This is a genomic window from Actinopolyspora lacussalsi, from assembly GCA_030803735.1.
GTDB classification, from domain to species: domain Bacteria; phylum Actinomycetota; class Actinomycetes; order Mycobacteriales; family Pseudonocardiaceae; genus Actinopolyspora; species Actinopolyspora lacussalsi.
In genome coordinates this window covers 4,606,716-4,657,500 of sequence record JAURUC010000001.1, presented here as the reverse complement: position 1 = coordinate 4,657,500, position 50,785 = coordinate 4,606,716, and the positions used below count along the sequence as shown (strand labels likewise).

The 50,785-nt window shown below is 66.9% G+C and carries 47 protein-coding genes (2 of these 47 only partly in view); 16 read left to right on the top strand and 31 right to left on the bottom strand.

Annotated features, from left to right (window positions below; all coding sequences use genetic code 11):
* The 7 genes from secA to J2S53_RS20740 form a co-directional block, all read right to left on the bottom strand.
* Nucleotides 1-2,296, bottom strand: the 5' portion of a protein-coding gene (gene secA, locus J2S53_RS20770; protein ID WP_456242398.1) for a preprotein translocase subunit SecA. Its footprint begins 572 nt before the window's first position; the window shows 2,296 of its 2,868 coding nt (coding positions 1-2,296); its start codon is at nucleotides 2,294-2,296; its stop codon lies beyond the left edge, outside the window.
* Between the two features lie 335 nt (nucleotides 2,297-2,631).
* Nucleotides 2,632-3,387, bottom strand: a complete 756-nt coding sequence (gene hpf / locus J2S53_RS20765; protein WP_456242397.1) for a ribosome hibernation-promoting factor, HPF/YfiA family — start codon at nucleotides 3,385-3,387, stop codon at nucleotides 2,632-2,634.
* A gap of 487 nt (nucleotides 3,388-3,874) precedes the next feature.
* Complete coding sequence (locus tag J2S53_RS20760) at nucleotides 3,875-4,570, bottom strand: ComF family protein (protein WP_456242396.1); 696 nt, start codon at nucleotides 4,568-4,570, stop codon at nucleotides 3,875-3,877.
* 159 nt (nucleotides 4,571-4,729) lie between these two features.
* Entirely contained in the window at nucleotides 4,730-6,466 is a 1,737-nt protein-coding gene (locus J2S53_RS20755; protein WP_456242395.1) for an LpqB family beta-propeller domain-containing protein, read from the bottom strand.
* The gene (gene mtrB / locus J2S53_RS20750; RefSeq protein WP_456242848.1) at nucleotides 6,463-8,109 is read right to left on the bottom strand and encodes an MtrAB system histidine kinase MtrB; all 1,647 of its coding nucleotides are present in this window, start codon (nucleotides 8,107-8,109) and stop codon (nucleotides 6,463-6,465) included. Before mtrB ends, J2S53_RS20755 begins: the two co-directional genes overlap by 4 nt.
* Nucleotides 8,110-8,260: 151 nt before the next feature.
* On the bottom strand, nucleotides 8,261-8,938 hold the full coding sequence (gene mtrA / locus J2S53_RS20745; RefSeq protein WP_043576314.1) for an MtrAB system response regulator MtrA: 678 nt from the start codon (nucleotides 8,936-8,938) through the stop codon (nucleotides 8,261-8,263).
* 127 nt (nucleotides 8,939-9,065) lie between these two features.
* Nucleotides 9,066-9,707 carry a dTMP kinase gene (locus J2S53_RS20740; protein ID WP_456242394.1) on the bottom strand — a complete coding sequence of 214 codons (642 nt, stop codon included), beginning with the start codon at nucleotides 9,705-9,707 and terminating at the stop codon, nucleotides 9,066-9,068.
* Nucleotides 9,708-9,970: 263 nt separating this feature from the next.
* Between J2S53_RS20740 and J2S53_RS20735 the strand changes: the two genes are divergently transcribed.
* The gene (locus tag J2S53_RS20735; protein WP_456242393.1) at nucleotides 9,971-12,637 is read left to right on the top strand and encodes a hypothetical protein; all 2,667 of its coding nucleotides are present in this window, start codon (nucleotides 9,971-9,973) and stop codon (nucleotides 12,635-12,637) included.
* 325 nt (nucleotides 12,638-12,962) lie between these two features.
* Here the strand turns inward: J2S53_RS20735 and J2S53_RS20730 are convergent, their stop codons facing one another.
* From J2S53_RS20730 to J2S53_RS20705, 6 genes are all read right to left on the bottom strand, one after another.
* A complete protein-coding gene (locus J2S53_RS20730) occupies nucleotides 12,963-14,468 on the bottom strand; it encodes an amino acid permease (protein WP_456242392.1) in 1,506 nt (501 codons plus the stop codon).
* 378 nt (nucleotides 14,469-14,846) lie between these two features.
* On the bottom strand, nucleotides 14,847-16,130 hold the full coding sequence (manA, locus tag J2S53_RS20725) for a mannose-6-phosphate isomerase, class I (RefSeq protein WP_456242391.1): 1,284 nt from the start codon (nucleotides 16,128-16,130) through the stop codon (nucleotides 14,847-14,849).
* Nucleotides 16,131-16,287: 157 nt separating this feature from the next.
* Nucleotides 16,288-17,367, bottom strand: a complete 1,080-nt coding sequence (locus J2S53_RS20720) for an SIS domain-containing protein (RefSeq protein ID WP_456242390.1) — start codon at nucleotides 17,365-17,367, stop codon at nucleotides 16,288-16,290.
* 5 nt (nucleotides 17,368-17,372) lie between these two features.
* A complete protein-coding gene (locus J2S53_RS20715; RefSeq protein WP_456242389.1) occupies nucleotides 17,373-17,600 on the bottom strand; it encodes a Trm112 family protein in 228 nt (75 codons plus the stop codon).
* 109 nt (nucleotides 17,601-17,709) lie between these two features.
* Entirely contained in the window at nucleotides 17,710-19,059 is a 1,350-nt protein-coding gene (locus J2S53_RS20710; protein ID WP_456242388.1) for a phosphomannomutase/phosphoglucomutase, read from the bottom strand.
* 140 nt (nucleotides 19,060-19,199) lie between these two features.
* A complete protein-coding gene (locus J2S53_RS20705) occupies nucleotides 19,200-19,556 on the bottom strand; it encodes a DUF3499 domain-containing protein (RefSeq protein ID WP_245755522.1) in 357 nt (118 codons plus the stop codon).
* A gap of 265 nt (nucleotides 19,557-19,821) precedes the next feature.
* On the opposite strand from J2S53_RS20705, the gene J2S53_RS20700 reads away from it, so the two are divergent.
* Nucleotides 19,822-20,295, top strand: a complete 474-nt coding sequence (locus J2S53_RS20700; RefSeq protein ID WP_245755523.1) for a metallopeptidase family protein — start codon at nucleotides 19,822-19,824, stop codon at nucleotides 20,293-20,295.
* Nucleotides 20,296-20,581: 286 nt separating this feature from the next.
* Here J2S53_RS20700 and J2S53_RS20695 read toward each other — a convergent pair whose 3' ends face one another.
* Together J2S53_RS20695 and J2S53_RS20690 are read right to left on the bottom strand one after the other, a co-directional pair.
* Nucleotides 20,582-24,109 carry a glycosyltransferase family 2 protein gene (locus J2S53_RS20695; protein ID WP_456242387.1) on the bottom strand — a complete coding sequence of 1,176 codons (3,528 nt, stop codon included), beginning with the start codon at nucleotides 24,107-24,109 and terminating at the stop codon, nucleotides 20,582-20,584.
* Nucleotides 24,110-24,440: 331 nt separating this feature from the next.
* Complete coding sequence (locus tag J2S53_RS20690) at nucleotides 24,441-24,752, bottom strand: WhiB family transcriptional regulator (protein WP_092974895.1); 312 nt, start codon at nucleotides 24,750-24,752, stop codon at nucleotides 24,441-24,443.
* A gap of 407 nt (nucleotides 24,753-25,159) precedes the next feature.
* Here J2S53_RS20690 and J2S53_RS20685 point away from each other — a divergent pair, with 407 nt between their 5' ends.
* The 6 genes from J2S53_RS20685 (at nucleotide 25,160) to J2S53_RS20660 (ending at nucleotide 29,956) form a co-directional block, all read left to right on the top strand.
* Nucleotides 25,160-25,951: a site-2 protease family protein gene (locus J2S53_RS20685; RefSeq protein ID WP_456242386.1), complete on the top strand. Its 792-nt coding sequence runs from the start codon at nucleotides 25,160-25,162 to the stop codon at nucleotides 25,949-25,951.
* Between the two features lie 131 nt (nucleotides 25,952-26,082).
* Complete coding sequence (cofD, locus tag J2S53_RS20680) at nucleotides 26,083-27,093, top strand: 2-phospho-L-lactate transferase (RefSeq protein ID WP_456242385.1); 1,011 nt, start codon at nucleotides 26,083-26,085, stop codon at nucleotides 27,091-27,093.
* Nucleotides 27,090-28,433 carry a coenzyme F420-0:L-glutamate ligase gene (locus tag J2S53_RS20675; RefSeq protein WP_456242384.1) on the top strand — a complete coding sequence of 448 codons (1,344 nt, stop codon included), beginning with the start codon at nucleotides 27,090-27,092 and terminating at the stop codon, nucleotides 28,431-28,433. Before cofD ends, J2S53_RS20675 begins: the two co-directional genes overlap by 4 nt.
* Nucleotides 28,430-29,008: an NUDIX hydrolase gene (locus J2S53_RS20670; protein ID WP_456242383.1), complete on the top strand. Its 579-nt coding sequence runs from the start codon at nucleotides 28,430-28,432 to the stop codon at nucleotides 29,006-29,008. The genes J2S53_RS20675 and J2S53_RS20670 overlap by 4 nt, the downstream gene beginning before the upstream one ends.
* A gap of 61 nt (nucleotides 29,009-29,069) precedes the next feature.
* Nucleotides 29,070-29,696: a hypothetical protein gene (locus J2S53_RS20665; protein WP_456242382.1), complete on the top strand. Its 627-nt coding sequence runs from the start codon at nucleotides 29,070-29,072 to the stop codon at nucleotides 29,694-29,696.
* A gap of 62 nt (nucleotides 29,697-29,758) precedes the next feature.
* The gene (locus J2S53_RS20660; protein ID WP_456242381.1) at nucleotides 29,759-29,956 is read left to right on the top strand and encodes a DUF397 domain-containing protein; all 198 of its coding nucleotides are present in this window, start codon (nucleotides 29,759-29,761) and stop codon (nucleotides 29,954-29,956) included.
* Between the two features lie 120 nt (nucleotides 29,957-30,076).
* Here J2S53_RS20660 and J2S53_RS20655 read toward each other — a convergent pair whose 3' ends face one another.
* Together J2S53_RS20655 and J2S53_RS20650 are read right to left on the bottom strand one after the other, a co-directional pair.
* The gene (locus J2S53_RS20655; RefSeq protein WP_456242380.1) at nucleotides 30,077-30,271 is read right to left on the bottom strand and encodes a DUF397 domain-containing protein; all 195 of its coding nucleotides are present in this window, start codon (nucleotides 30,269-30,271) and stop codon (nucleotides 30,077-30,079) included.
* 24 nt (nucleotides 30,272-30,295) lie between these two features.
* Nucleotides 30,296-31,135 carry a helix-turn-helix domain-containing protein gene (locus tag J2S53_RS20650; RefSeq protein WP_456242379.1) on the bottom strand — a complete coding sequence of 280 codons (840 nt, stop codon included), beginning with the start codon at nucleotides 31,133-31,135 and terminating at the stop codon, nucleotides 30,296-30,298.
* A 195-nt stretch (nucleotides 31,136-31,330) separates the two neighbouring features.
* Here J2S53_RS20650 and J2S53_RS20645 point away from each other — a divergent pair, with 195 nt between their 5' ends.
* The 8 genes from J2S53_RS20645 to J2S53_RS20610 all read left to right on the top strand — a co-directional run bounded on the left by J2S53_RS20645 (nucleotide 31,331) and on the right by J2S53_RS20610 (nucleotide 35,371).
* Entirely contained in the window at nucleotides 31,331-31,627 is a 297-nt protein-coding gene (locus J2S53_RS20645; RefSeq protein WP_456242378.1) for a zinc finger protein, read from the top strand.
* On the top strand, nucleotides 31,624-31,788 hold the full coding sequence (locus J2S53_RS20640; RefSeq protein WP_456242377.1) for a hypothetical protein: 165 nt from the start codon (nucleotides 31,624-31,626) through the stop codon (nucleotides 31,786-31,788). The genes J2S53_RS20645 and J2S53_RS20640 overlap by 4 nt, the downstream gene beginning before the upstream one ends.
* Before the next feature lie 154 nt (nucleotides 31,789-31,942).
* The gene (locus tag J2S53_RS20635; protein ID WP_456242376.1) at nucleotides 31,943-32,314 is read left to right on the top strand and encodes an SAV_915 family protein; all 372 of its coding nucleotides are present in this window, start codon (nucleotides 31,943-31,945) and stop codon (nucleotides 32,312-32,314) included.
* Nucleotides 32,311-32,589 (top strand): WXG100 family type VII secretion target, encoded by a 279-nt coding sequence (locus tag J2S53_RS20630; protein WP_092928087.1) that lies wholly within the window; start codon nucleotides 32,311-32,313, stop codon nucleotides 32,587-32,589. The genes J2S53_RS20635 and J2S53_RS20630 overlap by 4 nt, the downstream gene beginning before the upstream one ends.
* Nucleotides 32,590-32,608: 19 nt before the next feature.
* Nucleotides 32,609-33,856, top strand: a complete 1,248-nt coding sequence (locus tag J2S53_RS20625) for a WXG100 family type VII secretion target (RefSeq protein WP_456242375.1) — start codon at nucleotides 32,609-32,611, stop codon at nucleotides 33,854-33,856.
* A 203-nt stretch (nucleotides 33,857-34,059) separates the two neighbouring features.
* Nucleotides 34,060-34,497 carry a hypothetical protein gene (locus tag J2S53_RS20620; protein ID WP_456242374.1) on the top strand — a complete coding sequence of 146 codons (438 nt, stop codon included), beginning with the start codon at nucleotides 34,060-34,062 and terminating at the stop codon, nucleotides 34,495-34,497.
* Nucleotides 34,494-34,730, top strand: a complete 237-nt coding sequence (locus tag J2S53_RS20615) for a hypothetical protein (RefSeq protein WP_456242373.1) — start codon at nucleotides 34,494-34,496, stop codon at nucleotides 34,728-34,730. The genes J2S53_RS20620 and J2S53_RS20615 overlap by 4 nt, the downstream gene beginning before the upstream one ends.
* A gap of 11 nt (nucleotides 34,731-34,741) precedes the next feature.
* Complete coding sequence (locus J2S53_RS20610; protein ID WP_456242372.1) at nucleotides 34,742-35,371, top strand: hypothetical protein; 630 nt, start codon at nucleotides 34,742-34,744, stop codon at nucleotides 35,369-35,371.
* 122 nt (nucleotides 35,372-35,493) lie between these two features.
* Here J2S53_RS20610 and J2S53_RS20605 read toward each other — a convergent pair whose 3' ends face one another.
* The 14 genes from J2S53_RS20605 to manB form a co-directional block, all read right to left on the bottom strand.
* Entirely contained in the window at nucleotides 35,494-36,717 is a 1,224-nt protein-coding gene (locus tag J2S53_RS20605) for an MFS transporter (protein WP_456242371.1), read from the bottom strand.
* Nucleotides 36,718-36,860: 143 nt separating this feature from the next.
* The gene (locus tag J2S53_RS20600; RefSeq protein WP_092974877.1) at nucleotides 36,861-37,643 is read right to left on the bottom strand and encodes an alpha/beta fold hydrolase; all 783 of its coding nucleotides are present in this window, start codon (nucleotides 37,641-37,643) and stop codon (nucleotides 36,861-36,863) included.
* An 80-nt stretch (nucleotides 37,644-37,723) separates the two neighbouring features.
* Nucleotides 37,724-38,860 (bottom strand): acyltransferase family protein, encoded by a 1,137-nt coding sequence (locus J2S53_RS20595; RefSeq protein ID WP_456242370.1) that lies wholly within the window; start codon nucleotides 38,858-38,860, stop codon nucleotides 37,724-37,726.
* A gap of 105 nt (nucleotides 38,861-38,965) precedes the next feature.
* Nucleotides 38,966-40,183 carry an MFS transporter gene (locus J2S53_RS20590; protein WP_456242369.1) on the bottom strand — a complete coding sequence of 406 codons (1,218 nt, stop codon included), beginning with the start codon at nucleotides 40,181-40,183 and terminating at the stop codon, nucleotides 38,966-38,968.
* A gap of 60 nt (nucleotides 40,184-40,243) precedes the next feature.
* Complete coding sequence (locus J2S53_RS20585) at nucleotides 40,244-41,428, bottom strand: acyltransferase family protein (protein WP_456242847.1); 1,185 nt, start codon at nucleotides 41,426-41,428, stop codon at nucleotides 40,244-40,246.
* A 121-nt stretch (nucleotides 41,429-41,549) separates the two neighbouring features.
* A complete protein-coding gene (locus tag J2S53_RS20580; RefSeq protein WP_456242368.1) occupies nucleotides 41,550-42,452 on the bottom strand; it encodes an NADP-dependent oxidoreductase in 903 nt (300 codons plus the stop codon).
* Between the two features lie 25 nt (nucleotides 42,453-42,477).
* Nucleotides 42,478-43,434, bottom strand: coding sequence for a zinc-dependent alcohol dehydrogenase (locus tag J2S53_RS20575; protein ID WP_456242846.1), 957 nt, complete (start codon nucleotides 43,432-43,434; stop codon nucleotides 42,478-42,480).
* A 195-nt stretch (nucleotides 43,435-43,629) separates the two neighbouring features.
* Entirely contained in the window at nucleotides 43,630-44,283 is a 654-nt protein-coding gene (locus tag J2S53_RS20570; RefSeq protein ID WP_217643370.1) for an HAD-IA family hydrolase, read from the bottom strand.
* On the bottom strand, nucleotides 44,283-45,116 hold the full coding sequence (locus tag J2S53_RS20565; protein WP_456242367.1) for a sugar phosphate isomerase/epimerase family protein: 834 nt from the start codon (nucleotides 45,114-45,116) through the stop codon (nucleotides 44,283-44,285). Before J2S53_RS20565 ends, J2S53_RS20570 begins: the two co-directional genes overlap by 1 nt.
* Nucleotides 45,113-45,880, bottom strand: coding sequence for an SDR family NAD(P)-dependent oxidoreductase (locus tag J2S53_RS20560; RefSeq protein WP_456242366.1), 768 nt, complete (start codon nucleotides 45,878-45,880; stop codon nucleotides 45,113-45,115). Before J2S53_RS20560 ends, J2S53_RS20565 begins: the two co-directional genes overlap by 4 nt.
* Nucleotides 45,880-47,016 (bottom strand): alcohol dehydrogenase catalytic domain-containing protein, encoded by a 1,137-nt coding sequence (locus J2S53_RS20555; protein WP_456242365.1) that lies wholly within the window; start codon nucleotides 47,014-47,016, stop codon nucleotides 45,880-45,882. The genes J2S53_RS20560 and J2S53_RS20555 overlap by 1 nt, the downstream gene beginning before the upstream one ends.
* The gene (locus tag J2S53_RS20550; RefSeq protein ID WP_092974850.1) at nucleotides 47,013-48,104 is read right to left on the bottom strand and encodes an ROK family protein; all 1,092 of its coding nucleotides are present in this window, start codon (nucleotides 48,102-48,104) and stop codon (nucleotides 47,013-47,015) included. Before J2S53_RS20550 ends, J2S53_RS20555 begins: the two co-directional genes overlap by 4 nt.
* Nucleotides 48,101-49,330 carry a sedoheptulose 7-phosphate cyclase gene (locus tag J2S53_RS20545; RefSeq protein WP_456242364.1) on the bottom strand — a complete coding sequence of 410 codons (1,230 nt, stop codon included), beginning with the start codon at nucleotides 49,328-49,330 and terminating at the stop codon, nucleotides 48,101-48,103. Before J2S53_RS20545 ends, J2S53_RS20550 begins: the two co-directional genes overlap by 4 nt.
* A gap of 667 nt (nucleotides 49,331-49,997) precedes the next feature.
* Nucleotides 49,998-50,785, bottom strand: partial view of a mannose-1-phosphate guanylyltransferase gene (gene manB, locus J2S53_RS20540; RefSeq protein ID WP_456242363.1) — the 3' portion only. The gene runs 310 nt beyond the window's last position; the window shows 788 of its 1,098 coding nt (coding positions 311-1,098); the start codon falls outside the window, past its right edge; its stop codon occupies nucleotides 49,998-50,000.

The window sequence follows — 50,785 nt, the reverse complement described above, 5'->3', positions numbered from 1 at the left end:
TGAGCACGACACGGCGTTCGAGCTCGCGCATGCCGCCTTCGCCGACCATCTCCTCGATCTCGGCTTCCCGCGCGTCGTAGGCACGCTTGGCATCGGCGATAACCGCGTCGTTCACCTTCTTGCTGCTGAGGTCGCCGTCCTCCTCGGCGATGTCCTCCCAGTGGATGGAGATCGGGTAGAGGGATTTGAGAGCGGTCCAGAGCTGTTGGAGGTCCCAGTCCTCCGCATAGCCTTCGGAGGTCGCGCCCTTCACGTAGGCGCTGATCACGTCCTCGATCATGTGCTCGACCTGCTCGCGCAGATCCTCGCCTTCCAGCACGCGCCTGCGTTCGGTGTAGATCACCGATCGCTGCTGGTTGAGCACCTCGTCGTACTTGAGGACGTTCTTGCGGATCTCCATGTTCTGTTGTTCGACCTGGGTCTGAGCGCTTCGGATGGCTCTGGTGACCATCTTGTGCTCGATCGGAACGTCGTCCGGGACCTTCAGGCGGGTCATGACGGTCTCGACCATGTTGGCGTTGAAGCGGCGCATCAACTCGTCACCGAGCGAGAGGTAGAACCGCGACTCGCCCGGGTCGCCCTGACGTCCGGAACGACCACGCAGCTGGTTGTCGATCCGGCGCGACTCGTGCCGTTCGGTGCCGAGCACGTAGAGCCCGCCCGCCTCGCGCACCTCGTCGGCCTCGGACTCGGCCTGTTCCTTGATCTTGTCGACCACCGCGGGCCACTCGGCCTCGTAGTCCTCCCGGTTGTCGACCGGATCGAGGCCCCGCTTGCGCAGCTCGCTGTCGGCCAGGTGGTCGACGTTGCCGCCGAGCACGATGTCGGTACCACGACCGGCCATGTTGGTGGCCACGGTCACCGCGCCCCTGCGGCCCGCCTCGGCGATGATGCCCGCTTCGGACTCGTGGTGCTTGGCGTTGAGCACGCTGTGCGGAACACCGCGCTTGGTGAGCAGCTTCGCCAGGTACTCCGATCGGTCGACGCTGGTCGTGCCGACCAGCACCGGCTGTCCGTTACCGTGCCGTTCCTCGATGTCCTCGGCGACGGCGGCGAACTTGGCCTCTTCGCTCTTGTAGATCAGGTCGGGCTGGTCCTGCCGGACCATCGGCTCGTTGGTGGGGATCGATACCACACCGAGCTTGTAGGTGCTCTGGAACTCGGCGGCCTCCGTCTGGGCCGTACCGGTCATACCGGCGAGCTTGTCGTAGAGCCGGAAGTAGTTCTGCAGCGTGATCGTGGCCAGGGTCTGGTTCTCGGCCTGGATCTCGACGCCTTCCTTGGCCTCGATCGCCTGGTGCATGCCCTCGTTGTAACGGCGTCCGTGCAGCACGCGCCCCGTGAACTCGTCGACGATGGCCACTTCACCGTTGCGAACGATGTAGTCCTTGTCCCTGCGGTAGAGCTCCTTGGCCTTGAGCGCGTTGTTGAGATATCCGACCAGCGGGGTGTTCGCGGCCTCGTAGAGGTTGTCGATCCCGAGCTGGTCCTCGATGATGTCGACGCCTTCCTCGGTGACACCGATGGTGCGCTTGCGCTCGTCGACCTCGTAGTGCTCGTCGCGGGTCAGCATCGGAGCCAGCCGCGCGAACTCCTGGTACCAGCGGGAGGACTGGTCGGCGGGCCCGGAGATGATCAGCGGGGTCCTGGCCTCGTCGATGAGGATCGAGTCGACCTCGTCGACGATCGCGAAGTTGTGGTCGCGCTGGACGCACTCGGCCAGGCTCCAGGCCATGTTGTCGCGCAGGTAGTCGAAGCCGAACTCGTTGTTGGTGCCGTAGATGACGTCACAGTTGTAGGCGTCCCTGCGCTGCTCGGGGGACATGTCGGCCGTGATGGCGGCGACTTCCATGCCGAGGAAACGATATATTCGGCCCATCCACTCCGAGTCACGTTTGGCCAGGTAGTCGTTGACCGTGATGACGTGGACGCTGTTGCGTGTGATCGCGTTGAGATAGCCGGGCAGCACGCAGGTGAGCGTCTTGCCCTCACCGGTTTTCATCTCGGCTATCTGACCGAAGTGCAGCGCGGCACCGCCCATGAGCTGAACGTCGAAGTGCCGGTTGCCGAGCGTTCGCCTGGCACCCTCACGAGCGACCGCGAAGGCCTCGGGCAGGAGCTTGTCCAGCTGCTCGCCGTCGGCGTAACGGCCCTTGAACTCATCGGTCTTGGCCCGCAGCTCGTCATCGGACAGCGCGACCGTGTCGTCTTCGAGCTCGTTGATGTGCGCCGCGATGGAACGCAGACGCTTGAGCATCTTACCTTCGCCAGCGCGGAGCAGTCGGGACAGGACCATCCGGTCGACCTCACTTGCTGATCGTGACGCGCCCGTCACGGACGCTTTACGGCCATAGTATTAGAAGCCCACCTCCGCACGGTTCGCTCAGGCACCGTCGGACGATGCTCACTGCGCGAACGCCGGAAGTGGCCACGGACCACGAACGTTTCCGGCACGCACGTGTGTTCCCGCCACACCCGATCGTGCGGTGGCAGGGGGAATCTGGCCGCCGTCGGCTGCGTCGAACCACAGACGTGGCCGTCCCCGCGCACCACGGTACGCGGCGGACGGCCACGATGGTTATGGTCCGTACCAAATCGGTACGGCTGGAGTAGCCGCGAGGACCACCCGGGTCAGGCCAGTCTGATCACTCCGTAGTCGAATCCCCTGCGACGGTAAACCACGCTGGGCTTGTCGGCTTCCGCGTCGAAGAACAGGTAGAAGTCGTGTCCCACCAACTCCATCTCGTAGAGGGCTTGGTCCACGGTCATCGGTGTGGCGGGGTGTTCCTTCTCGCGGACGATTCGACCGGGTTCGTAGTCGCTGCTTTCCTCACGCTGTTGCGGGAATCCGGCGCCGCCCGCGGGAGGTTCGGTTGTCCGGGAAGCCCGCTGATTGCTCACGGCGCTGTCGCTCACGGTGCTGTTCCCCTCCGCGCTGTCGTGTCGCAGCTGGTCGGCCGGCGGTTCCAGGAGTGTCGTGCGTGTGCGGCCGCCGGTCGTGCCACCGGCACCGGCGACGGCGACCGGACGATCCGCCATCGCGGCGGTGGCCTCCGCCACCGAACGGGGGTTGCGCCGACCGTAGTGCACCTTCCGGCGGTCGTGCATCTTGCGTAGCCGGTTCTCCAGCTTCGTCGACGCGGCGTCCAGGGCGGCGTAGAAATCGACCGCGCTGGCCTCGGCTCGTACGGCCGGTCCGCGTCCCTTGAGAGTGATTTCGACCCGCTGGCAGTTCTTCGCCTGGCGTGGATTACGCTCGTGCCGGAGCTCCACGTCGGCCCGCATGGCCTTCCTGTCGTAACGGTCGAGGCGGCTCAGCTTCTCGTCGACGTGCTGCTGGTAATGCGTGGGCACCTCGACGTTGCGGCCCTTGACGACGATGTCCATTCACGACCTCCGTTGCTCAGCGTGCTTCCGTGAATGACGATCACGGCGACACCGGAGTGAGCGTGCTCAGCTCGTTTCCGGCGTCAGGGTCATCACTGCCTCACCTCATTCCACTGCCGGAAAACGGCTTGATGGGAACGCACGTTAGCTCGCGTTGCGGAGTTGTGACACCCCCCGAGTCGGGTGAAGTCAATCGGGCACCCTGTGTAACTGGCATGGTCCCGGGTTCGCAATGACACACCTCCGCCCGGCGCAGGGCCGGTCCCGACGACAGCAGTAGCACGGCCGCGTCCCGTGCTCGCCCTTTCGGACCTGTACCCGGACGTCCGCACCGTGCCCGCGCCGGGCGGTACGGCCATCCGCGTATACCCGGCAAACGTATGAGACAAACCATCGGTTCCCGTCGGGGCGGAATCCGGTTCGCCTCGCGGGACGCACCCGGGGTGGGCAACGGGATGCTCCGGACACCGGGGCGCACACGGGCCGGTCAGGACTCCCGGCAAGCGCTCGCCAGCACCAGGACGGCCACCACCGGAAGCTCGGCCTCGGAGAGCGTTCGTAGGCAGTTGAGCACCGTGGCACCGGTGGTGAGGACGTCGTCGAGCAGCAGCACGGGAGTACCCGGCGGCGGCAGACGACCGGGCCGTGACAGCACCCCGCCACGCAGATTCTCGAAGCGCCGTCCGCTGTCCAACCCCACCGAATCGCGCACTCGTGGACTCAACCGAAGGCAGTCCGCCGTGCACAAGCCGGGCAACCTCCGCTCCGCGCGGTGGGTGAGTCGCGCCAGGTGCGCTCTGCCCCTGCGTCGCACGGCCGCGTCCCTCGACGGGGCCGGCACCAGACGGGGCGAGTCGGTTTCGATGATCGAGCCGGATGCGGCGAGAACGGCCCGGACGGCGGCGGCCACGTGATTTCCCAGTGGCCTCTCCAGGTCACGACGACCGCCCTCCTTGTAGGCCAGCAGCGTCGTACGCACCCGACCGCGATAACGAGCCAAGGCGTGAATCGGCGGTTCCCGGAACAGCGCGGGAGGACGGATCACGCGCGGCTCGTGGAACCGCATGTCGCACTCGGCGCAGAGCACGGCACCGGCAAGACCGCAGCCCGCACAGCGCAATGGCAGCAGCAGATCCACCAGCCCCGACGGGACGCCCGCGAGGGAGTATCGATCGAATGACACGCCGCCGAGGTTGACTCGGCGTGGGCCGGTGCCGGGTCGCCCCGCCACCGACGGCTCGGCGTGTCGTCCGCACGCACTGTCCGTACGGACACGCACTGTCCGTACGGATCGGGCGCACGGGCATGCCAACCGCCGACCGGGCCGACCGGAGAACCTCGATCACCCCGGGTAGAAGGGTTTCGAGGACGCCCCGATCGGGATGTCCCGCAGCACTTCCCAGTAATCGGACAGATCCTTGGCCTGCCAGAGGTAGGAATCGTCGGCGACTATGACCCGTTGGTCCGGCCCCACGGTCACCATTTTGGGGTTGCGCAGATTGGAGGATCGATAGGAGTCCCAGTTGAAACCGTCGACCGAAACCCTGACCACGGGCTGACCGTCCCTACCGGTGATGGCCACCAGCGAGTCGCCGGTGAGCCAGTCGACCCCCTTGATCTCGGAATCCCCCGTGCCACCGCTCAGCGTCACGGGCTCTTGCAGCGACACGTCCGAGTCGCCGCCCGCTATACCGGCGACGACTATTCGCCCGTCGACGACGGCGGCGAGCCGGGTACCACCTCGGGAGATCCGCAGGGCTTCGATATTCCCCTCACCGGGGAAGTCGCTCGCGTCGATCCGGCTGACCGACCAGGAGCCGTTCTCGTCGCGGGTAGCCCGCATCACCCGTTCGCCGTTGACGACGGTCCAGAACTCGGATTCACTGCGCCAGGTCGGCCTGCTCATGAAATTGCCTCGAATCCCGAGTCTCCGCAGCTCCTCGCCGTACGCGCCCACGCGCAGCTCGACTCCGCTGTCATCGCGACGCACCACAGCGGCCACTCGGGAACCGTCGTCGGAACGAGCGGCGGTAGTGATCCGGTAGCTCCCGTTGCCCGCGGGGCCGGGTACCTGGGGGGAGTCCTCGCTGAACACCAGCAGTTTCTCGTCGACCACCGCGAGTGGCTTCACGTCCCGGGGAGCCTCGTTCTGCTGCTCGTACTCGCTCACGTCGGAGGGACGCAGCACCTCGGTGTTCGACAGCAACGACGCGCCCTCGTCCCGCAGTTCCACCCGGGCGGTTCGGACACCGCGCAGCGTCAGCACCACTTGGGCGGCGATCAGCCGCTTCTTCTTGCCGCTCAGATCGCCGAGGTCGCGTAGATTGACGAGCAGCGCACCGTCATCGGTCTCGCTCACGTTGCTCGCCGTGGTGGTGTCCTCCGGTATGGCGGTCTTCATCGCCAGGTCGAAGCCCTCGGAGGGGCCCGACAGCAACAGGCTGATGACCCGCGAGGGCAGTGTGCTCTTCGGGTTCTGCCGCACCCACCGGATGTCGGGGATCACCCCCTCGCGCTGGTGATCCAGGAAGTAGACCGATACGGCCCGGTAGTGGGACTTGAAGGCGTCGCTGGCGACCAGCAGCTTGCGAGGCGGATCGACTATCCGCCACTGCCCGTCGGAACGCTGCCGGACCTTGACCCGCAGACTGAGGTCCTTCTCCTCCGGAACGTAGGACTGGTCCTTCCGCAGCTTGCCGAGCTGGTGCAAGTCCAGGCCGACGATCCTGACGGAGTCGGCGGTTTCCGGCTCCGACTTCGGCACGGTGTTGACGCTGTTTACGATGAACCGTTCCGAGGGAACCTGCCACGAGTCGGCCGCCTGCTCGGTCAGGTGCAGCCGGGCCGCCGCGTAGTCGTTGGCGGGCTCCGCGGTGGCCTCCAGGAAACTGCGGACGAGGTCCGTGTCGTTGAGGTTCTCGGATGGTGGCTGGGCCTCGGTGCTGGTCTCGGGAGCTTCCTCGACCTGTCGGATCACGCCGGCATTGGTCTCCTCCGGTATCGAGGCACAGCCGGTGACCGGAACGGACAGCACCAGCAGCAGAGTCACCGCTCGAGCGAGCCGCCATCGCAACGTCATCGTTTCTCCTGCTCGCCGGGACCGGAGCTCCAGGTCGGTCCCTGATCGTTTTGGTCGTACCCCTCGTCCGAGGGGGTGGAACCGTTGTCCGTCGCGTCCCCGGGTACGGCCAGCAGTGCTTCGGGGGCGGCGATACTGCGGGTGCTCGGCAGCGACAACGGGCTCGTGTCCACCCGGTCGCCCGAGTCGCGCGGCAGGGTGAGCCGGAAGCAGGACCCCTTGCCGGGTTCGCCCCAGGCGTCGAGCCAGCCACCGTGCAGCCGAGCGTCCTCGGCCGCGATGGAGAGTCCGAGGCCCGTACCGCCGGTCTGTCGATCCCGCGAGGGATCGGCGCGCCAGAACCTGGTGAACACGAGTTCGGCCTCACCGGGGCGCAGTCCGACACCGTAGTCGCGCACGGTGACCGCCACCGAGCGGTCGTCCGCGGCGAAGTTGATGTCCACCGGCCTGCCCTCCGCGTGGTCGACGGCGTTGGCGACCAGGTTTCGCACGATGCGTTCGATTCGCCGGGCGTCCGCGAGGATGTGAACCTCCTCGACGGGGAAGTCGCCACGCAGCTCGACTCCGCCGGTCCTGGCGATGGGCAGCAACGAATCCATGACACGCCGCACCAGATCCGGCACGTCGAGCGACTCGGTGGCCAGGTCGGCGACTCCGGCGTCGAGCCGGGATATCTCCAGCAGATCACCGAGCAGCGACTCGAACCTGTCGAGCTCGTCGACGAGCAGCTCGGCGGAGCGCTCCAGTCCGTCCGGCAGATCGTCGCGGGAGGCGTGCAGCACATCCGCGGCCATCCGCACGGTGGTCAGCGGGGTACGCAGCTCGTGCGAGACGTCCGAGGTGAAGCGCCGCTGGAGTTGGCCGAACTCCTCGAGCTGCTGAATCTGCTGCTTGAGACTGTCGGCCATCTCGTTGAACGAGTCCGCGAGCCGGGCCATGTCGTCCTCGCCGATGACCCGCATCCGTTCGTCGAGATTGCCCGCGGCCAGCCGCTCGGCGGTGTGGGCGGCCTGCCGGACGGGACGCACCACCTGCCGGGTGACGAGATTGGTGATGGCGCCGAGCAGCACGAGCAGCACCAGACCGCCCACCAGCAGGGTGCTCTGCACCAGTCCCAGTGTTTTGCGCTCCGACTCCAGTGGGAACAGGAAATAGGCCTGCAACGGTCGGGTGGCGGTTCCGGCCGGGCTGCCGATGATGAGCATGGTGACCGACTCGCCGTCGCGCCTGACCGTCTCGATCTTACTCGCCAGGTTGTCCTCCTTGACGAGCTTGCGCAGCGAGTTCGGAACGCTGTCGATCGGCCCCGCGGAAGGTTGTTCACCGTTCTCGGTGATGGCTTGGCCGTCCACCAGGGCGGGCTCGTAGTTCCCGGCGAACGAGTCGGTCTCGGTATTGTCGGCGGTGCTGGTGGTCAGCTGGTTCAGCGCGGCTTCCAGCTGCTCGTCGACATCGCCGGAATTGGGATCGACCGCCGTCAGCTGGTACTCCAGGATCGGCAGGTTCTGCTCGACCTGCCGGACCGCGGCGTCCTCCTTGTTCTGCAGCAGTCTGTTGGTGATCTGCGTCTGCAGCACCATCCCCAGTACGAAGACCACGGCCGAGGACAGCGCCAGGGTGCTGACGACGACACGCAGCTGCATCGAGCGGCGCCAGGTCGATTCGAACCAGTGCCAGCGCCTGCGGACGTCATCCCGGAGCCGGGCCGGGAAGGAGCGCTCGGCGCCGGCACGAGGCTGCTCACCGTTCACCCCGTCCGTCCTGCCGTGTCGAGACAATCATCGTGTTCGGCGATCATGGCGGCCCGGCCTTGTACCCGACGCCCCGAACCGTCAGTACGACCTCCGGGTGCTCCGGATCCTTCTCGATCTTCGACCGGAGTCGCTGTACGTGTACGTTGACCAACCGGGTGTCGGCCGCGTGCCGGTAGCCCCACACCTGCTCGAGTAACACCTCACGGGTGAAAACCTGGCGGGGCTTGCGCGCGAGCGCGACCAGCAGGTCGAACTCCAACGGCGTCAGCGAGATCGGAACTCCGTCGCGCGTGACCTCGTGCCCGGGGACGTCGACCGTAAGGTCACCGATGGAGAGCACTTCGGCGGGTTCCGCCTCCGTGCGGCGCAGCCGCACCCGCAGCCGTGCCACCAGCTCCTTCGGCTTGAACGGTTTGACGATGTAGTCGTCGGCACCGGACTCCAGGCCGAGGACGACGTCAACGGTGTCACTCTTCGCGGTGAGCATGACGACGGGGACCATCGATTCGGCACGAATGGCCTTGCACACGTCGATGCCGTTCATGCCCGGCAACATCAGGTCGAGCAACACCAGATCGGGTTTGAGTTCACGCAGCGCGGGCATCGCCTTGGTGCCGTCGTTGACGACGGCGGTATCGAACCCTTCACCGCGGAGTACGATGGTCAGCATCTCCGCCAGGGCAGGGTCGTCGTCCACCACGAGCACGCGTGACTTCATGCCCCACATGGTTGCACTTTGCACCACGGGGGCAAGCACCACCCGGTACTCATCACCGCAGGTCGTCGGATCATTGCCCAGCGCCAGGGCTATGGTACCGCCAAACGGAGCACTACGGTGGAGTAGGTTACGCGAGCACGTGGTCGGCCAGTCCCGCCGGATCCGTGGTGGCGGCGTCGTCCACCACGTGCCAGGGGGACCACCACGACATCTCGGCGAGTTCCAGGTAAACCGCCGCACAGCGGTCCTGCAGTCCCGAGTCCGACTCGAACATGTCCCTGCCGTCCGCCGTGCCGGATCGTTCCCTGCGTTCGGCCCGCTCCGCGGCGACTTCACCGGGCACGCGGAGCAGGATCTGCAGTTCCGGCTCCGGCAGTCCGAATCGGGTGACCTCGAGCTGGTAGGCCCAGGATACGAACTCACCGTCGGCGTGCTGCCACAACCGGGCCGCCCCGTAGGCGGCGTTGGAGGCCACGTACCGGTCGAGCAACAGCACGTCGTGTTCGGCGAGCCGTGCTCGCAGCCACTCCGCGGCGCGCTGCCGGTCCAGTGCGTAGAGCACGGCCATGCCGTACACGGACTCGGCTAGGTCGCCGTGCGCGCCCCGCAACGCCTCGGCGACGAGATCGGCGTGCACGTCCTGGCCGTAGCGCGGAAAGGCCGCGCGGCCCACCGACAGCCCCCTGGCCGTCAGCTCGCCGCTCAACGAGTCGGTCAGCGTCTGCTTTCCCGCGCCGTCCAGCCCTTCGATCACGATCAGTCGCCCCATGATGCGAACCCTACGCAGTCCATCCACCGGAGTAGCGACCGCGTGGGCCACCCGGCCGCACGCCTCTTCCGGACGACGGGAAAGTATCGATGAAAGGATTTCCGGGAAGTAGGTCGCGACAAGACCGTCGAGAAGAGACAATCTAACCGGGAGAATCAGCTCCCACAGGACCGAGGCGGGAGCCGCTCTTCCGTCGTGAGTGGACTCGCGAACTCCGCGGAAAAGCGGACTCCCCCGCACCGCACCGACCCACAGGAGGAACAGTGCACGTACCCGGGCCGGACACTCGCGTGGTCGAGCTGCGGGTACACGGCGTCCTCGGGACGGAACCGCGGGAGCTGACCGATTCGGTGGCTTCGGTGGACGTGGCAGGCGACGGCACCGGACGAATCGTCAGCCCCGCTGACCGACTGCTGCGCCCGATCCCGGGGCCCGACCTCACCGCGGGGGAACGAACCGTCCCTCGTTCGGTCGAGGGGTACGTCTGGGGCGGTATGACCTCCGGACGCGGCAAGGCGCTGTGGGCACTGCTGTTCCCGTTCGCGCTGGCTAACCTGGCACACTGGATGCTGCCGCCGGTCGACCGGGACAGCCACTGGTCGCGCTCGCTGGGAGCGCTGCTCCGCGCGGGGCTGCGCCTGGCGGGGCTGCTGCTGACGATGCTGTTCACCGCACAGCTGACCGTGCTGAGCCTGGATCTGGTGGCGGCCCAGTGCCTGCGCGCGGGGACAGGGTGTCTGAGCACCGTCCCCGACGAGCTGCGTACGTTCGAACCGCTGCGTTCGGTTCCTGCTCTGCTCTTCGTGGTGGCCGCCGTGTTCGGCATGTACCGCCTGTCCGCGATGTCCTGGCGGGTTCGGAACCCGAGTGGTGCCGGGAACGAGCACAGCGCGCAGGCACCGAGACTGCCGGGGGCCGGAGTGGTGCGCGATCCGAGCACCCCCGCCCTGCGGACGCTGCACGCGGTGGCCGCGCTATGCACGGTGGTGCTGCTGGCTCTCGGCGGACCGACCGCCGCCACTGACCCGCGCTGGATGGCGGCAGCGGCCGTAACCGCGCTGTGCGTGCTGGGAACGTTGCTGCTGGACGATCCGACCGGTTCGGGAGAGTCCGAGAGCGGTTTCCGACGCTCCGTGCACCCGCTGGTGGGACACTACGCGCGAATCCTGCTGCTGGGCACGAGCGGGCTGCTGTTGCTGCTCACAGCGCTCTTCCCGGCCCACATGTCCGGCCCGCTCCCCGGCTCGGGACCGGTGACCGACTCGCTGACTCTCGGCCTGCTGGCACTGTGCGGCTGTATCGGGGTGCTGCTGCTACCAGCCGCGTTGCTGGCTCGTCGCTCGTGGCGTCGCCTCCCGTCGAGACTGCGCCCGTGGGCCGGTGGCTGGTTCGCCGCCCCGGTACTGCTGATCGCGTGCCTGCTCGGCGCGGGTTTCGGTGCGGGTCTGACGCTGAGTGCGCGGCAGGCGCTCGGTACGGATCTGCTGCTACCGGTTTCCTACGACACCGTGACGCTGTTGTGGGGGGCGGCGACGGCCGTGCTCGTACTCGCGGGGCTCGTCGGGGTGCCGTGGGTGTGGTTGCGCTGGTGGCGCGCGATCCGTACGGACGGGGTATCCCCCGAGGTGGAGCTGCTGCACGCCGGGCGCCCCGCGGATCAACGCAGCGCCGAACGCGCGTGGAAATGGGCCGAGCTGCAACGCAGCCACGGGCATCGGCTGGTGCTGCTGCTGGCGGGTGCCCTGACGGTGGGAGCGGTCCTGGCTCTGGTGCTGCGCCTCGGTGGCCCCGAACCTCCCTTCTGGGGACGTTGGTTGCTGCTGCTGGGCGTGGGAGCACTCGCGACCCTGGTGGCGACGCTGCTGCGGATGGTTCACCTGGCGGTTCGTCGTCCGAACGCGGGGCGGCAGTTGAGTCTGCTGTGCGATCTGACCCTGTTCTGGCCGCGGGATTCTCATCCGATCGTGCCGCCGTGCTACGCGCTGAAGGTGATCCCCGAACTGGTCGACCGGGCGTGTGAACACCTGGCGGACCCGAACACCCGCGTGGTGTTGTCCGGTCACAGCCAGGGCAGCCTGCTCGTCTCCGTCGCCGCGGCCAGGTTGCTCGGCAGGCTCGACGAACAGGACCACGAACGGGTCGGCCTGGTCACGGCCGGTTCACAGCTGCAGTGGGCGTACGCTCGCGGATTTCCCGGCTTTCTCGGCCACGAGGCGCAGCGCTCCCTGGCGGGCTCGCTGGCCGGGCAGTGGCGCTCACTGTGCCGAGGGACTGATCCGATCGGCGGTGCGGTCGGGACGTGGAACCGGCAGGTCCACGACGGCAAGCTGCTGGGGGTGGGCTTCCGCCCGGACGGCAGCGAGGGGCCGCTGCACGCCGCCGCACGCGGTCCCACGGGTGCGCTGGTGCTCGGTAACGATCACTGGTTGCCCGATCCGCAGCGCGGACCGTTCGAGCATCGGCGTTGGACGGCCGGGTTGTCGCGGCACTCCGAGTACAGCGGCGACCCCGAGTGGGACAGGGCCGTGTCGATGGCGGCGGCCCTGGAGGTTCCGGCACGCGGCACGAACCTCCCGCTGCGCACGACGATGGTCGATCCGGCGGGAAGCTCCCGGAACGGCAAGACCCATCGCACGGACACCTCCGAGGACCGCGCGACGAACCGTGCCACCGGTGGGTCTTCGACGAAGGTGGGCTCGCACTCGGTCACGGGTGGGGAGACCGTCCGACGGGAGGAAAGGGTCGCCACCGTGGCCACCGAGCCCACGCTGGAGGACGATCCGGGCGAGCAGGAGGGGCACAGCGCCGAAACCACCGGAACCGAACAGCCCTCTCGGCTCCCGCACGCCGAACCTCCGGAGATCATCGACCTGCCCGGGATGACGCCACCCTGGGAACGCGGCCCCGCCCTGCGTCCGTCGAGCCAGTGAGCCGAGAGGCGCGGCGATCTCGCGAGAAATTGACGCCCCGGTACGCTTCCCCCAATACGGCGGTGTGGCACCGCCCGGCGTCGATTTCCCAAGAAATCGCCGGAACACCAGCGCCGACGAGCAGCCGGGCCCCGACCACTCCCGCAGCTCGAGCTCCGACCACCCCAGCGGGCCGCACCGCCGCGGGTTCTCACGGGTCGTCTCGCGAGGACAGCCTCGACGTGGCGTAGTAACTACTCGATGTCGAGGATCCCGCAGCGAGACGGCCCGTGAGGTTCCGCCACGCAACCAACTCAGCAGCTGGCACGGCCGACCGCTCCAAACGTCAGTCGGGGAGGTTCTCGGCCCTCTCCCGCTGCCCGAGCACCGAGTGGGTGCGGCTGTAAAGGGCGTAGATGATCACACCCGCGAGCATCCACACGAGGAACCTGATCCAGGTGAACGCGGTCAGGTTGATCATCAGCCACAGGCAGGCCAGCACCGCCAGGATCGGAACCGCCGGAACCAGCGGCGCGCGGAAGCCGCGTGGCAGGTCGGGACGCTTGCGGCGCAGCACGATCACGCCGACCGAAACCAGGACGAACGCGAACAGAGTACCGATGTTGACCATCTCGGCCAGGCTGGAGAACGAGAAGAAGCCGGAAGCGACGAACACCACCGCTCCCACCAGCACGGTGATGCGCACCGGAGTTCCGCGGTGCGGGTCGGTCTTGGCCAGGCCGCGAGGCAGCAGACCGTCCCTGGCCATGGCGAACAGCACCCTGGTCTGGCCGAGAAGCAGCACCATCACGACGGTGATGAGACCGATCAGTGCTCCCACCGAGATCAGTGTGGCCGCCCAGTTCACACCGTTGATCTCGAAGGCGGTCGCGAGGGTGGCGCTCTGCCCGTCGGGGCCGGTGGCCAGCTCGGTGTAGCGCACCATGCCGGTCAGCACGAGCGAAACTCCCACGTACAGCACGGTGGTGATCACCACCGAACCGAGGATGCCGCGCGGCGCGTTGCGCTGCGGATCGCGGGTCTCCTCCGCCGTGGTCGCCACCACGTCGAAGCCGATGAAGGCGAAGAACACCACCGAGGCCCCCGCCAGCAGCCCGTAGATGCCGAACGTGCTGGATTCACCCCCGAGCAGCAGCGAGAGCAGCGACTGGTGCAGGGCGGGACCGCCCTCGGAGATGCTTTGCCCCTCCGGAACGAACGGGGTGTAGTTGTCCGGTTTGATGTAGGCGATCCCGGCGATGATGATGAACAGCACCACCCCGACCTTGATGGCCGTGATCACCATGCTGACCCGCGCCGAGAGCTTGGTGCCGGTGATCAGCACCGCTACCAGCACCGCGACGAGCAGCATGGCTCCCCAGTCGAACTGGAGCGGGCCCAGCGGGAGCTTGGTGTCCAGCGAGACCCCGATGCCGGACATGACCTGCTGCAGGTAGGAAGACCAGCTCTTGGCGACGGCCGAAGCCGCGATGGAGAACTCCAGGATCAGGTCCCAGCCGATTATCCAGGCTAAGAACTCGCCGAACGTGGCGTAGGAGTACGTGTAGGCGCTGCCTGCCACCGGAACGGTGGAGGCGAATTCGGCGTAGCACAGTGCCGCGAGGGCGCAGGCGATCGCGGCGAGCACGAAGGCGAGTGAGACGGCGGGACCAGTGGTGTCACCCGCTACCTGTGCGGTGAGCGTGAAGATCCCCGCACCGATTACCACCGAAACACCGAAAACGATCAGATCCCAGGTACCGAGATTCTTCCGTAGTCTGGTGTCGGGTTCATCGGTGTCCAGGATCGATTGTTCGACCGTTTTGGTCCGCCAGATTCCGTTTCCTGGCACCACTGCCTCCTCGGATCATGCTTACTGGTGGCACCGCACGATAACGGGCGCGAGACCGTTGCCGATGGTGGTTGAGAGCACAATCTACTAACGAGCCGCCGAATCCGCGCGGATCGGGAGCGCGAGGGGCGGAAAAGTTGCGCGACACCACTAATTGCTCGTGAAAAATACTCTTTTAATGCGAGCACCGCTCCGCGGGACCGAGTTCTCCCGGAGCGCGAGTCGGCCCGAGCGCGAGTCGGCCCGAGCGCGAGTCGGGCGTACCGCGAGACGGCGAGGCATGCGGTGCGGCCGCTCGATGTCGGGCACCGCGGTCGGGAGCGGACGACTGGTCCGTCCGAACACGCCCGCCGGGATGTCCCCGGCGGAAAGCCCAGGTCAGACAGCGCCGGGGGCCGCCCGGAACAGCTGCACCCCTTCGCCCGCCGCACCGAGCGGCTGCGCCAGCACACAGGGGTCCGAAGCGGCGAGCCAGACCGAGTCCCCGCGCGAGAGCTCCAGTTCGCGAGCGTCACCGGAGCCACCGTTGTGGCTGCCGTTCCCGTTGGTACCGGCTCCCGCGGCGTAGGGGGACAACCTGACCCCGCCCTCGGTGCACAGCAGGATCTGCGGTCCCGCGGAGTCGAGCAGGACACCGGACCGGTCACCGTGCTGCCATTCCACTCTGGACAACTCGAACTCGTCGGCCTCGGTGCGGTAGACGGTCAGATTGGTGTCGCGCCGTTCACCGTTTAGTATTCGCAGTTCACCGTTCTCGAAGTCGAGAACCCTCAGCAGTTCGGCCACGTCGACGTGTTTGGGGGTCAGGCCGCACCGAAGGATGTTGTCCGAATTGGCCAGTATCTCCACGCCGGTCCCGCGCAGATAGGCGTGCAGGTTCCCGGGCGCGAGATAGATGGCCTCCCCCGGCCGCAACACGATTCGATTCAGCAGCAGACTCGCCAGCACGCCGGCGTCGTTCGGGTAGTCCTCGCCCAGTTCGAGAACCGTGCGGCACTCCTCGGTGAATTCACCCCCGGAACGCACGTGCTCGGCACACGCCCGCAACAGATCCGGCATCAGCGCACGGAGGGTGTCCTCCGGCAGAGTGATCCACGTGGTGAACAACGCACGCAGCCCGTCCCGATCCGGCTGATCGGCCAACAGGCGGGTGTGCGCCCGCAGACTCGGCACGTCGAGCTGGTGCAGCAACCGAACGGTGGTTTCGGCGGCGCGGAATCCGGCGAGCGCGTGGAACTCGGTCAGCGCGCAGATCAACTCGGGTTTCGCGGTGGGATCCGGATAGTTGCGGTCGGCGGCACCGCGCGGGACCCCGTCCGCCTCCTCCCGTGCGAATCCGTCGGCCGCCTGCTCGGCGGAGGGGTGGGCCTGCAGGCTCAACGGCTCGTCCGCGGCGAGCACCTTCATCAGGTAGGGCAGCCGATTGCCCCATATGTCGGTGCACGCCCGCCCCAGCTGGTGGCTCGGCTCCGCGTCCAACAAGCGCACCAGCGAAATCTCCGATCCGTCCTGACACAGCAACCGCGAGGAATCTCCGGGATGGGCGCCCATCCAGAGTTCGGCTTCGGGATGTGGCGCGGGGACGGGACGGCCGAGTAGCTCCGCGATCGCGGTCCGGGACCCCCATGCATACGGGCGTACCGCGTTGCGCAGTAACTCCACAGTCGTTCTCGCTTCCTCGTCTAACCGCGTTTCCCCGACGGAACCGATACCGCCCGGCGGGAGTACAACGAATGGCGTCCCGCCCGCGCTTCGCAGGAGAACACCGGAAACTCCGTGCGAATCGGCCGGGGATGCGAGTGCCGAAGCACCCAGGTCCTCAGCGCACCGCCGACACCGGTCTGTCGTCCCCGTGCAACGAGTCCGAAGCCAACCCGATGTAGACCGCGGCCATGTCGAACCCGACAGCGAGGGACAGCGAACTCCGGACCCCGTCCCCCTGCTGGGACTCGTTCGGGGCGAGCACGTCGGCGCCGGGCAGCGCCGCTGTGGCGGTTCGCTCGGTGAACCGTGCCCGTTCACCGTCGCGGGTGCTCAGCAGCACGACGCGCCACCCCGCCGTGGTTTCCTCCGTGGGATCGGCGAACAGATCCGCCTCGCTGCCGGCCGTCGCGGCGGCGCGGTACAGCGCCGCACGATGCACCGCCTGCTGATAGTCGGTGACATCGCACGGTATCCCCGCGTAACGCCCGAGTACGAAGGAGCCGTGTTCGGCGACCGCCGTGGACGTTCCGTCCACTCCCCACAGCAGCGGGATACGGTCGGCCAGGCGTAACGCCAACGTCTTGGCGGGATTCTCCGAGATCTCGTGTCGTGGGTGGGAACGCTCCGCCTGTTCGTCCAACGCGTCCGCCAACGCGTCGGTATCGGTGTCGAGCAGTCCCAACGCCGTGAGAACCCTCACCCCCGCTGTGAAGGCGTGCGCGAGGCTCAACGGCTCGGACACCGGGATCCTGGGGGAAATCGTTCTCGCCCGCCCCGCGGCGGCGGCCCCCACGGGGCCCTCGTCCGGAGCGGCGAGAATCACGCTCGCCCCGCGCCTGGTGGCCAGTTCCAGCGACTCGGCCAGCAACGTGTCCCCACCGTCCGCCCCGTAGGCGAAGACCACGTCCAAAGGGCCGACCCAGGTGGGCATGACGTCGGTGATCACGACAGGAACCGGACAGGAGGAACCGAGCAGGGCCGCCAGCGACCGACACGTGGCAGGCCCGACACCGGAGGTGGACAGCAGCACCAGAGCACGCGGTTTGTAACCGGCGAGGTCGTCCACACCCGCCTCCGAGGCGGCCGAGGCGGCCGCGCGAACCTGCGCGCCCCCCAGTGCGGCCATGCGGAGCAGACCCCCGGTGTCCAGTTCGAAGATTCGCCGCTGGTCATCGAGGACGCTGTCGTCCAACACCGTCTTCACCCCTCCCCTCGCTCGTCGGGGGCGGGATCGGGCCCGGGGGCGGAAAGCGCCTCCTCCAGCAGGAGGACGGGAATTCCTTCCCGGACGGGGAAACCGCGCCCGCAGGAGGTGCAGGTCAGATATTCGGCGTCCGGATCATCCGGCAGACCGTCCCGCAGCGGCGCGTGTCGGGGGCACGGGCACACCAGGATCTCCCGCAGTCGGGGATCGATCGCCACAGTCACTCTTCCTCTCTGGAATCACACCGCACCATCGGTCGGACGGTCCACAACCGGCCGGAACGCCGAGACGCACCGGCGAAGCCACCGCTCGCCCCGCCCGGGGCGAGCGGGATCACTTCCGCAGTACAGCCAGCACCTCGTCGCGCAACGCGACCATGCTCGTCGAGTCGACGCCCTCCACGTTCAGCCGGAGGACCGGCTCGGTGTTGGACGGGCGAAGATTGAACCACGACCCGTCCGACAACTCCACGGTAAGCCCGTCGAGCTCGTCGATACGAGCACCGTTGCGGTTGCGAAACGTCTCGATCACCGCGCGCATCCGGGCAGCGGGATCGTCGACCGTCGAGTTGACCTCCCCGGAAGCCGCGTAGCGGGTGTAGCTCGTCATCAGGTCCGCGAGAGAACCGGACTGGCCACCCAGCGCCGCCAACACGTGCAGTGCGGCCAGCATCCCCGAATCGGCGCGCCAGAAGTCGCGGAAGTAGTAGTGCGCCGAGTGCTCTCCACCGAAGATCGCGCCGGTCTCGGCCATGGTCTGCTTGATGAAGGAGTGACCGACCCTGGTGCGGACGGGCTTGCCGCCCTGTTCGGTGACGATCTCGGGCACGGCCTTCGAGGTGATCAGGTTGTGGATGACGGCGGCGCCGGGTTCCTTCGCGAGTTCCCGCGTGGCGACCAGAGCGGTGATCGCGCTGGGGGAGACCGGTTCACCCGCCGCGTCGACCACGAAGCACCGGTCGGCGTCCCCGTCGAAGGCCAGCCCCGCGTCCGCACCGACCTCACGCACCTTGGCCTGGAGATCCACGAGGTTGGCGGGCTCCAACGGGTTCGCCTCGTGGTTGGGGAACGTACCGTCGAGTTCGAAGTACATGGGCACGACTTCGACGGGCAGACCGTCGAAAACGCTGGGGACGGTGTGTCCGGCCATGCCGTTGCCCGCGTCGACGACGATCTTCAGCGGCCGGATCGCGCCGAGGTCGACCAGTCCGCGCAGGTAGTGCGCGTACTCGCCGAGCATGTCGCGTTCGGTGACCGTGCCCTGCGCACCGAGGAACTCGGGCACGCCGTGCCCCACGAGCTCCTTGATCTCGGACAGCCCGCTGTCCTGCCCGACGGGAGCGGCTCCGGCACGGCACAGCTTGATCCCGTTGTACTGGGCCGGGTTGTGGCTGGCCGTGAACATCGCTCCCGGAAGATCCAGCTGCCCCGAGGCGAAGTAGAGCATGTCGGTGCCGGCCAGACCGATGTGAATCACATCGATTCCCTGCCCGGTCACTCCCTCGGAGAACGCTGCCGCCAGCTCGGGAGAGGAATCCCGCATGTCGTGCCCCACCACCACCGCGGGGCCACCGACCAGTCTCGTGAACGCGGCACCGACTTCGCGGGCCACATCCGTGTTCAGATCATCGCCCACCAAACCCCGGATGTCATACGCCTTGACGATCCCCGACAGGTCCCGCACGCTGCACTCTCCCGTAATGACGGCATCCCTTGCCTGCGTGCCGCAGCTTACCCGCGAACGGCTCGGTCGTGGTGTCCGCCGACTGCCATCGGGATTCAGTGGGAAAGACGGGAACGTGGCAACGACGAGTTCGCCGAGTGCTACTCGTTGCCCGGGTCGGGCAGCGCACGCAGGTGGCCTCGTTTGCTTCCGCCGCCGTGGAACCCGGGTGAATCGGCGGGATCGGCACGGCCCGCCTCCCGAACCGCCTCGGCGAGCGCCGTGAGGTCATCGCCGGAAGGCTGGTCGGCGCTGAACTCTCCCTCGTGCCGTACGACGTGCCAGCCCTTGGGAACCGTCAGCCGGAGTGCGTGTTCCTCGCACAGGTCGTAACTGTGGGGTTCGGCATAAGTGGCCAGCGGGCCGACCACCGCGGTCGAATCCGCATAGGCATAGGTCAGCGTCGCTACCGCCGGGTCGGTGCACCCGGTTCGAGAGCAACGCCTCACGCTCCGCACGCCTGGCACCATAGCGCTCTTGTCACGTCGGTACTCGACGGCACGCGGAAAAATCGGGCGGAATAACCCGATGTGGGAACTGCCGTCCGGCGTTCATCCGGACATGGCGATCCGTTGCGCTGCATTGATCATCCTGTTGGTGAAGTTGCGCACGATAGCGAAACTACGCGGACGAATTATCCGAAACGTATCGCACGAACACGTTCGGTAGCTACTGGTGCGGGCACGATTCCGTATCCCGTTTCGGGCGGAGTATCCTCACCGCGTGGTGACCACACGGCAGGCTCGACAGCGAACCGGAAAGCGACGGGACCGACGTGGCCGCGGCATGCGCGGTCCGCTCTACCCGTCCTCGGTCCCTGCCGCCCGGAGCCGCTCGCAGCGCTTCGACGCGCTGGTGCTCGATGCCCTCGAACCGATCGAGCAGCGGTGGCACACCGAACTCACCCAGCTCGACGTGGCGGTCGACGAGGTACCGGAAGTCGATGTGACGTCACCCGAGTCCGTGGTGTGGGGCGACGACATGGTCGTGGACTCCAATGTGCCACTGGCGCGCCTCGTCCCGGAGAGCACCGACCGGCGCGGCAACCCCACCAGGGCGCGAATCGTGCTGTACCGGCGTCCGCTGGAGGCCAGGGCCGGCAACGGCACGGACATGACGGACCTGATACACGACGTGCTCGTGGAGCAGATCGCCAGCTATCTCGGGCTCGATCCCGGAGTGATCGACGGCAACTGAGTTGTGTGGTGCCGATCCGCCCTCTGGTGAGCCACTCACTTGGCGGAACCTCTGGCACGGCTCTCGCTGCGGGAGGCCCGACATCGGGTAGTCACTACACAACGTCGGACCTTCCTCGCGAGAGCCGCACCGGAGAACCCGCGGTCGGTCGAGCTGCGTGAGTGGTAGGGGTCCGGCCCGCGGGGTGGTGGGAGTCCGGCCCACGGGGTGGTGGGAGTCCGGCTCTCGTGCCGCACCCCGCGCGGCGATTTCGCGAGAAATCGAAACCACGCGGGGTCGCGCCGTATCAGTGTTCCGGGGAGTCGTCCCGCTGCCGTCGACCGCGACCGGGGAACGCACCGATCAGTGTGAACAGGATCGCGGCGGCCTGGAAGGCGAGCAGACTGGTACGCGGCACGGCGGTGAAACCGATCCTCACCTGCCCACCCGTCTCGGGCAACGGCACGGCCACCTGCTCGCCCCAACCAGTGGCGAGGCCCACGCTCGAACCGTCGATGTACGCCCGCCACCCGGACTCCCGCTGGGCCGCGAGCAACAGCACCCTTCCGGGACCGCCCTTGGACACCCGAATCGTCACGTGCGGCAACCGGGTGGATACCCCTATCGGTCGGGTTCTGGGGCGCGGTGAGACGTCCTCCCGGGCGTTGCGCGCCAGCGCGGGGCCGAGCAGCGTCACGGGGGTGTGGGGCAGCAGAACCCGGAACACCCGTCGCCCGCGCACGGAGTCCCCGTTGGCCGCGACGGTTCGGCCCGAGAGTTCCACGAACTCCCCCGAGTCGGTGTCACCGGGAATCGCGATGCGCCCCGCTCCCCTGGAAGCTGCGGCGGCCACCCCGGAACGCACCCGCTCCGCCTCCCCCGACAGCAGATCGGCCTGGATACGCGAGAGCGCCGCGACGGCGCCGGGAGCAGGCGCCAGCGAAGCACTTCCGAACCGGGGCCGCGGCCGGGGCGTGAGCCGCGGCACTCCGGAATCGGGGCGCAGGGTCAGCCAGTAGCCGGTGTCGCCCGCCGCGGTCGACGTCTCGGGGACCGGACGCAGCGGGCCGGACCGTGCCGTGGAAAGCGTCCCGAGCGCCAGTGACAGCAGCACCACGACAGCGACGGCTCCCATCGGTCGCCGAGACGGCACACCCGCCGACCACCTTCGAGGCCCGGCCAGGCACGCCAGCACGACCCAGAGCAGGCCGCACGCCGTCAGCAGCAACGCTCCACCGGCCCACCCGACGCTCTCGGTCCCACCGAGCAGCGGGGGGAGGGAGATTCGTGCGACCAGCAGACTCGCGCCCCAGCCGAAGCAGGCCACCACCAAGCCGGGCAACGCGGCACGACCGGGAACCCGGAACAACAGGAGCAGCGCCGCGCCCACCGGCAGTGAAACGGCGACCCAACCCCACGCGGTGTCTCCGGGGTGCAACGCCAGCAGCGAGAGTCCGGCGGGATGCTCGGTCACCGGGACGCCGGGACCGTGCAACAGCAGCTCCGGATGCCGCAGCGCCACCACCGGCCACGGCAGCAGACAGGCGACGGGAAGCAGCACGAAGGAGGCCAGCCCGGCCAGCCTGCGCACCGCGCCCGCCGGTGCGAAGGGCGGGCAGAGGAACCCCACCACCGCGAGCAGTACCAGCAGTACGTACACGCCGGGGGCGAACGCGGCCAGCACCGCCGCCGCGAGCGCGGTACGGCACGCCGTGCCCAACCAGTTGGGCCGCCCGCCCCGGTATCGCGGCACCAGTCCCAACAACCCGGCCAGGCCCGCCAGCACCGGCGGAAGCAGTACATGAGCCAGTACCGCGTCGAGACGTCCCTGCACGGCCCCCGCCATCGCGACCGGGAGCAGCGCGTAGGCCGCGGCGGCCACCGCCAGCCAACTCCGGGGAACCGGAATCGAGCGGCCCGCCAGGTAGGCGGACAGCCCGGCGGCGGGCAACTGTGCCAGCAGCAACAGGGCGACCGCGGCGGGTGGACCGCCGAAGGGGGCCAGCAGCCCGCCCAACAACCCCAGCACCAGCAGGGTCGGCGGTGCGGGGGATCCGGTTCCGCCGTGGCTCGGGTGCCACGCGGCGAGGTAGCTCGACCACGTCTGCTCGAGCCCCGCCGCGGGCAGCAGCCTGCCACCGTGCAGTTCCGTCCCCAGCCGGGAGGTCTCGGCGAACGGGCCGTGCGCGAGCAGGGCCAGCAGGACCAGCCCGACGAACAGCACGAGCGGCGGGTTCAGCAGCAGCTCGCGCAGCACTCGCCGACGGTCGACCGGCACGAACAGCAGTTCCGCCGGCGGCGAGGTGTCGGCGGCGCCGTCGCGGGGGGCCGGGGTGGGGCGTGCTCGCGCTTCGGTTCCGTCGCCGGCCTCGTCAGCCTCGGCCTCGCTCTCCCGTGCGGCGGCGGAGTGGTGTTCGGGCACGGCGATCACCACCGGATCGGTGGGTCTGCGCAGCCCCATCGCGGAGCGTCGGCGGGCACCCGCGTGCCCCAGGGCTCCGCTCGGCAACGCGTCCGGTCCGTGCTTGGCGGGATTCGGCACGTCGGGCACCCGGGCGGGCGAGGCACTCGACCGGTCGAGGCCGATCCGGGCGTCGTGCCGCACCCGGTTACGCACCAACCGGGCATATCCGCTCAGCACGAGGTCGCGCATCCGGTCGCCCCTGCCGGTCAACAAGCCGTCGACCCCACTGCCCGCCGTGGCGGCTCTGCCGTGGCCGACTCGTGCGTCACGGAGCCGCAGTCTTCCCGTGAGCAGTCGGAGTCCCACCACGAGCTCCGCGAACGCCTCCGGTGCCCGTCCGGTCACGAGCCGTACGAAGCTCCGAGGCAGCGCCAGCAGCACCAGCCGCGGTACGCCGAACCGGTAGGCGCGGTTGCCCACATTGGCGAGGTAGGTGAGTACCTCGCCCCGGCGCCGAACGGTGGCGGCGGTGACGGAGTCCGCCCCCTCGTGCCGTGGTTCACCCCGCTCGCCGGTGCGCGCGGCGGCCACGCGCCGCATGCGGGCCTCCGGCACGCACAGCACGAGGTGTCCCGCGGCGTTGGCTCGCCAACCCAGGTCGACCTCCGCGCAGCCCGGTGGCAGTCGCTCGTCGAATCCATCGAGCTCGTCGAAGACCTCGCGCCGCACCAGCGCACACGCCCCGGAGACCGCCAACACCTCGGACACCTGCAACGCGGAGCCCGCACCGCCCGGGGCGTCGCCGAGCGCCGGATCGAGTCCCGGGGACCGGGAACCGGTACGCACCCGGCCCGATGTGTCCATCGACAGTCCCGCGTCGACGATCAGCCGCGGATCGTCCCGGTCGAGTCCCAGCGGGCCGAGCACGGCCGCCGAGGAATCGTTGTCGGCCACCCGCAGCAGCGTGTCCAAGCAGTCGGGCTCGGGAGCGGCGTCGTCGCGCAGCAGCCACAGCCAGTTACCGGGATCGCCCCAGCGCTGCTCGGCGTACTCCACGGCGTGCGCCACTGCCGCGCCGAAACCGGTGTCGCTTCCGACGGTGAGCACACCGTCCAGCAACTCCGCGACGTCGGCCGCGGGAACGTCCGGACCAGCACCGGTCGGATCAGCACCGTCCGGAGTGGCACTCTCCACAGCGACACCGTCGGTCGCCGACAGCGCCGCCTCCGCCGCGAACGGTTCGACGGTTTCCTCGTCCGACCCGACCTCCACCGCCAAGAAGTGGCGCGGTAACACCGTCAGGCGCCGCAGCGCCGTCAGCGCCTCCGGCAACCACTCCGCGCCCCGATGACACACCAGCACCGCCAGCACCGGTGCCGTGCTCGGGTGGTGTTCACCGCCCGTTTCCCCGGCGGAACGTAATGCGGCCACCGTGTCCTCCCGCGTGCCGTGGTCCGATCACCGCACGACGGTAATGGACGGCCACGCGTTCCGGGACATGCTCTTACCGACGAGTAGGAATTCGTTACCGCAGCGGACGACGCGGCGAACGATCGAGTTGATCATCGGATGGCGGTGTCCTCGGTGTGACAGCAGCGGAAACCGCCCGAGCAGCCGCCACCGCGGCGGGTTCTCCCGCGTGCGCTCCCGAGGACGGCCCCAACGTGAGACAGTACCTGTTCAGCGTCAGAGACTCCCGAAGTGAGAGCTCGCGGGAGCCCCCGCCACCCGACCCCTCGACGACCGGAACCGAAGAGTTCGATCAACTGGCCTGCCGTTTGAGCCTGCGCCGTTCCCGTTCGGAAAGTCCGCCCCAAATACCGAACCTTTCATCGTGCTCCAGGGCGTATTCGAGACATTCCGAACGTACTTCACATCCGGCGCAAATACGTTTCGCCTCGCGAGTGGAACCACCTTTTTCCGGAAAGAACGCTTCCGGATCGGTTTGGGCGCACAGCGCGCGTTCCTGCCAGTCCTGATCTTCCTCCGCCTCGATCAGCCCGGCCAGAATGTCGATCTCGGCGACGCGAGCGTCCTCCCCCGCTGTCAGACCTTCCTGCTCGGTCCGCAACATTTGAACCTCCCCCGTTAAATTTTTCCGTTCCCGCGGCCCTCCCCAGGACTCACGGGACGTGATGAACCGGACAACCGGTTCGGCGTGGCCGGAATACCGACCGCCGGACGAAATCGCGATCACGCCATCGCGGTTCCTCCGACCGTGCACTAACCGGGCCTCCCGTTACCCGGCACCGCCGGATCAGGTGATCGGTTTCCCCATCCCACCGAGTCAACCGATCAATCTTTCCAGCGGTAAATAACACCAATGTGATTACACCCGTGTAGCCCGCCACGGTCAAGCGGAGACCATCCCGTAGAGGGACGGTTCCACCTACCGAAGGAGCAGAACGGGGTAACCGGAACAGTCCAACGGGGATCCCCCGTCCGGACCGCTCAAGATCCTCGGACACAGGGATACCACCGATGCGGCGACGACGCCCGGCGAGCGACCGGGAGACTGGTGGGGTGCGAAACACCCCGACGCGTATCAGCCCACTGTTCCTCGCCCTGCTGGCGGTCACAGTCCTCGGCGGCGTGCTGGCCACCTCGGACAACCGGGCGCTGATCATCACCGGAGTCGTGCTCCTCGTGCTCGGTGGCTGGGCCACCTCGCTGTGCCTGCACGAGTTCGGGCACGCCGTCGCCGCACTGCGCGGCGGTGACCGCGAGGTGCGGGAGAAGGGCTATCTCACCCTCGACCCGAGGCGCTACACCGATCCGGTGTTGAGCCTGTTGCTGCCGATCCTGTTCGTGCTCATCGGCGGCATCCCGCTGCCGGGCGGCGCGGTGTGGATCAACCACGCGGCGCTGCGGTCCAAACGGGACGAGGCGAACGTCTCACTGGCCGGTCCGGCGATGAACCTGCTGCTGGGAATCGGTCTCACCGCCTCGGTGGCCACGATCGAGATGCCGCTCGGGCTGGCCGCCGGGCTGTCCTACCTGGCCTTCCTGCAGGTGATCGCCTTCGTGCTCAACATCCTGCCGGTTCCCGGGCTGGACGGCTACGGCGCCATCGAGCCCTGGCTCTCGCCCAAGGCACGGCACTTCGGGGAACAGGCCCGGCCGTGGGCGCCGCTGGGGATCGTGCTGATCCTGTTCGTGATCCCCGGAGCGAGCTACGTCTTCTTCAACGGCGCGGACGCGTTGTTCAACGCGGTCGGCGGTAGCACCCGCCTCTACGGGTACGGCAACCTGTACTTCCGCTTCTGGGAGTGACGCTCCTCGCGTGACCCGCCACGGGCGAACACGCCGGACGGCTCGGCGCTCCGACCGGCACCGGTTGTCGCGCGCGGAGTTCACCGAGCCGCGGGACAACCCCCGCTTCGCCCCGTGGGAGGATTCGGGACGTGAAGGTCGCAGTACTGGTCGGCGGAGTCGGTGGAGCGCAGTTCCTGCTCGGCGTCAAGAAGGCCCTGGGGCTACCCCCGGTCGGCGAACCCGAGGGATCCGCACCGCACGAGGTCTCCGCGATAGTCAACATCGCCGACGACGTCTGGATGCACGGTCTGCGGGTGTGCCCGGACCTGGACACCTGCATGTACACCCTCGGTGGTGGCATCGACACCGCCAAGGGGTGGGGCCGCGAGGCGGAGACCTGGTCGGTCGCGGAGGAGCTGGCCGCCTACGAGGCCGAGCCCACCTGGTTCGGGCTGGGTGACCGCGACATCGCCACCCACCTGATCCGCACCAGGATGCTGCGGGCCGGGTATCCGCTCTCGGAGGTCACCGAGGCGCTGTGCGACCGGTGGCGACCGGGCGTGCGGCTGCTGCCGGTGACCGACGACCGCGTCGAGACGCACGTGGCGATCGAGGACCCCTCCGGCTCGGGCGCGCGAGCGGTGCACTTCCAGGAGTGGTGGGTGCGCTACGGCGCCAGGCCCGAGGCCAACGCGATCGTTCCGGTCGGCGCGGACGAGGCGACCGCCCACGAGGGGGCCACCGAGGCGATCAACGAGGCCGACATCGTGCTGGTGGCGCCGTCCAACCCGGTGGTCAGCATCGGGACGATGCTGGCCGTACCGGGGGTGCGTGCGGCGCTGCGCGAGACGACGGCGGCCGTGGTCGGACTCTCCCCGATCATCAGCGGCGGGGCGGTGCGCGGCATGGCCGACGCCTGCCTGCGCGCGATCGGGGTGAGCAGCACCGCCCAGGCAGTAGGCGAGCACTACGGTTCCCGTTCCACCTCCGGGGAGGGCATCCTGGACGCCTGGCTGGTCCACAGCACCGACACCGCCCAGGTGCCGGGCGTGGCGACCCGTTCGGTGCCGCTGCTCATGTCGGACACCGCGGCGAGCGCGGAGATGGCGCGAGCGGCCTTCGACATCGGCGGGGTGGCCGCTCCGGAGGTGACCGCATGAACGACCACGCCGCAGACGAGGAACTGCGGGTCCACTCCGTTCCGGGACTGCCGGAGTTCGCGGAGGGCGACGATCTCGCGGGTGCGTTGCTGACGGCAGCACCCTGGTTGCGCGACGACGACGTCCTGGTGATCACCAGCAAGATCGTGTCCAAGATCGAGGGACGGGTCATGGACACGCCGCCGGATCCCGAGGAGCGGGACAGGCTGCGACGGGAACAGGTACTGGCCGAGGCCGACCACGTGCTGGCCCGCAAGGGCAGGACACTGATCACACAGAACAAGCTCGGCATAGTGCAGGCCGCGTCCGGGGTGGACGCGTCCAACGTGGCCACCGATCGGATCGCGCTGCTGCCCCGCGACCCCGACGCCACGGCGGAGCGGTTGCGCGCCGAGCTGGCCGAGCGGGCCGGGGTACGGGTCGCCGTGGTGATCACCGACACGATGGGGCGAGCCTGGCGGCTCGGCCAGACCGACGTGGCGATCGGTTCGGCGGGCGTGGCGGTGCTGCACCGCTACGCGGGCTCCACCGACTCGCTCGGCAACGAGCTGGAGGTCACCGAAGTGGCGGTGGCCGACGAGATCGCGGGGGCCGCCGACCTGGTCAAGGGCAAGCTGGGCAGGACCCCGGTCGCGGTGGTTCGCGGGATCGACGAGCGCGCCGACGGTTCGCGAGCGGGTGACCTGGTGCGCACCGTCGAGGAGGACCTGTTCCGGCTGGGAACCGCCGAGGCGATCGCGCAGGGACGCGGCGAGGCGGTGCTGCTGCGCCGCTCGGTGCGCGAGTTCGCCGACACACCGGTGGACGCCGCGGCGCTGCGCCGGGCGGTCGGTGCGGCGCTGACCGCGCCCGCCCCGCACCACACCCGGCCGGTGCGGTTCGTGTGGCTGCGGGACCGCGCGCTGCGCGGCAAACTGCTGGACGCGATGCGAACCGCGTGGCTGGAGGACCTGCGCGTGGACGGGCTCGCCGAGGAGCGGGCCCGCCGCAGGGTCGGCCGGGGCGATCTGCTCTACGAGGCGCCGGAGCTGGTGGTGCCGTTCCTGCTCCGGGACGGCGCGCACGACTACCCGGACGAGCGCCGCACCGACGCCGAACGTTCGATGTTCGTGGTCGCGGGCGGGGCCGCCGTGCAGAACCTGCTGGTCTCGCTGGCCGCCGAGGACCTCGGCTCCTGCTGGGTATCCTCCACGCTGTTCTGCCCCGAGGTGGTGCGGAACGCGTTGGAGCTACCCGAGCACTGGGAGCCGCTGGGGGCGGTGGCCGTGGGGTATCCGGCCGAGCCGCACGAGGGGCCGCGGGAACCGCGCGATCCGGAAGAGGGGTTGGTGGAGCTTTGAACGGGCCGCACACCGACGCGCTGCACACGCTGGAGGACTGGACACCGCCCACACTGGCCGGCGGGGCACCCGATTCGGGGCAGGAGGCGCTGCGGCACGCCTTCGTGGGGCTGCTGCGGGCGCGTGGCGACGCCTGCCTGCGCGAGTGTGAGCCGGGGCACGTGACCTCCTCGGCGCTGGTGCTGGACGACAGCGGCGAGCACACCATGTTGACGCTGCACCCCAGGGTCGGACGCTGGTTGCAGCTGGGCGGACACTGCGAGCCCGCCGACGAGACGCTGGCCGCCGCGGCGCTGCGGGAAGCCACCGAGGAGTCCGGCATCGAGGGGCTGGTGGTTAATCCCGACCCGGTGCACCTGGACGTGCACCCGGTCACCTGCTCGCTGGGCAAGCCGACGCGGCACTTCGACGTGCGGTTCGTGGTGCGCGCGCCCTCCGGTGCCGTGCCGCGCCGCAGCGAGGAGTCGGTGGACCTGCGCTGGTGGCCGCTGGGCTCGCTGCCCGGCGGGGGCGATCTCACGCCGCTGGTGACGGCCGCGTCCTCCCGGCTGGGCGGCGATTTCGCGAGAAATTGACGGCCGATCGGGGCGGATCGATAACCGAACACTCGGACCACGCCGACCGGAACGAGCACCCATGAACCACCCGGCCACACTGCCGCCCTGCCCCGACCCGCGCACCGGGCAGCCTCGTCCACCGCGCGCACCGCTGGTCAGAGACCGCAACCCGAACGCGCCCACCGAACGGGGCAAGCAGCACAACGCACCACGGCCGCCGCACGAGGTTTCTCCGATGGTCGAGTGGTTCCACCACTCCCGGTTACGCTCCCTGCTGGCCAGATTGACCCTGGTAGCCGTCATCTTCGTGATCGGTGTCTTCATGGGCGGGGTCGACCTGCCACGAGTGCTGGTTTTCTGGGGCACGCTGGGCTCCTGGGCGTTGATTTCCGGGCTACGGAAGCACAATCCGAACCTGTCCGCCGGGGTCGACTGGTTGGCCCACGAGAACGGGGACTTCGTGCTGACCTATCAGCTCGCTTCGGTCGAAGTGGCCGGAACGAAGCTGCACCAGTCGCTGCGGCTCGTCGACGTCCACGGCAACGAGTTCTCCTCCTATCTCGACGATCCGCAGCGGAACACCGAGTTGTGGGACCTCGTCTACAACGGCATCCTGCACTCGGTGCATGTCAACGGCGCCACGATCAGCCAATCGGCCCGCGATTCACTCGAACTCGACGACCCGCTGCGCTTTCGGGGAGAGTGAGCGGCGCGGTTCCCTGCGCTTCCCTGCCGCCGCACACCGAACCGCCGAGCGAGAGGTGAACGATGACCGGCAACAACCCCGGCAAGGACCACCGTCTCGACTGGCGGGTATCCAGCTACAGCGACAACGGGGCCAACTGCGTCGAGGTCGCCGCGCTGCCCGGCGCGGTCGCCGCCCGCGACTCCAAGGACCGCCAGGGCGCGGTACTGACCTTCGACCACCAACAGTGGCGGAACTTCCTGCGCGGCCTGCGCGGGTAAGCACCGGGGAAACCCCGGACAACGATGATCCAACGCCGCTGGTGACGGCCGCGTCCTCCCGCCTGGGCGGCGATTTCGCGAGAAATTGACGCCCGATCGGGGCCGCGGCCGGGTACTACTTCAGCGGTCGTTCACCGCACCGCGCAGTGTTCCCAGGAAGTCGAGCCACCGTGCCTCGGTGAAGCGCAGCGTCCCGTGTTCGGGAGCCTTCGAGTCCCGCACGGCCACCGCGTCGCCGCCCAGTCCCACCTCGACGCAGTTCGCGCCGTTTCCCGAGTAGGAAGACACCCGGAAAACCCGTTCCTCATCGACCATTTCGCTCTCCTTGCTGGTTGCGGCTCATGCGAGACGGGCGGCGACCGCCCGCAACGACTGTTCCGGAGTGAGCGCGGCTTCGTTCAGCCGCTGAGCGGCCTTGGTGTAACCGGCGACCTGTTCCTGATTCTGGATGTAGATGGCTCCGCTGGGGTACTCGATGTATCCGATGCTCTGGGCCTGCTCGAAGTCGAGCAGCATGAACTCCCCTTCGATGCCGTCGTGCACCGGAACCGAGAGCGGCATCACGCGCAGCGTGATGTTCTCCCGCTCGCAGAGCTCCAGGGTGTGACGTAGCTGAGCCTGCATGACATCGTGCCCGCCCACGGCGCGGTCCAGGACGCTTTCCTCGACCACCACCTCGAAGTGCAGGGGAGGCGAACTATGGAGGGACTGTTGCCTGGCGATTCGCAGGTTCACCACCTGCTCGATATCGATCACGGGAACACGGAGATGCCCGTTCAGCAGCGCTGTCGCGTACTCGCGGGTCTGCAGCAGTCCGGGAATCGTCATGGTCTCGTAGACGAACTCTCGTGAGGCCAATCCTTCGAGCCCCACGAATGTCGCGAACCAGTCCGGTACCACGTCCTCGAAATCGGCCCACCAGGTTCCCTGATCGGGATGCCCGGCGATGGCGGCGAGCCGGTCGGCTTTCGCGGCTCCTGCTTCGTAGAAGTGCAGCAGTTTGCTGACTTCGTCCGGCTGCTGCTTATTGCGGCCCGTTTCCAGGTAGTTGATCTTCGCCTGGCTGCACCCGAGCAAAGAACCCGCTTCGCCCTGTCTCTTCCCCGCACGTTCACGCGCCAGCCGTAGCTCGTTGCCGATCAGCCACCGAAGGGCGCTGGCATCGCCACGGTCAGTCACCTGGTCGCCTCCTGAGCTCGCGAGTTTCAAGCTTCAGTCTCTCAGGCAAACGAGGTCGTCCTGCTCGGCCTTTCATCAGATCGTGGTATTGGATCAGTTATCTATAACTAATACTTTAACCAGTGCAATCCGATGTCTGGTGAGCACGGCAACGGAGTTCCGTGCCGCCGTTCCAATGGCAGGAAAGGAACGACCATGACGCTTCCCGAGGAAACGCTGCGTTGGCGGGGACCGGTGGTGTGGTGGCAGCCGGTGGCGGGTTGGCGACACGCGCTGTCGCCGGAACTACGTCCCAGACCTGGTCAGCGACGAACGACGCTGTGCGGCGAGGACGTCGAACTGATCGATCCGACCGAGGTGGACTGGCTGATGCCCACCTGCGACACCTGCATGTCACTGGCCTGCGACCGGATGGAGCAACGACGCCTGAACGAGGACGAACAAGCGCGACGCCGAGCCGCGATCCGTCGTCTGACAGGTGAGAGTGAATGAGCGCGCACCGGGAGGAACACCGGCTCATCGGCGAACCCGTTCAGGTGCGTGTGTGGATCTCGCCGGAGACCACCGGGGTCGGGCACCGAACCACTTCGGGCAGTGCCGAGAGCACCACAGCGCCCGAACGCACCGAACCGGAACGACGATTCGAGGAATGATCCCGCGCGTGGCGGCACGACTCGATTCGTGCCGCCATCTCGCTGTGACACGCCACACGAAACCGCTCATCCTGAGTAGTCCCACCCTGTCGATCTCGCCCTTCAGAGTGACACCCTGCCGAATGATTCACTTTCGGCCGGCTGGGGAGGACCGTTGGCGATCGGCGACGAACACGTGTTTCGGCAGCACGAGTCGGAGGCTCCTGCGGTAATCGGCGCGGACTACATCGCCGAACGCGAAGGCGTGGAACCGACTACCGCCTATCTCCCGTCGAAGCGGGTGCTGAAACAGGACACCGAGGTCACCCTCGACCTGCGCAGGCTGGCCGACGGGAGGCTGGCGGTGCTGGCCTACTCCTCGCTGGACTCGCTGGTCGCCTGCTGCGGCGAGCTGCAGCCCTGGGCCTCGTTGCCGATGGACAAGGTCGAGGAGATACAGCGACGCAGCGGGGCGGACCTGGTGATCTGGGACGCTCTGCTTCCCGACGAGCAGCGCAACGACGGCGAGGAGGAGGCTCGGCAGTGAGCGGGACGCACGTGGATCCGGAAGAACTCACCGGAGTGGCCAACAAGCTGCGCAACGCCGCGACGAGTCTGGACGACACTTCGTCGCCCCCGCCCGCACCCGACGTGGGCGAGGCGACCGAGGCGGTCGCGGGCGCGATGGCGCTGCTGACCAGTTCCACCGCGGGAATCGTCGAGGGGCTCGGCGCGGCCGGTGACGCCGTCGCCGAGGGACGCGATCTCTACGAGGAGACGGATCGTTCCAACGCCGAGCGGTTCGACGAGCAACCAGGCTGACCACTGGGGAGCGACACACATGCCACTCGACCTGGAGATTCGGGGAAACCCGTCGAGCATTCGGGAAAGCGCCCGCTGGATGAACACCGTGTCCGAGTCCGTTCACGAGACCGGTACGCAGGTAACTCGCGCTCGCAACGGCTCGGAGAGCGCCTGGTCCGGCGAGGCCGGGGACTCGTTCCGCGCTGTGATGAGCAAGGTTGGCCCCGAGGTCGACGAGGTCGCCGAGGACCACGCGGCGATGTGCCGGGAACTGAACAAGTACGCGGACGAACTGGAGACCGCCCAGAAACGGATGCGGCGTGCTCGCGAGACCGCGCGAGAAGCCGGTCTGACGGTGACCGAGCGACGCATCATGGAGCCGGGACCGGAACCGGACGCCCCGAAACCGCTGCCTGAAGACCGCCCGGCCACTCCGGCGGAACAGCAGGCCCATGCCTCGGCCACCCAGGCGCAGGCCGCCTACGCGCGCAAGGTCCGCGCGTACCAGGAGTGCAGCCAGATCGTCACCGAAGCCCGCGAGCAGCACAACAGTGCACTCGGCGTGCTCAACAGGTTCGTCTCCGGGCTCGTGGAGAAGAGCCCCTTCACCATCACCGACTTCACCACCGGGCTGGCGGGTGCGGTGGCCGGAAGCACCAGCGCGATGCGGGCAGCGGCGGTCGAGATCGCCGACAGTGGCAAGATCGCGCGGGCGGAGAAGCTGATGCACAGCCCCAACCTGGGACTGCGCAACCAGACCCGCGCCGCCGCCATCCACGTCCGCAACCAGCTGAACAAGACGGCGATGGAGAACAAGGCCACCGCTACCCGGACCGCGCGGCTGGTCGACAAGCTGAGTCCGAGAACCAAAGCCCTGCTCGGCGCGAACCTCAGTTTCGGAGCGAACCCGAACAGGGCAGCCAATCCACTGTTACGTGGCAGCGTCCGGGTGGCGAGCAAACTTCCCGTCGCCGGGTTGCTCATAACCGGTGGCAGCATCGCCTACGACGTCCAAACCTCGGACAAATCGGTGGGCGAGAGCGCCGCCATCAACCTCGGCGGCTACGCTGCCGGTTCCGCTGCCACCGCCGGGCTGCTCGCCATGAGCACCCCGGTCGGCTGGGCCGTGGCAGGCGGCGTCGTGGTCAGCGTCGGCGTCGGCTTCGCCATCGACGAATGGGGCGACGACGCCGTGGACGCGGTGGGCGACGCCGCGAGCTGGACCGGCGACAAGCTCGGCGACGCCGCAGGCGCGGTCGGCGACTTCGTCGGCGACATCTTCTGAAACGAGCACCAATGAGCCACACAGCCGGACTGCCACCAAAACCCGACCCCCGAACCGGGCAACCACGCCCACCACGCGCGCCACTCGAACCGGATTGGAAGCGTGCCGAGGACAAACGTCCCGGAGGTGAGCACCAAGTACCTCAACCACCCGACGGATACGGCCCCGTACTCGAATGGTTCCGTCCCACACGAGGTTTCTCGGTGACACTCGGTGCGATCATGGCGACCGTCATGTTCGTCTTCTTCTGCGTCAGGGACACCGGATTCAGCTGGATGACGACGTGGTGGTTGTGGCTGTTCGTCGTTCTTTCACCGCTACCGTTCCTGTTCGTGGGGAGAGCCATCCGCATATCCGCAGGCGCTGATTGGCTACGTTACGGAAAAACCGGATTCGTCAGTACCTACGAGCTCACCACGGCAAAGATCACGACCGGTGGAGCATCACGTTATCTGGAGCTCACGGACGAACACGGAAACAGCGCGTACGCTCCGCTGCACAACCTCCAGATGAACCGCGAGCTGTGGGACCTCGTCTACAACGGCATCCTGCACTCGGTGCGCGGCAACGGCGCCGAGACCAACAAGCTCGCCCGGACCTTCCTCGACCTCGACAACCCGCTGCGGTTCCGGGGAGAGTGAGCGGCGCGGTCGTCTCGATACCGTTCGCTGCCACCGCCGGGTTGCTCGCCATGAGCACCCCGGTCGGCTGGGCCGTGGCAGGCGGCGTCGTGGTCAGCGTCGGTGTCGGCTTCGCCATCGACGAATGGGGCGACGACGCCGTGGACGCGGTGGGCGACGCCGCGAGCTGGACCGGCGACAAGCTCGGCGACGCCGCAGGCGCGGTCGGCGACTTCGTCGGCGACATCTTCTGAAACGAGCACCAATGAGCCACACAGCCGGACTGCCACCAAAACCCGACCCCCGAACCGGGCAACCACGCCCACCACGCGCACCGCTGGAGCCCGAGTGGAAACGAGCCGAGAAGAAACGTTCGGGTGGGGAGAACAAGGCCCCGCAAGCTCCGGAAGGTGAGTCCCCCGTACTCGAGTGGTTCTACCCGGCCCGTGGCCAATCCTTCGGTATCGGACTGGCGATATCGGTCATCGTCTTCGTATTCGGCGTCATCAGAGACAGCGGGTTCGGATGGATGACGACGTGGTGGCTCTGGTTGTTCATAGTTCCGTGGCCGTTCATCACGTTGCTGACAGGGCGCAACACGCGCATGTCAGCGGGAGCCGACTGGCTTCGTTACGGGAAGAACGGATTCGTCGGAACGTACGAGCTCACCTCGGTGAAGGTAACCACGGAAGGCGCTTCCCGAGTACTGCAGCTGACCGACGCAGCGGGACGGGAGCTTTCCGCACAGCTCAACGATCTCCAGCGGAACCGCGAGCTGTGGGACCTCGTCTACAACGGCATCCTGCACTCGGTGCGCGGCAACGGAACCGAGACCAACAAGCTCGCCCGAACCTTCCTCGACCTCGACAACCCGCTGCGGTTCCGGGGAGAGTGAGCGGCGCGGTTTCCGGCGCGGGCGTCGATTTCCCACGAGGTAGCCGGGCCGCGGCGCTCGGGAACGGACAAGGGGTTGACGACGGTCCGGACCGTCCGACGGTCGTAGCGGGGAGCGGCTTCTCAACCGGCCTCGCCGACGGAAAGCTCCGACTCGGCGGTTCGGTGCGCCGCTGGTGCCGAGCCCGAGGTTCTGCTCAACCGATCGATGATCCAGGCCAGCGAAAGCGCCACCAGGGTGATCGCTCCGGCCACGAGAAGCACGTTTCGCACACCCCACTCCAGCTCGATCACGGTTCCGCCCATCCAGGCGCCGAACCCGTTACCGAGGTTGAAGGCCGAGACGTTGGCCGAGAGGGCGAGGATCGGAGCGGCTGCCGACAACCGCAGGATACGAGTCTGCAGCGCCGGTATGATCGCGAATCCCGCCGCTCCGAACAGGAAAAGCACAACGGGAACGGCCGGTGACACCGGCAGGAAACCCCAGAACACCACGAGCATGACGGTGAGCACTCCGAGACTGCCGAAAACTCCCACGCTGGTACTGCGGTCGGTGACACGTCCGCCGAGAAAGTTTCCGCAGACCGACCCGGCGCCGAACACCAGAAGCAGCAGACTCACCGAGGACGCCGGGTAATCCGCGACGAACCGAAGCAGGGGGGATATGTAGGTGGACACGGCGAAAACCGACCCCTGGGCGAGCACCGTCACCAGGACCGTGCCGAGCACGACGGGACGAAGCAACACCCGTGTCTCGGCTTTCACGCCGCCCGCTGCCAACTCGGTGGAGCCGCCACGCACGTCCTTCCGAGGAACCTGCCAGGCGACCAGACCAGTGGCCAGCACCGCCGCCAGCGTGATGGCGGCGAAGGTCATTCGCCAGCCGAACGCCTGCCCGATCATCGTCGTCAACGGGACGCCCAGCACGTTCGCCAGGTTGAACCCCAGCGATATGTTGGCTATCGCGGAGGCCTCCTTGCCCGGCGGCGCCATCCCTGCGGCGACGAAACCGGCCATCGCGACGAACGTCCCGTGGCTGAGGGCCGTTAGGAGTCGCGCCCCGATGAGTAGTTCGTAGTTGGCGGCGAACGCGGAGAGGGCGTTGCCGACCAGGAAAACCCCCATCAGTCCGAGCATGAGCTTTCTGCTGGACACCTTCAGGGTACCGAGCGTGACCAGTGGGCCGAAGACGGCCACACCCACGGCGTAGGCCGTCACGAGCAACCCGGCCGACGGAATCGAGACCGAGAGGTCAGCGGCCACCTCGGGGAGGATGCCCGAGAGCGCTACTTCCGCGGTTCCCAAACAGAACACACAGAGCATCAGGGCGAGGACGGCGAAAGACATCTCCGCGATTCAACTCCCACCAGGTCGTTCGTACGATAGGTCCGAAGGAGGCGGGGCCGACCGCGGGCCGGCCCGGACTGCCGCTTCGATCGGGTGGGGCGGCGTTCGGAGACACCGCCCCACCCGTCCACCGAGCCGGTCCGTCACTTGAGGAACTCGGAAATGTGCTTGACGAGTTCGTCGGATTTTTCCACCACGACCAGATGCCCACTCTCCAGCTCGACGTAGTCACTTTGTCCGATGGCCTGGTGCAGCTGCCTCGCGTGTTCGACGGGGATGAGCTGATCGTGTGAACAGCCGATGACCAGTGTGGGAGCGACCACGTCTCCCACCGAATCACTGATGTCGATCCTGCTGTTCAGGTCGATCTGCCGCAGTGTCGCCGGAGTGAAACCGGTACCGGAAGCCGCTTCCTCCAGCCCCGCGTCGCCGAGACCGTTCATGAACGACCTGGTGAAAAGCAGCATGGTCACGAACCGCGAGTACGCTTGCGGATCGGTGTCGGCCAGCCTGCGCCACAGGTCGAAGACCAGCCGCTGCCTCGGGTCCATGGTGACCCATCCCGCGACGAGAACTACTCGGCGGAACAGGTTCGGGTACTTGGCAGCCGCTGCCGCGGTGACAACAGCGCCCAGCGAATACCCCACCACGTCCACGGGTTCGTCGAGTTCTGCCGCGCGGGCCGCGGCCACAACCTGTTCCACCAGCTGATCCAGAGCGAATTCCCCCGGATCGGCAGTGTCGTCATCGCTTCCGGCGTAGTCCGGCACGATCGTGGTGTGATCGGGGGTGAAACTTTCCAGCAGGTGTCCGAAGTTGGCATCCCCCGTCGCTCCGGTGCCGTGCACCAACAGCAGACCGGGGCCTTCCCCCTCGATACGCACCGGCACCCGCTTACCAGCCGCTTCAACGTACTGCACGTTCATTTCCAAAACCTCCTAGAGAAACAGAGTTCAATCGTCCGCAAAAGACGTGTCACGAAACACTGGCAGGCGTAAAACCTACGTCAGAGCCGTGCTTTCTCCCCGGCAGGGGAAGTCGATTCCTGTCCCACCATGGGCTTGGCGAGAAAACTCCCGCCGCCGCCACGAGGACGTCCCCAACGACGCATGGCGGGCTTCTCCACGAATTTGTGCACCAGCCACCCGACCAACAGCGTGACGAAGAAGAGACCCAATAGGACGAGAGTACCCAAGGGAGTGCTGAACAGACGGGCATCCATCTGCTGCCGAAGATAATATATCACAACGTACTGCGCGAGATAAAAACCGAAGGAAACCTCACCGAGCCAAATCATGGTGCGACTGCGCAACACGCTCGGCCGCCCCTCGATGTCCGCGGTCGCGGCGGTACACACCAGTACGACGATCGGAACGATGGTGGCCACGTTGAGCCCGTACAACCACGGCACGACCATGGCGAGCGCATATCCGGCAACCGCCAGTACCGTCGCGTGAACGAATCCGAGCGAGCGGAACCACATTCCGGACATCACGATTCGCGCCAGCAGCATCCCCAGCACGAATTCGAAAAGTCGCACGGGAGGGAAGTTGTAACCGAACCAGAACTGCCAGACCGACACCGGGAACCCTTCGGGGGTCTGCGGGGTGTCGGGAAGCACGAACTGGGTGAAAACCTGGACACCCACCATCCCCAGGATCATCAGTCCAGCGTACGACCAGAGACGTTCCTGCTTGATCCGCACGACACCCTTGATGATGAACGGGAAGCACATGTAGAAGAGCAGCTCGCTGCACAACGACCAGCTCGGCGGATTCACGCTGATGAAGATCTCGTGCTGCGGGAACCAGGAGTGGATCAGGAAGAGGTTCGGCAACCACTGGTGCGGATCGGAGGCAGCGGCGGCGAACAGGATCATGGCCAGCGCCCAGGTGACCACGTGCGCCGGGAAGATCTTCACCAGCCGCCTTCGCCAGAATCCTCCCATCGTGTCGGTGGAACGCGCTGACCACGTCAGCACGAAGCCACTGAGCACGAAGAAGAAGGACACTCCCATCCAACCCGCTTTACTGAAGAGCGTCTGATAGAGATCGGACGCGAACGGGTCCGCATAAGGGTTCTGCGGCGGATCCGTCAGCGAGGCATGGAAGAAAAACACCATAGCCGCCGCTATGAATCTCATCCCGGTGAGCGAGGGTAACCTCGAATAAGCCGAGTAGGCTCTCTCACCAATTACCGAGGACGACATATCGCTCCCTTTTCAATATTTCCTGCGACTCGAACCAAATCAAATTACTTCTTTTTCCGCCGTCCTGTTTCGCGAATCGGCACGAGAGGCGTCGGTTTTCCTGCGCTCCAGAAGTACGGTTATCACGATCACCGACATTCCCGCGATCGCGAGAACCGCGGCACCGATCGGAACGGTCCGCACACCGACACCGAGCTCGATTATCTTTCCGCCGTACCAGGAACCGATCGCGGCACCCAGACCGAATGCCGACATGTTCACGGTCAACGAAAGGGTCGGAGCCTCCTCCGCAGTTTTCACCACTCTCGTCTGCAGGCACGGAATCAGCGCGAACGTCACCAGCGCGAACACCAGCAGCACCGGAATCATGGCACTTCGCGAGAAGGTTCCCAGCCAGCAGAGGAGGCAGGTCAGTGTCAGCGACCCCGACAGAACCGCCGTCGCCGCGGACAGGGACTTGTCCGCCAGCTTGCCTCCGACGGAGTTGCCGATCACGGAACCGGCCCCGTAACCCAGCAACAGTAGGGGGACCACCTCGGCCGGAAACCCCGTTCCCCTGGTCAACAACGGAGCCAAGTACGTGATGATCGTGAACATCCCGGCTGAGCACAGCACGGTCGCGACCACCGTGGTGACGACGTTCCACCTGCTGAATGCCCGGACCTCGGACCGCACGCTCGAGGACTCGGGCGTGCCCGAGTCCGGTACCGTGATCATGATGAGCACGGCGGCCAGCACCGCTATGACGCACACCGCCGCGAAACTCGAACGCCAACTGAGCCGTTGTGCCAGCAGCGTCCCGAACGGAACCCCCAGCACGGTTGCCAGATTGATGCCCAGCTGCACCCCGGCCACGGCGCTTCCGGACTTGTGAGCCGGAACCATGCTGCCCGCGGTGACGACGCTGACGGCCATGAAGGTTCCATGGGTGAGAGCCGTCAGCACTCGGCCGACCAGGACCACCGCGTATCCGGGGGCCGCGGCGATGATGCCGTTGCCGAGCACGAAGATCCCGAGTAGGAACAGCAGGATCCTCTTCCGCGTCATCGCCGTGGTGGCCGCCGATACCAGCGGACCACCGACAGCCATCGTCAGGGCATAAACGGTCACGGACAGTCCGGCGGTCGCCAGACTGATGTCGAGTCCTCCCGCCAACTGTTCGAGCATTCCGCTCGGCATTAGTTCCGACGTACCCACCCCGAAGATGGCCACGATCAGACCGACTATCCGCAGATACACGAGGTCCCCTTGTCGCATCTCGTAACGTTCCACGAGAACAGCCGAGGCGATTCAGCCGACAACCGAATTTCCGCCCGGTCACCGATCCGCGGTCGCCGAGCTCCTGCTCTCGTTTTCTCCGACAGCGGAATCCACTGCCCTGTCGTTCCGGGAACCCCCAGCCCCCAAGTTTTCCGTGGCAGCTGAGTTCCTCTTTCCGGAACCCTTCTTCTTCGGTTTCGACCAGTGTTTCGTCGTGGGCTTTTCCACGAACTCGTACAGCGCCCAGGCGAGCAGAATACTCAGCACCAGATAAAGCAGGAGAACTCCGGTTGCCAACGGAGTCCCGAAATAACTGTCTCCCAGCAGCTCGCGTCCCGTGACGAGCACTATGGCGTGCACCAGGTAGAAGGCGAAGGAGATCTCACCGAGCCATACCATGGTGCGGCCACGGAGGAACGAACGCTCACCTCGAACATCGGACGTCGCGATCGCGGGGATCAGCAGTGCCAGCGGAACGATGCACACCGCGCGCATGCCGTAGAGGTAAGGCACGAACAGGGAAACGGTATAGCAACCGAGCAGCGCCAACACCAGTGGACCGATCCCGAGACGCACCCACCTTCCGGCCAGCACGATGCGGGCCAGCAGTATGCCGAGGAAGAAATCGAACAGCCGCAGCGGTGGAAAGACGTAGTTCACCCAGTACTGGTAAGTGGAGATCGGGAGGCCGTCCGGTGGACGCGGATGCTCCGGCAACAGGACGTAGGCCACCAGGGCGGTGATCGCCACCAGCGCCACGGTCAGCCAGACAAACCACCACAGATACTGCTCGCGAATTTTGCGCGCTACCGCGAACACCAGCGGAAAGAGCAGGTAGAAGGCCACTTCGGTGGACAACGACCAGCTCGGCGGATTGACGCTGAGGTAGGTGTCGTACTCCGGGATCCACGCCTGCACGAGAAACAGGTTGGCCACGGCCTGGTAGGGGTGCGTGTAGACGGCCGCGAACAGCAGCAGCGCAACAGCCCACGTCACCACGTGATTCGGGTAGATCTTGACCAGCCTGCGGCGCCAGAAGTCCACGTTGCGGTCGTGCGGCTTGTACGACCAGGTCATCACGAAGCCGCTCAACACGAAGAAGAACGTGACGCCCGCCGCACCGGCCTGGGACATGATCTTCTGGTACGTGTCGGCCACACCGTCGTGCGCGAACACCGAATTGGCGGGTATCTGTAGTGAGGAATGAAATCCGAAAACCGCCAGCGCCGCGAGGAAGCGCATCCCGGTCAAGGAGGGTAATCGAGATCTGCGCCGATCCGATTCCGACTTGGCTTTTTCTTCCACAACCGTCATAATTTCACTTCTTTCGTGTAGTAATTCCAGGAGCCCCGCCCGGGGTTTCTCAGGGGACCAGAATCAGTTTTCCCCTGGTTCCACCGTTTTCGAGTGTCCGATGCGCCCAGTCCGCTCGCTCGAAGTCGACGACAGCCGAGGGTTTACCCGGTTCGATACTTCCCTCGTCGACGAGAGTTCCGAGTCGGGCGAGTTCGTCACCGTCCTGTTCCACACCGATCAGCACGATCCGCACTCCTCGACTCGGTTCCGGTTGCGCGAACGGTGTCGTCGTGAGGTACCTCCCCTCGTCGCACACCGACCGGAGGTGTTCCGGGACTCCCGCGGTGTCGACGACCGCGGAGAAACCGGCGGGAGGTGGTGGATGTTCCTCGGAGTACTGGCGCAGCACACCCCGGGGCGGCTTCCGGGTCACGTCGCTCGGCCGCACGAAGGTCGAGATCCGCCAGCCGTTCAGCCGGGCCAGTTGAACCACGAGGCTGCCCACCGCGCCCTGTGCCCCCACCACCAGCAATTCCTCCGCGCCGTTGGAGGGAGAACCGAGCTCGGTCACGGTCTGGGAAGCGGTCAGTCCCGCCAACGGCAAGGCAGCCGCTTCCACCTGATCGAGCTCACGTGGTGCGGGCGCCAGGAGACTCTCGGGCAGCGCCACGTACTCGGCGTGGGTTCCCCGTCCGGTGGCTGCCTGCGCGGACATGGCTATGACCGGATCCCCCACGCCGAACCGCGTCACGTCCTCACCCGCATCGCGCACCGTCCCGGAGACGTCCCACCCCAGCACGGCCGGGAGGTCGGTCGGCACCGTGCCGTTTCGCGTCGCCACATCTATCGGGTTCACCCCGGCGGCTACCACCTCGATCAGAACGTCACCGGCACCGACAGCGGGGTCCTCGACCCGCTCGATACCGACAACCTCCGGATCCCCGGTTTCCTCGATTCTTACCGCACGCATTTCAGCCCCGTTCGTGATATGCATTTCAACGGATATTCAGCAGAACTTTCGGACGGTCCCGCCCGCTGTCGTTCAGCCTTTCGAATGCCTTGTCCGCTTCGTGGAAAGAGAACTCTCGATCTACCATCGGTTCCAACCGGAGATTTCCCGAAGCGACCTCTTCCAGTAATTGCGGCCAGTGGTCCGCGCCGGACAGAACATTGTGCGTCACCAGGTTCTTCCCCACCGCTTCGTCGACGGGGACGGCATCGACCGGCCCGTGGGGCGTACCGAGTTGCGCCAACCGGGCGTTCTGGCCGCAGAGCCGGATCGCTTGACGCACCGCCTCGCTCGCACCGGATGCCTCGACAACCACGTCGTAGTTACCGCTGCGCACCTCGTCGGGATCCGCGACGCGGTCTGTCCCCAGTTCGGCTGCCAGGGAGGCGAGCCGGGGGTTGGGGTCGAGAACCGTCACACTCGCGCCTCGCGAAACGGCCAACTGGGCGGCCGCCAAGCCGAGTGTTCCGGCTCCGAGGATCGCGACGCTGTCCGCTCCGGAAACCGCGAGCCGTCGCAGGGCGTGTACCGATGCGGAGCACGGCTCCAGCAGGGCAGCAGCACGATTACCGACTCCGTCCGGGATCCGGTGGACCGTCTCGGCGGGCACGGAGAGATACTCCGAGGCGGCGCCCGGCTCCTCGCCGACAACCCCCATCTCGGTGCGGTACGGGCAGTGAAAGGTCCCGCCCGCCGCACAAACGGCACAGCTTCCACAACGTCTGAAGTTGTGCCCGGACACCCGATCGCCTTCCCGCAGGCCGGTAACGCCCTCGCCGGTGAGGACGACTTCTCCGCTCCACTCGTGGCCGAGTACGAACGGATAGCTCTTGCGACCAGTGTGCAGGTAGCTACTGGTACCCGTGTAGAAACCCAGATCCGTGCCGCAGAGACCGACGTGTTCCACCGCGACGAGACAATGGCCCGGCGCGGGCTCGTGCACTGGCAAACTGCGATGCGCGAGCCGTCCCGGAGATTCCAACACGAGAGAAACCGTGGCAGTCGGCAGCCGACCGGAAGATGTTTTTTGGGTCATGTCTCCCCACAAAGGGTTTACGAGTCAATCCATGCGAAGAATCGTCACCGACCTCAACGATCGGTCCGACTCAGCGGAACCGAACAGGCAGAATTCGAGTAATCATTCGAACGATATTCCGACCCGCTCGTCCTCGTCGAATCCGGCGACACTTATCGCGTGGAAATCCCTTATTCCGATACGTCCCGCGGCGGAGGCGCGGTCGTGGGATCCCACGACCACCGGAGTCGCGCCGGCCGCCTCCGCTGCCAACAGGCCGGATTCGGCGTCCTCGAACACGACCGTGGAGGACGGCGGCACTCCCAGCAGTTCCGCCGCCTTGAGGTAGCCCTCGGGGTCCGGTTTTCCGGAGGAGATGTCGTCGGCGGTCACCAGTACGCTCGGGAGTGGTACACCCGCTGCCTCCATTCGCCGTACGGCCAGCTCGCGGCTGGCTGAAGTAACCACCGCCATGCGGGATTCGGGAACGCGGCGAAGGAACTCCGCCGCCCCCGGCACCTGAACCACACCCTCGATGTCCTCGACTTCCTCGGCCACGAGGGTCGCGGTCTCACGCGCCACGTCCACCCCGTCGGGGGCGAAACGCAGCACGGTCTCACCGGTGGGGCGCCCATGCGCGTCGGCCAGCACTTCCGAGGCGTCGATACCGTGCCTACGGGCGAAACGTCGCCAAGTGCGTTCGACCACGACCGTTGAGTCGACCAACGTACCGTCCATGTCGAACAACAGGGCGGAGAAACTCAGAAACACGTGCATCACCCGCTGTCTCCGGTCTTGGTTGGAACAATCCGATCCGCGAACCGACGAGCGGCCGCTACATCGAGGCCGATCACACGGGGATCGGCGACGCGATAGTCGTTCTCGAGAATCAGCCAGTTCACCGATATCCCGCTTCGCGCGAATGCGCGCGACAGTTCAGTGGCGCGGATTTCTCCGGAACCACGCCACTCGTCTCCGAGTCCGAGCGGCCCGTCCTTCAGGTGAACCTGGTCCGCGATACGCGGCCCCAGGGTTCGGACGAGTCCCGGTACGTCCGTCCCTTCCACGTCCGGGTTCCCGGTGTCCAGCACGAGCCTGAACGAGTCCGATCCGACCCGCTCGAACAGTTCGACCGCCGTCGTGGGCGACAGCACGTTCTCGTTGGCCAGCACCAGGTTCCGGGTCCGAGCCTCCTCGGCCGCCCACCGCAGTACGCTGACCGTCCGCTCCAACTCTTCCGGACCGTCGATCGTGCTGGCACGAAAGCTCGGCACAAGGACCAGTCGCACGCCGAGAGACACGGCCGAGTCGAGCAACGCGATCACCGCACCGCGGGCACTCCGTGCCGCCCGGCTTCTCTCCGGCGCGGTGAGGCCGATGTCGTTGAGCAGGTTTCCCGCCACCGCCAACAACTCGACTCCCGAACCGTTGGCTTCCCGGCGAAGCGAGCGCGCCCTACCGGGGGTGTCCAGCGGCACCCCACGCCCCGAACCTCCGAAGTCGAGTTGGATCCCCCGGACACCGTAGGAGGCGGCCAGCTCGACCGCTTCGGCCCCACGAACCGGCAGACGCCACTCGGCCAGCCCGATCGCTGGATTCCCGCCGGTCACGATCCCGCTCTCCGACTCTGCGAGACGGGAGTCCCCGAGGACAGCGAACGCCAGTCGCCTCCGGAACCGACCACGAGGCTGTCTCCCTGGAATTCGGCTCCCCTGGTTCGCACGAGCTCAGCGGCGAGCGGCGCGAAGGTGTCGGGAGTCATGTAGGAGCTGAAGTCGAAATCCGAGGACCGCCTGCGGCGTATGCCGGGGGTGTCCACCATCCCCTCGGGCAGCACCTGAACGATCCGGATCTCGTCCGTGCTCTCCTCCAACCGAACCGAATCGAGCAGGGCCGACCCTGCCGCCTTCGTCGCGGCGTAGCCGGACCGCATCGGTCCGGCGTTGTGGACGACTTCGGAGGAAACCCCCACGAAGAGCCCCGGAGCTGAGGCACGCAACGCGGGCAGCGTCGCGCTCAGGGTCAGCCACAACCCGTGGAGGTTTATCTCGAACTGGGTTCGCCATTCCGCTTCGGTGACCTCGCCGAGCGGAGCGCGCTTCGCCCCGTAGTCGACGGCGGAGAAACACACCGCCAACAACGGATCGACCGCGAGGTCGGCGAGCCGCTCCTTCGTCTTCGCGGCATCGAGGAGATCCAACGGTTCCCAGCGAAGGTTCGAGCTCGACGCGTCGGAGGGTTCACTTCGGCTGAGTACGACGACATCCATTCCTTCGGCGGCCCAGGCGTCGGCTATTCCCCTGCCGATACCGGTGGAGCCGCCGACAACCAGGGCGCGCTTCCCCGCGGGGGATTCGTCATCGGACTGCGTCATCAGTCGTCTCCTTTTCGACAGGTCGGTGTCACCCGGACAGCCAGCTTGATCACTCTTCGGCCATCGGCGATTCGCTCGTTGCCGCGGGCGAGGTCGCTCATGATTCGTGACGCGTATTCGAGATCCCCGATATGGGTGATCAGCTCCCGGTACCGCTCCGGACTGCGGACCAGTTCGGAGACAGCCGTGCCGAGGTGAGCGTTGGACACCCCCCGATGGCCGAACAAGTTGATCCGACTTCCCGTTGTCGCGGTGCGTTCGGCAGTCAAGGGGACATCGGGTCGCCCGGCGAGGTTCGCCGCCCGGATTCCCGCCAGATCGGTTCCGGGAAGGCTTTTCACGGTAAGTCCGGGGGGTACTCCGCCGATGACGTCGATGACCGAACCGTCTCCGACGGAACGCAGCACTCGTTCCAGGCAAGGCCCCGTGCTCTCCCTCGGGGTGGCCAGTAGGACTCCGACCGGCCCCTCGCGCAGCATCCCCGTCATATCCTCGCCGTCCACGAGAGAGTCATCGGGTGGAAGTCCGGAGCGCAGTGTCCACTGCCTGCCCGATTCACCGTGGTGCACCAACACGGTCCGCTTCACGGTCGTCGCCCATCTTGCGGCTGAGCGAACGGCCAGCTGCCCGATGGTTCCGTCCCCGACCACCAGCAGTGTCGACGGCCGAAACCGGCTCAGCGCCCGTAGCGCGTAGTTGACCACCGCCAGTGGCTCCACCAGCGCGGCGAGCTCGGCTTCGGGGCGCCGATCCAGTCCGAGGACCAAGCCCGCTCGTATCGCGGTGGCGGGCACGAGGGTCCGTCGCTGCAACAACCCGTCCACGTTGTGTCCGAGGAGGAAACCCGGATCGTTCGGATGGGTGGGGTTGATCACGACAGCATCCCCCGGCGAGAACGAGTCCCGGATCCCCTCTCCGACCGAGACCACCGTCGCTATCCCTTCGTGCCCCAGCACGGAGGCCGATTCCTTCCGCGAACCGCGCAGTATCTGGATATCGGTGCCGCAGAGTCCCGCGACCTCGGTGGCCACCACCAACTCGCCCGCGGCCGGGACCGGGGTCGGACGTTGCCGTACCGTGACGCGAGCTCCCGCTCGGACGAGTGCGTTGTTGCGGGGTTGTGCGTTTCCCGTCACGATTCCACCCCGATCCTGGCCGAACGTCCGGATCCGACCGCGGCGACACCGGCTCCCACCAGGCCATCGGCCTCGGAACTGTCGCAGCGCACGAGGCGCTCGGCTAGCCATTCCGGGTGGAATCGACTCGTCAGGTAGACACCGTCCCTGGTCAACCGCTCAGCCAGCGCGCGGTGATAGTGCTCGCCGAGACCGTCCACGACTCCCCCGGTGAGCGCGATCCGATCTATGGAGGGGTCCAGGCACCAGGCAGTTCGCAGTACATCCGCCAACGGCGACGTGGCCGCGTCGAGGATCTCCCGAGCGAGCGGATCATCGTCGTCCAGGAGTCGGCGGAACGTACTTTCGAACTCGATGTCCTCGTCGAACAGCGGTGAGACGGCACAGCGTCGCGGTTCCAGCTCGCGGAGTCGTTCGGCCAGCCGGCGGATGCCGGGCCCCGAGGCGAAGGCGGCCAGATGGTCCGGGCTCCCGCAGTCACAGTTCAGCTCCACCCGGTTTCCCGCGAGAGTGGTGCCGGAGGGGATATGACCGATCTCCCCCTGGAGACCGCAGACGTCGACCGGGATGGTTCGCAGTCGACGATCCACCAACCTGCACGCGATACCACTGCTCACCGTAACGAGGAGGAGCCGACGAAACCCGTCGAACCGCGGCGTCTCCCCCAGTCCGAGCAGTGCCGCTGTCACGTCGTTGACCAGGTGCCAATCGACGTCCGGCCTTCGCTCTCGCAACCCGGCCAGCAGGTCGAACCGAGTCACGCTGTCACCCCAGAGCGGAGCGGAAGCATAGACCACACCACTGCGCTGATCCAGCGCCGCTCCCAACGAGATACCGGCTGTGGTGCCCTTTTCCTGGCCCACCCCGGCGCATATCTCGTCGATCAGCCGCGTTCGAAGTTCGTCGGCGCCCGCGTCCGGGTGAACGAGAACGCTCGGCGAAGGCTTGGACCACATCCGACGCACTCCCGATTCGGGAGACCAACGGGCACACCGGAAGTGAGTACCACCGATGTCGAACACCACGGCCTCACGCGCGGCACTCGCGGCGCCCGTATGTTCGTCCTGGAACGTCTCCGGCACCCTCATCGCGCGCTCTCCAGCACATGCGAGTCAGCCGCTCGATGATCGCGATGGGCCACGAACGACAACGCCGCTCGCAGCTCGTCGGCAGTGATGTCGTTCACGAACACCGCTGAACCGATACCTGCCGTCAGCGGCATGCGCTGGTAGCCATCCCTGTGTTTGACGGCGTCCTCCAGCGCACGTTCCAACAACTCCGCGGTGAATACGGGATGAGTGAGCGGCAATCCCGCCGCGTTCATGAGCGTGAGTGCCCGGTCGGCGTCCTGCTCCGACAGCAGGCCGCGGTTGCGGGCCAAAGCGACGCAGATGGCCATGTCCACGGCCACCGCTTCCCCGTGCAGCAGCGGAGGGTCGGCACGGAGTTCGAGCGAGGGACTGAAAGTGTGGCCGTAGTCGACGGCCCTTTCGAGTACCTTCTCCCACAGGTTCGGCTCGAGTTCGTCCAACATTCCCGCGATCGAACGGGACAGGATCTCACCACCGGCCGGACCGCAGTCGGCGAGCGTTTCCGGATCGATCGACGCGACGGTGGCTTCGAGCAGATCGAACAGCTGGGAGTCCTTGATCAAAGCCATCTTGATGATCTCGGCCAGCCCGTTGTTGATGTGCCTACGATCCACGGTGCGCAGGAACTCGGGGTCGATGAGAGCTGTTTCCGGCGCACAGTACGTTCCGAGTCGATTCTTGTGCTGCCCGTGATTTATGCCGGTCTTGACGCCGATTCCCGCGTCGACCTGGCCGATCAGAGTGGTGGGAACCCGAATGTAGGGAATACCTCGGCGGTACAGGCTCGCGGTCATACCGACCACGTCGAGCACCACTCCGCCGCCGATCGCCACGATCTTCTCGGCACGGCGGAGTATGCCCATCGAACTCATGTCGTCCACGAGCCCGAGAGCCGTGTCGAGTTGCTTCGTGTTCTCGTCGCCGGGGACGACTCTCCAATTGTGCGCTATCCGCCAAGCCGAGAAGTAGGCACGTAACCGTTCGCCGTAGAGCTGCTCCACGGCATCGTCCACCACCACCAGACAGCGAGTCCTGCGCTTTCCATCGGCACCGCAGGCATGGGCGAACGTGGAGTTCGATGTGGACAGCAGTCCACGGGTCATGCTCACTTCGTAATCCACCACCTGCTGGGACCGGACGCGCCAGCTGACCCCCGGGGGCTTGGGAAGGTCGAACGCGGCGGTGATGCTCGTCGGTGTTGGATTGACAGTGGGAATGGACATCGAGAGCTCACAATCCGTTGAAAGTCGATTCGTACAACTGTCCGATCACGGGGTACTCACCCCGCACGCGCTCGACCCGCGAACACGGGCGAGACAGGTAACGGAGCGGATCAGTCCCCCATCGCTCGTCCGGTGGGCTCCACGGGAGAACGGGCTTCGCTCCCGTTACCGCGGACACCCTCGCGGCCGCCTCCGGGGTTTCCGGCTGCCGCACCGCCTCAACAAAAATAAAACCGCCCAGTTTGTTTGTTCAAGGCAAAAAAATGTAACATAAATCACTATTCACTACAGCTTCCAGTGAGCTGCGAAGAACGCCCCACGAGCCTGCGTCGACGCCACATACCAGCGGAATTACCAGCAAAAAAAGCTATAGCAGGCACTCCGCGCGCGAACCGACGTCAAGAGTTACCCGAAGATGAACCACAAGAAAAAAATACTTAACAGTATGTTTTTTTGGGTTGAAAACCGACCGGAGCACTGAGCCTCTCTCCTGCACAGATCGGAACGAAACCCGACGAACCGGCAGGTGGTTTCGGCTACGCCCGAACCCTCACGTCCCACTGTGTGGTTCGAGAGGCCGGTCAACCCGTCGGAAACGAACTCATCGACGATGAAGGACGAAGGGCCCCGGAACGGCAAGCGGGCCTGAACCACGTCGCCCCGGAGTTCAGCAGTCGTGCGAGAAGCGCACCCCACCGGCGGGCAGTTCCACGCCGGGCCAGACCCGGACGCCTTCGAGCAGTTCGCAGCCCGCGCCGACCACGGCACCGTCGGCGACCACGGCACCACGCAGCACCGTGCCCGCCCCGATCACGGCACCCGCCCCCACGACGCTGTCGGTGATCTCGGCGCCGGCCTCCACCCGGGCTCCGTCGAACAGCGTGGCCGCCGAGAGCGCGGCCCGTTCGGACACGACGCAGTCCGCACCGACCGTGGTACCTCCTCCCAGTGAGGCGCTCTCGGCGATCGAGGCGCCGGGCAGCACCAGTGACTCCCCCACCCGGCCGTCGAGCGCCTCCGTGGGAGCGACGCCCCGGACCAGATCCGCCGAGCCGCGCGCGAAAGCGGCGGGCGTGCCCAGGTCCAGCCAGTAGCTGGAGTCCACGTACCCGTGCAACCGCGCTCCGGACTCCAGCAGCCCGGGGAACGTCTCGCGTTCCACCGAGACGGGACGGCCCCCGGGAATCCCGTCGATCACCTCACGACGGAAGACGTAACACCCCGCGTTGACCTGGTCCACCGGAGGATTCGGCGTCTTCTCCAGGAAAGCGGTCACCCTGCCGTCCTCGTCGGTGGGCACGCAACCGAACCGGCCGGGATCATCCACCCTGACCAGATGCAGTGTGACGTCGGCCGCATCCGCGCGGTGCTCGCCCAGCAGCGCGGGCAGGTCCACTCCCGAGAGGATGTCCCCGTTGAACACCAGCACATCGGGTTCCCGCAGCCGGTCCGCCA

Bases quoted from the DNA above. Each gene is read 5' to 3' on its own strand.
- hpf (WP_456242397.1), bottom strand. From the start codon at position 3,387: ATGGACATCGTCGTCAAGGGCCGCAACGTCGAGGTGCCCACGCATTAC.
- J2S53_RS20755 (WP_456242395.1), bottom strand. From the start codon at position 6,466: ATGACGTTGCGATGGCGGCTCGCTCGAGCGGTGACTCTGCTGCTGGTG.
- mtrB (WP_456242848.1), bottom strand. From the start codon at position 8,109: ATGCAGCTGCGTGTCGTCGTCAGCACCCTGGCGCTGTCCTCGGCCGTG.
- mtrA (WP_043576314.1), bottom strand. From the start codon at position 8,938: ATGAAGTCACGCGTGCTCGTGGTGGACGACGACCCTGCCCTGGCGGAG.
- J2S53_RS20740 (WP_456242394.1), bottom strand. From the start codon at position 9,707: ATGGGGCGACTGATCGTGATCGAAGGGCTGGACGGCGCGGGAAAGCAG.
- J2S53_RS20690 (WP_092974895.1), bottom strand. From the start codon at position 24,752: ATGTTGCGGACCGAGCAGGAAGGTCTGACAGCGGGGGAGGACGCTCGC.
- J2S53_RS20685 (WP_456242386.1), top strand. From the start codon at position 25,160: ATGCGGCGACGACGCCCGGCGAGCGACCGGGAGACTGGTGGGGTGCGA.
- J2S53_RS20675 (WP_456242384.1), top strand. From the start codon at position 27,090: ATGAACGACCACGCCGCAGACGAGGAACTGCGGGTCCACTCCGTTCCG.
- J2S53_RS20665 (WP_456242382.1), top strand. From the start codon at position 29,070: ATGAACCACCCGGCCACACTGCCGCCCTGCCCCGACCCGCGCACCGGG.
- J2S53_RS20660 (WP_456242381.1), top strand. From the start codon at position 29,759: ATGACCGGCAACAACCCCGGCAAGGACCACCGTCTCGACTGGCGGGTA.
- J2S53_RS20655 (WP_456242380.1), bottom strand. From the start codon at position 30,271: ATGGTCGATGAGGAACGGGTTTTCCGGGTGTCTTCCTACTCGGGAAAC.
- J2S53_RS20645 (WP_456242378.1), top strand. From the start codon at position 31,331: ATGACGCTTCCCGAGGAAACGCTGCGTTGGCGGGGACCGGTGGTGTGG.
- J2S53_RS20640 (WP_456242377.1), top strand. From the start codon at position 31,624: ATGAGCGCGCACCGGGAGGAACACCGGCTCATCGGCGAACCCGTTCAG.
- J2S53_RS20625 (WP_456242375.1), top strand. From the start codon at position 32,609: ATGCCACTCGACCTGGAGATTCGGGGAAACCCGTCGAGCATTCGGGAA.
- J2S53_RS20610 (WP_456242372.1), top strand. From the start codon at position 34,742: ATGAGCCACACAGCCGGACTGCCACCAAAACCCGACCCCCGAACCGGG.
- J2S53_RS20605 (WP_456242371.1), bottom strand. From the start codon at position 36,717: ATGTCTTTCGCCGTCCTCGCCCTGATGCTCTGTGTGTTCTGTTTGGGA.
- J2S53_RS20600 (WP_092974877.1), bottom strand. From the start codon at position 37,643: ATGAACGTGCAGTACGTTGAAGCGGCTGGTAAGCGGGTGCCGGTGCGT.
- J2S53_RS20595 (WP_456242370.1), bottom strand. From the start codon at position 38,860: ATGAGATTCATAGCGGCGGCTATGGTGTTTTTCTTCCATGCCTCGCTG.
- J2S53_RS20590 (WP_456242369.1), bottom strand. From the start codon at position 40,183: ATGCGACAAGGGGACCTCGTGTATCTGCGGATAGTCGGTCTGATCGTG.
- J2S53_RS20585 (WP_456242847.1), bottom strand. From the start codon at position 41,428: ATGCGCTTCCTCGCGGCGCTGGCGGTTTTCGGATTTCATTCCTCACTA.
- J2S53_RS20580 (WP_456242368.1), bottom strand. From the start codon at position 42,452: ATGCGTGCGGTAAGAATCGAGGAAACCGGGGATCCGGAGGTTGTCGGT.
- J2S53_RS20570 (WP_217643370.1), bottom strand. From the start codon at position 44,283: ATGCACGTGTTTCTGAGTTTCTCCGCCCTGTTGTTCGACATGGACGGT.
- J2S53_RS20560 (WP_456242366.1), bottom strand. From the start codon at position 45,880: ATGACGCAGTCCGATGACGAATCCCCCGCGGGGAAGCGCGCCCTGGTT.
- J2S53_RS20550 (WP_092974850.1), bottom strand. From the start codon at position 48,104: ATGAGGGTGCCGGAGACGTTCCAGGACGAACATACGGGCGCCGCGAGT.
- J2S53_RS20545 (WP_456242364.1), bottom strand. From the start codon at position 49,330: ATGTCCATTCCCACTGTCAATCCAACACCGACGAGCATCACCGCCGCG.